The sequence below is a fragment of the Candidatus Thiopontia autotrophica genome, from assembly GCA_014384675.1.
Lineage (GTDB): Bacteria > Pseudomonadota > Gammaproteobacteria.
In genome coordinates this window covers 1-56,325 of the sequence record JACNFK010000015.1, presented here as the reverse complement: position 1 = coordinate 56,325, position 56,325 = coordinate 1, and the positions used below count along the sequence as shown (strand labels likewise).

The following is a 56,325-nucleotide window of genomic DNA, read 5'->3' as shown; positions in this document are numbered from 1 at the left end:
CGGATGGAGCACTGTCTCGCCAGTTCTCATATCCTCACCAGCCATACGGACATTCTCTCCCGGAGTGTGGTTGTCCTCGCTGGAGAAGGTTACCTGTTCATCTTCCCTGGTGGCCTTTTCCTGCATGATGACAGTGTCAGCACCATCAGGGATCTTGGCACCAGTCATGATTCTGACAGATTGCCCTCTCTGCATGACTCCATCAAAGGGGGTGCCGGCGAATGATGAACCAATCACCTCAAGCGTAACTGTACCGTTATCTGGCAGGTCGGCCCCCTGAATTGCATAACCATCCATAGCCGAATTGTTATAGGACGGAACATTAATTGGAGAAACTATCTCTTCTCCCAGGGTGCGGCCAAATGCTGTCATTACCTCAACTGTCTCAATATCTTCAGTTGGGTTAATTTCCTGGAAGATCTTTTCCAGTGCCTCGTTGACGGGCAAGAGTCCTTTCTTGGGTGTCATGTTGTCTGTTTCCTGTGAAGTACGTTGGTTTCTATAAAGTCTGCTATCTGTTCACTATTATCCAGATCTAGCCTCGGGATTGAAGGGTTCATCTGTTCGTTATTACTTATGGCGATAGCAATTATTTGGCTGTCATCTGGATACAGTAGTGGCTTGCCGGTGACAGAGCGGTGCAGTTCTATTCGAGGGATTGGTTCATGCTTAAATCCTTCAATCAGAATTAGATCAATATTGTCATGATCAAGTTTTGGCAATAGCTGCTTAAGATCAGGCTCAGTTGCATCTCCGCTATTTTCATTTATTAAGGCCCAGCGTCTGGATGATGCAACCAATACCTGACTGGCACCAGATTTTCTCAATTTATAGCTATCCTTTCCGGGCTGGTCGATATCAAATTCATGGTGAGTATGTTTGATTGCAGCGACATGTACTCCTCTTGCTACCAGGATTGGAATAATCTGCTTCAACAGGGTGGTTTTTCCTGTTCCACTCCATGCGGCAAATCCCAGTAGTGGTGTTGGAGAATTTAATGTTTTTGAGTTCACAGCTAATCCTGCAGTTGTTGCTCTATGGCAGACTGCTCTTCAGGTGTATTGATGTTTGAGAACAGCATGGTGGAGTTGAAATTGCAGATTGCCGGATTCAATGATTCAAGCCATCTGTATACCCTGCGCTCATTATCTGCTAGCCGCTCTTTGATTGAGTCGATAATATGGTGAGAAGCAAGAAAACAGAGTTGCTGCATCCTCTCTCCATCATGGGCTACAGCAATCGGTGAATCTGTCTGTTGCAGAGATTCATACAGCCTCTCGACCAGATCAGCTGGAATCAGAGGGGTATCACATGGAGTGACCAGAATGAGAGGTGTGTCGGTGATCTCAATGGCACTGGCAATTCCGGCAAGTGGACCATCAAATTTGTCGTTGTAATCAGATATTACTGGGTACCCAAATGCCTCATAGTACCGTTGATTGCGGTTTGCACTAATGATCATGGTCCCTACCTGCGGAGTCAGACGTTCTATAACGTGTTGCACCATAGGCTTGCCGTTGATAGTGGTAAGACCCTTATCATCTCCCCCCATACGTGTGGCTCTGCCGCCAGCCAGTATGATTCCGGTAATTCCTTTCATCGCGCGCGAGTATATACTGTGGTAAGGTTAATAACTAAAATAATTAAGATAAGAATTATACATCTACCGAGGAGTTAATGATCATGCGTTGGATCGTACGATTACTTTTTCTTGCCGTTATCCTTTACGGTATTTTGCCATACTATAGTCTCTATCGATTTGATCATGCATTGGTTGCCAATGATGTGTCCCAGCTTGGTAAATACATTGATCTGCAACAGGTGCAGGAGAACTACAAGAGAGTCCTCCGGATCGAGAGTAGAGATCATAATGAGGGGCTAGCCTCAAGAATGCTTCGTGATGGAGCAAACTCCATGAGCGCCTATACCGTAGATCAGGCGGTAACTATAGAGTGGATCAGACATCGACTCTCTGGAGCAAATCGGGGAGAAACCGGTGTCTCAATATACGATACTCTTGATCATGCCTTCTTTGATTCACCAAACCAGTTTTTAGTGAGATTAGGTGATCTGGGTGATGATCCAACTGTATTGATAATGAAGCGACATGGGATGGTTTGGCGTCTTAGCGAACTCTATTAGTAGGGAATCTCTGCAAAATCTTTGGTAGTCATAGCCGGGCTCGAGCGTGCTACAGATTAATGGCTGCCAGAGCCGGTGGAACGCTTAATATATCTGAAAACAGCGTCTCTGAACTCCTGAATAGCCTCATCCGAGTTTAGTTGTTTTGGAGTTGAGACAGGAAGGTCAGGATGTCGTGATCTTATAAATGTAGTAAAAACTCCGTTATCCTGGTTGAGTTCAGATCCTGATGGTGAAAACAGAGGAGTATCTCCAACCCCGCAACTTGGAGAGCGGTTCTGGAGAATGGCTCCGCTCAAGGTGGTGTTGGCCTCATCAAATCTTCTGAAAAATCTATGTAGTTGTGAGGTGATATCCACTGTTTGATCATCTCGGCCTCTGACATAAATAATACCATTGCCATCTTTGACTAACTGTACTGGTGGGCGCGGTATCGACAGTCCAGCCTCAACCTCGGGGCATACTGGAAGTATGGAAAACAGACCGGCTATCTCCTCTATAAGCTTCTGTGATTTTTTGTCCTTGCCATCATATCGTACGGGATCTCCAAGAAGGCAGCGGCTTACGGCAACAACAGGCATAGAGTCATGGTTATGCATGTCGTCTATACCCTGTTCTCTCCCCAGTTAGCCAAAAGGATATCTGTCAGCGCATCAATATGGTCATGACGATTATTCAAGGCTGGAATATATTGATAACTCTCTCCACCAGAACCGATAAACAGATCTCTGTCCTGCATGGCAATCTCCTCAAGAGTCTCTACGCAGTCGGCAGAGAATCCTGGACAGATAATATCGATCTTGTTGATGCCCTCAACGGGAAGAAGCCTCAGGGTCTCTTCAGTATATGGTTTTAGCCACTCCTCTTTGCCAAAGCGTGATTGGAATACAACCTGTAGTTGTCCATCTCTCAACCCAAGTTTTTTGTTCAGGGCAATGGCAGTGGCATTGCATTGATCACGATAGGGGTCTCCGGCATCGTGGTAGCGTTGTGGCAATCCATGAAAAGAGAGCAGTATACGTTCTGCACGCCCACCCTCTTTCCACTTGTCATTGATGGAGTTTGCCAGGGCCTCAATATACCCAGGATTATTGTGATAGTTATTGATGAAGGTTAAATCTGGAATGTTCCGCCACTGTTGCAATGCTTGAGAGACAGCATCAAAGGTTGATCCAGTAGTGGCGGCCGAATATTGGGGAAACAGGGGGAGGATGATGATCTTGCTGACCTCCTGTTGACGCAGGCTCTCCAGTGCTGATGATATTGACGGGTTGCCATACCGCATTCCCAGAGCAACAGGTACTTTGTATCCAAGTTTGTCTGCCAACCTCTTCTCTATAGCCTCTCTCTGGCGTTTAGAGATAACCAGTAGTGGCCCGCCATTTTCTGTCCATACTTTCTGATATGCTTTCGCTACCCGTTTGGGGCGAACTCTGAGGATAATTCCATGTAAAATCAGCCACCACTTCAGACGAGGCATATCCACAACACGGCGATCCCACAGAAATTCTGCAAGATAACGTCTGAGAGATGCTGGTGTTGCATCATCAGGGGTCCCCAAGTTTGTAATAAGTACGCCAGTGGTCATATATTTCTTCTGTGTCAGTTAGTGGAGTATTGTTACAATTTTGTCACCGAACTGCCATGAATAATCGTTGTAAGAGAGAATGAGCATAGAATCGATCAAAAATAGCCAAAACCTGGTAATTGCGCTGGCACAAACCAATCCGCATGTTGGAGCATTGCAGAAAAACATTGACCAGATGGTTGAGTTTGCAAAACATGCAAAGAGAGAGGGGGCAGATATCGTTCTATTTCCGGAGCTCTCTCTGACGGGATATCCGCCAGAGGATCTGTTGTTGCGTCCGGGATTTCTGCAACAGGTTGAGGATGGAATGCAACAGCTGGTAGAGGCGGCGGATGAGATCAGCCTGGTGGTTGGGCACCCGCTGCGGGACAGAAGTGGTCTGCTGTATAACGCTGCTACGTTATTGCGTGGACAAAAGATTGAGATGAGCTACTGTAAGCAGGAGCTGCCCAACTACGGGGTGTTTGATGAGAAACGTTACTTTGCTCGGGGGGATGCCCCTGTTCTGTTTGAACATAAGGGTAAAAGTATTGCTATAACGATATGTGAGGATCTGTGGCACCAAAAGGTTATGCAGCAGATTTCCAATGCGGGAGCTGATCTGGTCCTTAATCTGAATGCATCCCCATACCATGCAGGCAAGAGAGGAGATCGTGAGGAGATTATCCGCAAGAGGATTGGGGAGAGTGGAATTCCGGTGGTTTATGTCAATCAGGTTGGAGGTCAGGATGAGTTGATCTTTGATGGAGGCTCCTTTGTGATGAATGGCGAGGGAGAGAAGATCGTCTGTGGGGAGTTTTTTACAGAGGGTCTCTATATCTATGATAGTGCGGAGGAGTATTTATGTCTTAGTGCACACTCTGTGGATGACCCAGAAGGTGATCAGGAGTTGTCCGAGATATATCAGGCGTTGATACTGGCAGTAAAAGATTATGTGGGAAAGAATGGTTTTCCCGGGGTGGTTCTCGGACTGTCTGGTGGCATTGATTCGGCATTGACTCTCGCTATTGCGGTGGATGCACTTGGCGCTGACAATGTGGAGGGGGTGGCTATGCCATCTCGTTACAGCGCACAAATGAGTGTTGAGGATGCAGAGATAGAGGCAAATGTACTTGGGATTGATTTTCGGATTATTCCCATAAAGCAGACCTTTGATGCATTTATGGATACCTTGAGTGATGAGTTTGATGGATATGGGGTGGATGCCACAGAGGAAAATATTCAGGCCAGATGTCGGGGCGTGATTCTGATGGCTATTGCCAACAAGAAAAATCGAATGTTACTGACAACCGGAAACAAGAGTGAGATGTCGGTCGGTTATGCCACTCTGTATGGGGATATGGCAGGAGGATTTGCTCCCCTCAAAGACATATCCAAGTTGTTGGTCTATCGGTTGGCAGAGTGGAGAAATCGACAGGCCAAAGAGCGTGGACAAGATGAGGTTATTCCACAGCGTGTGATTGACAGGCCGCCATCAGCTGAGCTGGCACCAGACCAGAAAGATTCAGACTCGCTACCACCATATGAGATCCTTGATCAGATTCTTGAGCGTTATATAGAGCAGGAGCAGTGTGCAGAAGAGATCATTGATGCCGGTTTCGGTTCTGAAGTAGTCAACCGCATAATTGGGATGGTCAATGGTAATGAGTACAAGAGACGACAGGCGCCTCCAGGGGCAAAGATTACAACCAGGGCATTTGGACGAGATCGTCGTTACCCCATAACATCAGGGTTTCGCTCTCGTTAGCTGTGCTTGACTCTGTAAATCGGTTACTCCGGATAATTTGCAGCATAAACCCGTTCAGTATCTGCCGCCAGATCCTCCATTCCCATCTTGTGGTAGATATCAACCAACAGGAGTAGAGCATCTCTTACCACAGGAGTTTTCTGGAAGTTCTCAATAACGTAATTTGCACGTTTTGAGGCTGCAACATAGGCCTCTCGATCCATATAAAATTTGGCAACATGTAGCTCATGCTCTGCCAGTTTGTTGCGGGTAAAGAGCATTCTCTTTCTCGCGTCTTCACTGTACTTGCTCTGAGGAAAGCGTGTCACCAGTTTAGAGAAGTAGTGAAATGCCTCGCGCATCGCCTTGGGGTCTCGTGTTGCTGGGTCAGTTAGGGCAATATCTGACAACATTGTTCTCCCTTCATCGTAATTTACCAGGCCACGCATATAGTAGACATAGTCAACACTGGGGTGACGGGGATGCTGTTTTATAAAACGGTCAGCAGCAGCTATAGCCGATGCAGACTCATCCCACTTGTAATATGCGTAGATGGTCTCGATTTGAGCCTGCATAGCATGTTTGTCGTAGGGGAAACGGGCCTGCAGCTTCTCAAAATACTCGATTGCCTTCTCGTAGCCTCCACTTGTCATCGCTTCGTGCGCCTCAAAGTAGAATCTGTTGGCAGACCAGTCCTCTGTAACATCAATTTGCTCAGGAAGAAGAGAGCAGCCAGACAAACCTGAAGCAAGGATGGAAACCAGTAGAAGGATGGAGGAGAATGGAGCCTGTTTACGAATCATGGTTATAGTAAAAAAATAGTAGGAAAGGACGAAGGGTAGCGAAAAGAATATGGATCCGCAACAAAACTCAAATGGGTCTGATCAGTATCATACCACCATCCCGGAGGAGCTTTCTGGTAAACGGTTTGATGTTGCTCTGGCGACGCTCTTTCCGGAATTCTCCAGAAGTAGATTGCAGTCCTGGATACGTTCTGGTGATGCTTTGATTGATGGTGAGAAGAGACGTCCAAGAGACTCGGTGGCTACCGGGGAAGAGGTTAGGCTACAGGCTGAGAGAGAGGAGGAGGTACAGTGGGTAGCTGAACCAATCCCACTGAATATTCTGCATGAAGACGATTCAATCATCTTTGTTGATAAACCTGCAGGGATGGTGGTTCATCCGGCAGTAGGAAATTGGGGGGGAACTCTGGTTAACGCTCTTTTACACCATGATAAAACCCTTGCGGAGGTTCCACGAGCAGGCATTGTCCATCGTCTGGATAAAGATACCAGTGGAGTTCTGGTGGTTGCCAAAACATTGGAGGCACATACCGATTTGGTGAGACAGCTACAGGAGAGGTCCATGAGTCGAGAATATCAGGCTATCTGCAAGGGAGTGATGACCGCTGGCGGAACAGTTGATGCTCCAATTGGCAGGCATCGTGTGGATCGCAAGAAGATGGCTGTGGTCGAGAATGGTAAACCTGCAGTAACCCACTACAGGGTAATGGAGAAATTTCGTTCACATACCCATGTCAGACTTTCCCTGGAGACAGGGAGAACTCATCAGATTCGTGTTCATATGGAGCACATCCGTTTTGCCCTGTTGGGAGATCCTGTCTATGGTCACCGTCTTCAGATCCCTGCAGGTAGCTCTGAAGAGATGAGTGAGACCCTTCGTGTATTCAAGAGACAGGCTCTGCATGCGGCTCGTTTGGGTTTGAGGCATCCACTGTCAGGAGAGTTGATTGAGTTTGAGGCTCCCCTGCCTGAGGATATGGTGAATATAATTGATATTCTTCGTGAGGATAGAGAGATCAACTCCCAGTGACGATTGTTGATGTAGAGCCAGATTGGCCAGCTCCAGATGGAGTTAGAGCAGTGACAACCACACGCAAGAGCGGCAATCTGGCAACTCATGTAGGGGATAATCCGGTTGCGGTAAAGAAGAACAGAGAAAATCTACAAAATCGACTTGGATTGCCGCATGATCCTTGGTGGTTGAATCAGGTTCACAAAACAGCAGTTGTAGAATTGCCTGCAGAGAGCCAGATAGCAGAGGCGGATGGTTCCTGGACCTCCATGAGAGGAGTTGTATGTGCTGTTCTTACAGCCGATTGCATGCCAATTATTGTCACCAACAGACTGGGGGATAGAATCGCAGCTATTCATGCAGGATGGAGAGGGTTGGCTGCCGGGATTATTGAGCAGGGTGTTTCAAAGTTCCAGAATGATGGTGATGAGCTAATGGTGTGGCTTGGACCGTCAATCGGACAGCACTCCTATGAGATTGGTGATGAGGTTAGGGAGATATTTTGTCGGCATAGTGAGGAGGCTGAGGAGATGTTTGTGCCATCAGATGGTGGAAGATGGCTGGCATCAATGACCGGTCTTGCTCGTCAGCAGCTTCAACAGCTTGGCATATATTCGGTTTATGGTGGCGAGTGGGATACATTCACAGATAGTGAGCGGTTCTTCTCCTATCGAAGAGATGAAAATACAGGACGGTTGGCAACACTGATATGGCTGGAGTAGGGGAAGAGAGTATGAAAAATTGGTACATGATGGCGTTGGTAGGAAAGGATCAGCCAGGAATTGTGGCTCAGATTACAGAGGCACTGTTCAAGGCTGGGGGGTCTCTTGGTGAGACCTCAATGATGCGGCTTGGCAGTAACTTCACCATCATGATGATGGTAGAGATGGATGGCGATGAGAAACAGCTGTGTCAAACTGTGCATCCGGTAACCGAGGAGCTGGGGCTTCATCTGCATGTTGACAAGATAGAGCCAGGATTGCATCAGCACTCAATTCCAGATCTTCGGGTGGTGGTTTATGGTGCTGATCGTCCAGGTATTGTGGCCCAAGTGACAGGGGTATTGGCAGAGTCCGGTTTTGATATTACAGATCTGGATTCACAGGTTGGGGGTGCTGCAGAAAAGCCAATCTATATTCTTATGATTGAAGGGATAGCAGGTGCTGGCGTGGATGCTGTCCATCGGGCCCTGGAGCCTCTGTCTGAATCAATTGATTTTCGTGTGGAAGAGATTGAGACCTTGATTGGTTGATATGGAGATTTTGACCTATCCCGATAGCCGTCTGAAGCAGGAGTGTGAGGCGGTTGACTCTTTTGATGAGGAGTTGGCCCGGTTTATAACAGAGCTTGATACCTTCATGCGTAGCCAGCCTGGAGGTATTGGTATTGCCGCTCCTCAAGTGGGGAGGTTACAGAGAATATGTATTGTGGATCTGACTGGAATGACCAGAGGAAAAAAGAAGAGACCTGTTCCCAACCAGGGGAGGATGGTGCTTGTAAATCCAGAGATTACCGAGTGGGATGGTTTTGAGCTTGGGCGTGAGGGCTGTATGTCTGTACCTGACTATACGGGCAATGTGATTCGTGCCACTCAGATAAAATTTGCCGCACAGGATGAATCTGGCGAACTTCATGAATATGAGAGTGAAGGCTATGAGGCCAGGGCAATCCAGCATGAAGTGGATCATCTGGATGGGATGCTGTTTCTGGACAGGCTGGTCAGCCGTAGAACTGATCTGTTTCAGAGAAAAAAACGTTAGGATAATCCGGAGTCTATCGATAATCTCATGGATAGATCAATAGCGTGGACATGTTTTGTGAGTGCTCCTATAGATATATAGTCAACGCCGGTGTCGGCAATATCCTTTAACTGCTCCAGAGAGACATTTCCTGAAACCTCCAGTAGTGCACGACCACTGTTTAGTGATACGGCCTCTCTCATCTGTTGCAGAGAAAAATTATCCAGCATGATGACATCACTCTCAGCAGCAACAGCCTCATTCAGTTCATTAATTGATTCAACCTCGACCTCAATCTTCTCGTTGCTGGAGATTTCTCGCGCACGCTCTACAGCACTCTTGATTGAGCCACAGGCGGCAATATGGTTCTCTTTTATCAGAAAGGCATCATAGAGACCCATTCTGTGATTGGTACCTCCGCCACAATGCACAGCATATTTCTGCGCTTCTCTCATCCCGGGAATGGTCTTTCTGGTATCAAGGATCTCTGCATGGCTCTCTGCTATCTGTTCGGTGTATTGTCTGGTGATGGTTGCCGTGGCAGAGAGTGTCTGCAGAAAATTCATTGCAGTACGCTCTGCAGTTAATAGTGCTCGGGCAGAGCCTTGTATGGTTACTAGAATCTGATTGGCAGAGACAGCTGCTCCATCCTCCATATTCCACGTTAGCAATATGGATGGGTCAAGCTGATGAAAGCTTTCATCAACCCACTCTCTACCACATAGCACCATATCATCTCTGGTAAGAATGGTTGCAGTTGCCATGGTCTTTTCAGGTATTAATTGAGCTGTAACGTCTCCTGATTGAATATCCTCCTCAAGGGCATTGGAGACTGCACGGTAAATGGATTGGTCAGGATGGTTCATGATAATTGCTCTCTTGAGCGGTTGTGATTTTTTGGTCAATAAGTTCTGTAGCGTGGAGCTCCATTGAAACCATACCATTTTCCAGGGCAGTGGCACGAATCTCGTCTGCAGTAATGCCATCTCTGATCTGTTCTCGAATCAGGGAGTTCACTTTGATCAGTTCATAAATAGGGGTTCTTCCATAAAATCCACTTCTGTTGCAGTGGTGACAATGCGCTCTGTCTGGAGATTCTCCATGGCATTGGTCACATAGTTTTCTGACTAATCTTTGAGAGAGGACACCAATCAGGGTGTCCTTGAGCATATAAGGCTCCATACCCATCTCCAGCAGCCTTGTTATGGCACTGGGGGCATCTCTGGTGTGAAGTGTGCTCAGCACAAGATGTCCTGTATATGCACTCTGCAGGGCAATTTTAGCGGTCTCTTGATCTCGAATCTCACCAATGAGGATTACATCGGGGTCATGGCGCAGGATATGCCGCAGATTTTTTGCAAAAGTATTGTTGGCAACCTCATTGACCTCAATCTGTCTCACCCGATCCATGCGGTATTCTACTGGGTCCTCAATACTTATGATATTGAGAGCACGTTCCCGCAGGGTATCCATGGCAGCATACATGGTGGTGGATTTTCCGGACCCTGTTGGTCCAGTGATCAGGATCAAACCATTCTTCTGTTGCAGCATTCTGCGAAAGAGCTGTTCATCACCAAACCTGAAGCCAATATCGGATATTTTTCGTAGCCCTGTTTTGGGGTCCAAAATGCGAATGACTACACTCTCGCCCTCCAGGGTGGGAACAGTGGATATACGCAGATCTACCCCCCTGTTATTAACCGAGAGATGATACGCCCCGTCCTGTGGCAGGCGATGTTCGGCAATATCCATATTGCCAAGAATTTTTATGCGGCTAACGATGGCAGAATAGTGGTTACGATTGATACGGTGTGCAAGTTGCATGGAGCCATCTACCCGGTAACGGACTTCAACTACTGTTTGCAGTGGTTTGAGGTGTATATCAGAGGCGCGTTTTTCAATGGCCTCCACAATCATCTCTCTAACCAGAGCAATGATCTTTTTACCCTGTATGTTTTTTTCCGTTTGATGTTCTTTTGATGAGTCCACAGAAAGCTGGTGCAGGCTTCCAGTTGGCAAAAATAGATGAACCCCGTTATGTGACTCTCCTACATCATATAGATGGTCTCCAGACGAATCAGATTTGTAATGCTCGGCAGAAGAGCTCAGGGTTGAGCCATCACTAAATCGCAGATGAAATGAGACTGTCATCTCCCCCGGGCATGGTTGATGATGATAAAGGTGACTTATTGAGTGGAAATCGAGCTGGCTGATTTGGTTTGAATGGTCATCATGATAATGCACAGATTTGGATTCAGCATCTATACCATGTAGTTTTCCGGTGACCGTTTGACCATCAATAAGTTGGCATAAAAAGGGTGAACTATTCATCATGGCTCCAGCTGTTGACTGTTGGGTTTGAGCCAACTGCACCGGACAGCACCATCGTTAACTGTTGACGTGCTCCGGATGAAGAGTGAGCCCCGTCGCTGATTACAGTATAGATGCTGGATGATTCGGTAACGGATGCACTAAATTCACCATCTCCAACTGTTCCAGAAATAGTAGCGACCACCTGATTGTTGGCATGGTTTTCAATCGCCTGTTGTAGTCCTGCCTCAGCGGCATGAAATGCTGCTACTCCATAACGGAAGTTTGATGCCATCTTCTCTTCAAGTTGTGCAGATTGCATCGCCCCCAACCCAAGCATACTCATCAGGGTCAACAGCAACAGACTGATAACCAGAGTGCTTCCCCTGTATATGGGGCTGGAGGGTGATCTAGGTAGTGAGTATGGCACGTCTGGTATATGGTTTTACTGGATGAAAAATAGGTTATGATTCTGCGGATGAGAGATGGATTCAGGTTCAAGAGTATCACATGCGAGAACTGATTCTGGGCGGCACCCGCTCAGGAAAAAGTAGCTATGCAGAGCGAGTGGCACTGGATAGAGGAGAGAGCCTTCTCTATCTGGCAACTGCGACTGCCGGTGATGGTGAGATGAAAAACAGGATCGTTCACCACCAGCAGAGCCGATCACCTGAGTGGGAGTTGATAGAAGAGCCAATACGGCTCTCATCAGTATTGCTACAGGAGGCCAGGGATGGGCGTACCATCCTGGTTGAGTGTCTAACCTTATGGTTAACCAATTTGCTTCTGCAGGAAGACGAAATGGTGTTGGAGCAAGAGGTCAGTTTACTTGTAAAGACTCTTCCAGAACTGCCGGGAACCACACTGCTGGTTGGTAACGAGACCGGTATGGGGGTGGTGCCGATGGATGCACTGACACGAAAATATTGTGATGAAGCAGGAAGGCTTCACCAAAAACTGGCAGCTATCTGCGATAGAGTAACTCTGGTAGTTGCCGGTCTGCCACAAACATTAAAGGGATAAAGATGGGTAATAACTGGTGGGAGTCTCCGGTTCAGCAGGTTGACAGGCAGTCCGAAAAACAGGCGGAAGAGCGCCAGCTACAGCTGACCAAACCACCTGGTGCACTGGGTCGACTGGAATCTCTGGCAATCAGATTGGCATCAATGCAGGGGAGGGTAAAACCCGCAATTAAGAACCCATTCATCACCATCTTTGCTGCAGACCATGGGGTGGCGGAGATGGGGGTGTCAGCCTTTCCGCAAGAGGTGACGGCAGAGATGGTACGTAACTTCTCGCGTGGAGGGGCAGCAATTAGTGTCTTGGCAAACAGCCTGGGTGCAACCCTTGAGGTGGTTAATGTGGGGACTGTAGGTTCACTGGAACCACTTGGTGGGGTTGTTGATGCCCGAATATCATCAGGGACAAAAAATCTTGCCCAGGCGCCGGCAATGGATAGAGGTGAGCTGGAGCGTGCCCTTGGGGTGGGGAGAGAGGCAGTGGAGCGTGCGGCCGGACAGGGGGCAGATATCTACATAGGTGGCGAGATGGGGATAGCCAACACCACATCAGCTTCTGCGGTAGCGGCCGCACTACTTGGAGAGCGTGGCGCATCCGTTGTTGGTGCAGGGACCGGACTTGATTCCGCTGGGGTCTCCCGCAAAGGTGAGGTTATAGAGCAGGCGCTTGAACTCCATAAAGACAATCTGGGTAGTCCAATGGATATCCTGCAAAATCTGGGTGGATTTGAGGTTGCTGCTCTGGCAGGCGCATACATCAAGGCGTCACAGTCAGGGGTGCCGGTACTTGTGGATGGTTTCATAACATCGGTTGCGGCACTTGCTGCGGTCAGAATCAATTCAGCTGTCAGGGGGTGGCTAATCTTCTCCCACCGCTCTGCAGAGCAGGGGCATGGCAAGGTACTTGATGCCATGGATGCGAACCCTCTGTTGGATCTGGGGATGAGACTGGGGGAGGGGAGTGGTGCCGCAGTTGCTGTTCCCATCTTGCAGCAGGCGTGTCAGCTGCATGGGGAGATGGCCACCTTTGGCGAGGCAGGGGTCTCTGAGGGGTAGCCCAACTTGACCATGCAGCCGCTCATAATTGCCTTTCAACTGCTAACCAGGATTCCGATTACTGTGGTGGTTGAACCGACGCCACAAAACCGTGGTTACTCTATCCTCTTCTACCCACTGGTGGGGGCAACTATTGGCGGGCTGCTGTTGCTGCTCGCATCCTTGTTACCAACATCTCCTCTGCCACTCCAGGCATCACTGATCCTGGTTCTATGGGTCTTCCTGACTGGAGGGCTCCACCTGGATGGGCTGGCTGACAGTGCCGACGCATGGGTTGGTGGAATGGGAAATCGAGAGCGGATGTTGGAGATAATGAAAGATCCAACATCGGGCCCTATGGGGGTGATATCAATTGTTCTGCTGCTACTGGTCAAGTGGAGCGCAATCATGGCGCTACTGGAAGGTGGAGAGTGGATGATGTTGATCTGGCCACCTATTCTGGCCAGAACAGCCCTGATTACACTTTTCCAGACCACCAAATACATTCGTCCAGGCGGGATGGGTGATGGTATCTCATCCAATATTCCTCGTCTGTTGGGGGTATTGGTACAGATTGCAGTATTGGGTACTGCCCTGTTTTATGGCGTGTCGTGGATTACACTGTTGATTGTCGCTACTGCACTGCTACTGTTTCGTTGGATGATAGTTAAACAGCTAGGTGGAGTAACCGGGGATATAGCCGGGGCAATGGTTGAGAAGATGGAGGCGCTGTTGTTGCTGCTGTTGATTGTTGAATAAGTTAATAGCCTGAACAAACCGGGATCTCACCATACTTACCGTCTATCTTGCTGGACGGTTCCAGAAGTTACAAATCTAATAACCCATCCAGTTTCAGGTGCTCCTCCATCTCGTCAGCAAGTCTGTTCAGGCTCTCTTCTCTGAGTTGCTCAATGTTTAGTGAATGAGAGCTATCATCCATTCCTGCCCATCTGAGTAGCGACTCTGACGCCTCAGGGTGGTCAAATAATCCATGGATATAGCACCCTGCAACCTGATTATCATCCGAGATGGCGCCATCTGCATCACCACCTCGTAACCTGACTAGTGGCTGTTTAAGAGCCTCTCCGGTTGTTATTCCGGCATGGATCTCGTAGCCCTTAACAGTGGCTGTTGACGGGGTATCTCCAGCTGCTAGCGTCAGGTTGCCGGTTATATTTTTTAGCTGCTTCTCTGGCTTCAGCTCGGTCTCCATCTGGAGCAGTCCAAGCCCCGCTGTTGTCCCCGGTTCACCCTCTATCCCATCAGGGTCATTGATCTTCTCTCCCAACATCTGGAAGCCACCACAGATCCCGATCACCTTGCCGCCGTAGCGTATGTGTTTCTGGATGGCAGACTCCCACCCCTGTTCACGAAGCCACTGCAGATCGGAACGAACGCTCTTGCTACCGGGCAGAATAATAAGATCAGCCGGAGGAGGGGTGATATTGGGAGGAATAATTTGCAGGTCTATCTCAGGATTGTGGCGCAGAGGATCAAGATCTGTATGGTTGCTGATTCTCGGTAGTGCGGGGATGATGACATTCAGCTTGCTTACGTCGTTAGTGGTCTGATCTCGCTGTAGTGCATCCTCTGCATCGAGGTGGAGCCCATGTAGATATGGCAGTACTCCAATCACCGGTTTTCCTGTTCGCTCTTCTAGCCACTCTATGCCTGGTTGCAGTAGTGAGATATCTCCACGAAAGCGGTTGATGATGAATCCCCTGATTCGATCCAGTTCACTTTTTGAGAGAAGCTCAAGGGTCCCAACAATATGGGCAAATACTCCGCCACGATCTATATCGGCTACCAGTAGAACGGGGCAGTCAATAGCCTCGGCAAAACCCATGTTGGCAATATCGTTCTCTCTGAGGTTTATCTCCGCAGGGCTACCAGCCCCCTCGACAATGATGGCCTGATATTTGTCGGCAAGTCGCCTGTGTGCTTCTACAACCTCATTCAATAATTCAGGTTTGAGTTGGTGGTAGCTACGGGCATCACGGTTCCCAATTGCTCTGCCGTGAAGGATAACCTGTGCGCCCATATCGGTAGTCGGCTTGAGCAGGATTGGGTTCATATCAGTTGTTGCAGGTACCCCAGCTGCGACTGCCTGAAGGGCCTGGGCACGACCAATCTCACCACCATCAATAGCTACAGCGCTGTTAAGGGCCATATTCTGGGGCTTGAAGGGGGCAACAGATCGACCCTTGCGATGGAGCAGGCGACAGAGGCCGGCAGTAATGATGCTTTTTCCGGCATCTGAGGTTGTACCTTGAATCATTATGGTGAAATTCATCTCTGCTCATTATACGATAGCCGAATGTTAGAGATTGCCATCATTGTCACAATCGCATTTCTGCTTGATATGTTGCTTGGCGAGCCGAAAAAATTTCACCCTCTGGTAGGGTTCGGGTGGATTGCCAGTAGAGTGGAGAAGATTCTGTTCAGAGGTGAGGAGCGCTCAACTCGGGTTTGTGGTGTGGTTGGATGGATTGCAATGGTAATGCCGGTAATGTTTTTGGCGCTGTTGTCACAATATCTGGATGGTTACTGGAGTATGGCGATACAGGTTGCCGGACTCTACCTTGTGATGGGGGGGCGCAGTCTTGTCTCTCACGCCATGTTGGTTGGAAACGCCCTGGATAACCAGAATCTGCCGGTGGCCCAAGAGCGTGTAGGATGGATTGTAAGCAGGGATACAGACCAACTTGATGAGAGTGGTGTAGTAGCTGCAACTGTGGAGTCAGTTCTGGAGAACGGCAATGATGCAATTTTTGGGGCAATCTTCTGGTTTGTGGTTGCCGGCCTGCCTGGAGCTCTTCTGTTTAGGGCAGTTAATACTCTGGACGCAATGTGGGGTTACAAGAGTGAGAGATTTCTCGGTTTTGGATGGTTCTCGGCAAGAGTTGATGATTTGATGAACTGGATTCCATCACGTCTTACGGCTGTGAGTTATGCTCTTTTGGGAGACAGATCCACTGCACTCTCAAGCTGGAAGGAGCAGGCGGCACTCTGTAAAAGTCCTAATGCAGGGGCAGTAATGTCTTCCGGTGCTGGTGCATTGAAACTCCAGCTTGGAGGAAAATCCAGCTATCACGGAAAGATTGAGGAGAAGCCTATGCTCGGGGCTGGCAGGGTAGCAGAGCGAGAAGATATCTGTCGCACCCTCTCCCTGGTAAATAGAAGTGTAATATTGTGGATTGCAGTTTTGTGGACCATAGCCACCTTTACAGAGATTTTTAGATTGTATGGATAGAGCAAACCATCCTCAGCATGGAGGCAACAGACGCTACTGGGCAGAGCGCTATGGTTTTCATGAGAGTGAGATGGTGGATCTCTCTACCGGGATAAACCCACATGGCTGGAGTGTTCCTGCTATTCCGGCAGAAGTCTGGCAACGTCTGCCTGAATCAGATACAGATCTACTAAAAATTGCGGCTGACTATTATGGAACAGAGACATTGCTGCCAGTTGCAGGTTCTCAGGCGGCCATCCAGACACTCCCGAGGTTGAGAACATTTAGCCGGGTTGCCGTTCTGGATCCATCATATTCGGAGCATATGAGAGGGTGGGAATTGGCGGGTCATGAGGTCTTGAAAATAGGCAGTGACCAAATTGAATCATTACTCCCAGGCCTTGATGTGCTAGTGCTGGTAAATCCAAATAACCCGACAGGTGAGCTGTTCTCACGAGAGGAGTTGCTGAGATGGCATCAGCAACTGGCAGATCGTGGAGGTTGGCTGGTTGTGGATGAGGCATTTATGGATGCCACCCCTGAACATAGTCTCTGTATGCTTGACAGACCAAGAACGGGGTTAATTATTCTGCGTTCACTTGGAAAGTTTTTTGGTCTTGCCGGGATTCGTTCAGGTTTTGTCTTTGCCACACCAATTTTTCTGGAGAGGATGGAGAGATTGCTGGGCCCATGGTCACTTAGCCATCCCGCCCAATGGGCAACAAAACAGGTTCTCTGTGACCACTCTTGGCAGAGTGAGATGAGAGACAGGCTTGTTGTCGAGAGTGGGCGTTTGTCTGAGTTGCTCAGATCTGCTGGTCTCAGTCCAGAAGGCGGCAGCTCACTTTTCCAGTGGCTGACAACCCCCCAGGCGGCAGCTATCACAAACAGTCTGGCTGAACAGGGGGTTCTGATACGCCTGTTTAAGGAGAGTTCCTCTATCCGCTTTGGTCTTCCTGGCAGCGCGAATGAGTGGGAGCGCCTTGAGAGTGCGCTATCCGGGGCCGAACTGTTACGTGATGTCGCTTAGGAACCTTAATAAATCATCCACGTGCAAGCTGGAGTTTTTCTGGTGAGAGAGGTTAAGTGCAGAATCGGGATTGATCTTGGAGGCACAAAAATAGAGGCCATAGTCATCGGCCGCAGCGGTGAGGAGCTGGTTCGCCAGCGGGTCTCTACACCACAAGGTGACTATAGAGGAACAGTCGAGGCAATTCGTGACCTTGTGGAGTCAGTTGAACAGCAGAGCGGTCTTTACGGCTCGGTTGGTGTTGGTATTCCTGGTACGGGATCACCAGCTACAGGGCTAGTAAAGAATGCCAACTCTACTGCATTGATTGGCAATCTTCTGGATAGAGATCTTGAAGAGATCTTGGCACGACCTGTCAGGCTGGCCAATGATGCAAACTGTTTTGCCCTCTCCGAGGCTGTGGATGGCGCGGCCGTGGGAGCTGATAATATGTTCGGAGTGATTCTGGGGACAGGTGTAGGAGGGGGGATTGTTATAAATGGTCGGGTTGTGACCGGAGTCAATGCAGTTGCTGGAGAGTGGGGCCATAATCCTCTCCCATGGCCAAAAAAATCGGAACTTCCTGGGCCAGAATGTTATTGCGGAAAAACTGGTTGTATAGAGACATTTCTCTCTGGACCTGCTCTACAGATGAGTTATTATCGAACAGCAGGAGTCACATTATCGGCAGATGAAATTGCTGATAGAGCACAACAGGGAGAGCATGATGCAAACATGGTCATGGAAAAATATGAACATCAACTGGCACGAGGGCTTGCAACGGTGATTAATCTAATGGATCCAGAAGTTATTGTTCTTGGCGGAGGTCTCTCAAATATTGATCGCCTCTATCCCAACGTAAAAAACCTCTGGGGAGAGTATGTCTTTTCTGATGAGGTCAGAACCGATCTCATGAAAGCCAAGCATGGCGACTCAAGCGGTGTACGTGGTGCTGCCTGGCTCTGGTCTGATAAAGAGATATGGGAAGACCAGGAAGGTGGCGAGTAGGAGTGTCTGATCAGAACCTGAAAAGCCTGAAGATGCTTGATCAGGTTCTGGAAAATGAGCCCGGAGTTCTGCTCTACTTCAGTACCCCGCAGTGCAATGTCTGCAAGGTACTCCGTCCCAAATTGATGGAGCTGTTTGAGCAGAACTACCCAGAGATCGGCCGCTACTACATCGACTCCACCGAGACTCCGGAGATCTCCGGCCAGTACTCGGTTTTTGCAGTTCCCACCATCATCATCTTTCTCGATGGCAAGGAGTTTGCACGTAAATCCCGTAACTTCAGCCCTGCTGAATTGGTTGAGGAGATCCGTCGTCCCTGGGAGATTATGAACTCCTGACGGACACAAGTAGCCCCCTGCCATCTTGGTTTAGAGGTTGTACATCCCAGGAAACAGCAGAATTGACCCCAGAACCGCAATCTGGATCAGAATAAACGGCGCCACTCCGCGATAAATATCTGTGGTCTGAATTTCCGGCGGTGCTACCCCTTTCAGATAGAAGAGGCTGAACCCGAATGGTGGGGTCAGGAAAGAGGTCTGCAGATTCATCGCAATCAGGATTGCATACCAGAGCAGGGGGATTCCAAGAATCTCTGCAATAGGTAGCAGTATGGGAACCACGATAAAAGCGATCTCTACAAAGTCGATGAAGAATCCCAGAATCAGGATGAAGAGCATGGAGAAGATCAGAAATCCCCACTTCTCCCCGGGCAACTGAAGTAGATACTCCTCAACAACTAGATCTCCTCCGGTATAGGTGAAGGCCATCGAGAAGGCGGTGGCCCCGATCAGGATTGCAAAGACCATAGCGGTGATCTTGACCGTCTCCTCGGCGCTTTCAAGTAGTGCACCAAAAGAGAATTTTCGATAGAAGATGGAGAGCAGGATGGCTCCAACCCCTCCAACCGCAGAGGACTCAGTAGGGGTGGCAATACCGGCAAAGATCGACCCCAGTACCACAATGATCAGAATCATCGGAGGGATAATCGCCTTCATCGCATCGAGATACTGTTTCCGGCGGCTGGTTACCCCATCTTCCGTAAACGGAATCGCCGGAGCACTCTCCTCAACCAGATGGGTATAGAGCAGTACATAGAGGATATAAAACCCCACCAGCACCAACCCCGGAATGACAGCAGCCCTGAAGAGATCTCCAACCGGAATGCCCATTACATCACCAAGAATAATGAGGATGATAGATGGGGGGATGATCTGCCCCAAGGTGCCTGAGGCACAGATCACTCCACAACTCAGGGGGCGGTTATAGTGGTACTTGAGCATCACCGGAAGGGATATCACCCCCATCGCCACCACACTGGCCCCCACTACACCGGTCGATGCGGCCAGTAGAGTTCCAACCAGTATGGTTGAGATTGCCAACCCGCCAGAGACCTTGCCAAATAGCCTGGCCATAGACTCCAGCAGCTGCTCCGCCAGCTCCGTCTTCTGCAACATGATCCCCATAAAGATGAAGAGGGGAACCGCCATCAGGGTCGAGTTCTCCATGATCGACTGGATCCGGAAGGGCATAAAGGCAAAAATCTGAATACCTTCTGAGAGGACTCCAAAAATCATGGCAATGCCACCAAAGGTGAAAGCAACGGGGAATCCGAACAGCAGCATCAGCAGTGCAGTCAGGAACATCAGAATTCCAATCATGCCCCGCCCTCCTGCCCCAACCGCCAGCTCCGTAGCATAAAGCCAACACTGCTGATTAGCAGCAACAGGAATGAGAGTGGAATCATGGCCTTGATCAGCCAGCGATAGGGGAGACCGCCAGGGTCCCCACTGCTCTCTCCCAGCTGATATGACTCTGCAACAAAGCCCATACCATACCAGGTGATAAGCAGACAGAAGGGGATCAATAGGAAAATCGTACCGACGATATCAATCTGGCTACGCCGCTTTGCAGAGAGCTGGTCGTAGATCAGATCCACCCGAACATGCCCATCCTGCGACATGGTGTAGGAGATCCCCAACAGAAAGAGCGAGGCATAGAGATGCCACTCCAACTCCTGCATTCCGATGGAGACATCATTGAGCAGGTAGCGCATCACCACATCGTAGAAGACGTTTGCTAGCAACAGCAACAGCAGAACAGCTGAGACCCTGCCAATACCCTGTGAGAGGCGCTGGATACGGGATTCGATCAGTTCAAGTGGTGGCATAGGGAGGGGATGATACCAGAGAACAATATAGGTCTTGTCTCCACCTATACATCCGGGGATGCGGAGTTAGATCACCCCTGCTTTGTTTGTATTGGCGCCAACGTCCTTCTGAGTTGACTTCGGCATCCCAGGTCTCTTTTCTTTCTGCATCTATACCCTTTTCAACGCCACCAGTGTTGATGACGGCATACTCAAAAATGGTTTACAATATAAACTATGAACAACAAAACGCTGGCTCAAGCAAACTCTTATCTGACACAGAAAAAGGCGGTAAGTCGCCGTGTGCGCAGCCTCGCCAGCTCCACTGCAATTGAGACAGGCGTGTCGATTCAGATATTGGAAAAGAGGGTTAAACATCTTCGTGCCTCAAAACATCGGGTAGCACTTGCCTGACCAACTCCTTCATCGGCTCAACATCATCCAACCCCGCCTGAATCGCTGAAAAGTATCTCTCCTTCTGCTCATCCCAGAGGGAAAAATCCAGTTCCGGCTTGCACGCCTGCATCGCCATTACATTGGCCAGCAGACGTGATAACCGACCGTTACCTTCACGAAAAGGGTGAATCAGAATAAGTTCGATATGAACCACTGCAATGGCCTCAATCAGCTGCTCATCGGTCATACTTGCACATGGGGTGTAACGGGATAGATAGTCGCGCTCCAGCAAATCCATTAGTCGGGCAACCTGCCCAGCTGCAGCAAACTGAAATGCATCTTTGCCAATATTTACCGTTCGACACTCTCCAGCCCAAACATAGACATTGCCCAGCCAGCGATGGTGCCACGCCTTGAGATTGGCAATGGAAATCTGCTGATCAACCTCTACCTGCTCTGGAATCTCATCGTACAGTTGAATCAGTAGATCCAACTCAACCTCATCCATCTCATCCGTCTGGTTGATGCCCAGCTTGTTTCTCAAAACCAGGCCATTCGACCCAGGCTCAAACTCAGCCTCCGGGTTGCCGGCAGCATCATAGCGATCAGCATTCATGAACTGGCTCTCCTCGTGCTTGTTCTGTTTTTCTTCACTCTCTTCTTTGCTGTCTTGGCCTTTTTGGTCCTGGCTGCCGCCTCTTCTTTTTCTTTGGCTATGCGGTCTAATAGGGCTGTGGCTGGTTCATCATTGGGATCTTGTGGAGCAAACTGACCGGAGAAGGCTTTTTGTAACCCGTCAATTCTATTTAGGCGGCCCCTTTTCTTTGGTTGTTGCAAGCCGGTTACTGCAATGCCTCCATGGTCTCGTAGTAGCTCTGGTCTGAGATCTTGGTCCAGGCTCGTGCCTTTTTCAGATAGGCAGCCTGTGATTCGATAATCTCTCTGGCAAGAGAGTCCTCAGCAGCGCGCTCGGCAATCAGCTCGTCATTGGCGCTCTTCATTGCCTGCAGTACCTCAGCAGGGAATGACTTAACCTGAATGTTTGGGTATTCACTCTTCATCGAGGCCCAGTTCTCTGCGCTCTCATGGTAGGAGTGGGTGTACATGTCATATGCCGCTACCCGCATTGCTACGCGCAGGATTTCTTGGATATCGGCAGGGAGGGAGTCCCATTTCTCCTTATTAAACATGAACTGTAGCTCGGAGCCTGGCTCATGCCATCCAGTATAGTAGTAGGGGGCAATCTTGTGGAATCCCATCCGCAGATCAAGAGAGGGACCAACCCACTCTAACGCATCAATGGTGCCACGCTCCAGTGCTGTATAGAGCTCACCTGCAGGGATATTGGTCGGTTTTGCCCCAACCTTTGCCAGCACCTCGCCGGCAAATCCTGGAATTCTCATCTTCAGCCCCTGAAGATCCTCAATGGAGTTGATCTCCTTCTGGAACCAGCCACCCATCTGATTTCCGGTGTTGCCTCCGGGAAAGGAGACCAGGTTGTGGGGTGCGTAGACCTTCTGGGTTAGATCAAATCCGCCACCATGGTAGAACCAGGCATACTGCTCCACGGCAGTCATCCCGAAAGGCATGGATGTGAAGTAGAGGGTATTCGGAACTTTTCCTTTCCAGTAGTAGGAGCCAGAGTGGCCCATGTCATACTGACCAGATTTCACCATATCGAAAATTCCAAGCGGTGCCTTGTGCTTGTTCTTGGAGTCGATGGTGATGTTGATGCGTCCTTTGGACATCTTGTTGGCCATTGTAGCCATGCTGTGGATTGCATCACCGAAGATTGGGAATTTGGTGGGCCAGGTGTGTGCAAGGCGCAGGGTGTAGGTTTTTAATGGTTCGGTAGAGGATGTTGTCTCACTCTTTTTGTCCTCACCGCACCCTGTAAGTGCAATAGAACTGGCCAGCACGATTGTTGCAGCTATTGATTTGCTAAAGATTGCCTTCACGGTTTTCTCCTTTGTTGATTTATTGTGTGTATGAATTTTGCCTTAACCGACCCAGCTGTACCACATTGGCAGGGTAAAAAGAGCCAGGCCGGTAGAGATGGTGGTTGCACCTGCAAAAAGTGCACTGTCCAGCTTGTAACGGTCACAGATCACCATACCAAGAACCATGGTTGGCATTGCCGCCTCCAGAATCACAGCTGTCTGCAGGTCTCCAGATAGCCCAATCGTCTGGCTCATAAGATAGACCATCAGGGGCATAGCCATCAGCTGGATGATTATTGCAGGGAGTAGAAGAGGGAGACGGTTCCAGCGCAGAATGTCCCAACGTAACCCCATGCCCAATGCTAGTAGCATCAATGGGGGCACGGCACTGCCAAGCATATTGAGAACCGTATCGAGCCCTGTGGGAACAGGCACCTGGTATAGATTGAGGGCGATTGCTGCAATGGCAGCCCAGAGAGCCGGGACACTGAATATCTCGACAATAGTGTTGTGGTTTGGCCCTGAGCCATGGCGCTGTGCAATCCATATCCCCAGTGTGAGCAGAAGTGGAGTGTTTGCGAAAAGGTCGTACTGCAGGGCGACACTGCGGTACTCGCTGCCAAAGGTCTGCTCTAGTACTGGTAGCCCCAGATAGGTCACATTTGCCCAGGAGGCGGCAAGTATCATCGCCCCTCGTGCCGGCGAGTTTATCCGTCCCTTACGGTAGATGATTGAGGCAAGAGCTACACTGGTTAAGACGCCGACTGCAGCCATCAGCACAATCTTGAATGAGTCGATACCAAGTGGTGCTTTCCATAGCACATCCAGAACCAGAGACGGGAGTAGCAGCATATAGACCAGCCCGGTAAGTGCCTTGCGGGTAGTATCAGCATCCAGACCCATTGGCTTCAGGGGGCGCCAGAGGGTGCCAGCCAGTAACAATATAGCCATTGGTAAAAGAATGTTCAGCATATTGTCACAGCACTAGAAATATACGGCCCGTACCTGTTTGACCTCAGGGTCATCGACAATACAGTTGTTAAGAGTCTCTGAGAGCTGTTGTGCTCGTGCCATGGACTCGATTGTTCCAAGTGGAATCCATACCTCAAGCTCCAGTTCTCCATTCAGATAGTGGAGAGTGACATCCTTTATGAGCCTGCTCTCAGGGACATCTTTCCAGCACCCTTCCATTCTCTCCATCAATTCGCTACGCATGGAGAGTGCTCGACACGGGGTAACCTCCTCATCATTCTCCGGATCGATATGGATGGTTACATCGGATATGTCCTCAATCTGCTCATAGAGTTTCGACTCTACACGGTCAGCAATATGGTGCCCCTCAGAGACACTTAGCTTGGGGTCTACCAGTATGTGAACATCAATAATGGCATTTGCCCCCATCTTCCTGGTGCGCAGGCGGTGCATTGCACGCACACCCTCAACACCCTGTATTGTCTGTTTGATTGTATCGATCTCCTCCTGCTTGAGTCCGGTATCAATCAGCTCCTCGATGCTCTCCCGGGATAGTTCCACACCAGCCTTGGCAACCATCAGCGATACGCCGATGGCGGCAATTGCATCCAGATACTCGAGACCTGACATGGTCCCCATAACACCAACAAGTACCACGATTGATGAGAGTGCATCACTACGGTGGTGCCATGCATTGGCGCGCAACAGATTGGAGCGAATCTGGGTGGCCACCCTTAGGGTGTAGTGATACAGCCCCTCTTTGGCAAGTATTGATACCAATGCGGCAAACAGCACGATTATCCCGGGGCTGGATAGTTGTTCGGGATGGAACAGACGGTCAATTGCATCTGCTGAAATTCCGATGGCAACAGCAATCAGCAGTATTCCGACAGCCACGGTAATTATGGTCTCGATTCGACCATGTCCATATGGGTGGTTGTCATCTGCATCCTTGCCTCCATGCTTGGTTGCATAGAGAACCATTACATCAGAGATAAGGTCAGATAGTGAGTGAACTCCATCGGCCACCAACGCTTGGGAGTTGCCAATAATCCCGATAACCATCTTGATGATGCTTAATAGAAGGTTGATGACTCCGCCAATCAGGGTGGCGCGGCGTGCCTGTGGGTAACTTGGGTTTAGATTATGCATGGATTGGCTTATGCGCTCTCCTTTATCTTTCTCATCTCGGGCAGTTCAATGTCAGCCTCTGCAGCAATTTGCAGTGCACGATCCAGTCGTGCTGGAGCACTGCGTCCCATACAGTTGTGGTTCAGATCACCCTCAAATGCCTCTACCATACCAGAGATCAGCGCCTCTCTATCCAGAGTCTCACCTGTCAGCCACTCCTGAAGATCGATTACCTCATTGGCGATGATCCGTGTAAATGGTTGATGGTTTTCCCAGAGCTCACCAACTGTCCCACCGGTAACCAGACCGGCAATATTGGTGGTCAGAATGTAGACATTTTTCAGCACCAGCTCCTGAAGCAGTTCCGGTTGAGAACTTAGTACGTTGACTGGAATATCGAGTTCTCCAAGTGCATTGAAAACCCTCTCTGCATGAGGACCAAATACCGGGGAGGGGATGATCACCTTGAAATCCATCCCTCGCTTCTTCTCGAACCAGACGGAAATCACGGTCGGATTTTGCAATCTGTGCTGTTCCCAGTCACGCGGTAGCAGCTCGTTCTGCAGCAGTACCAGACGATCTCTCCATTGGGGCGGAATAGTTTCCAGGACCGGGTGGAGGTCATTCTCGGCCACCGCCACCAGAACCAGCTCCGGATCAGGTATGGATGAGGCGGTCTCATCAATGGAGATTGCCCGGGTAACCGGATGGACTGTGTAGCCGGCTCGCAGGAATCCGCGTGCAAATACGCCACCCATCTCTCCAGCACCAATAAGAATAATGGAATTGTGATTTGTCATATTATGTTGATTGTAAATGAGAAACAGGGTTCGGTTCTACGACAAAGCGTTGTTTGCTTATGAAAAGGAAAATTGACAATTTTTTGATTAGGCCACAAAATGGGAGGCGATTGTTGGTTCTCTTGCTCATTTGTTCAAATAGATCAGGAGTTAAATGGGAAATCGGTGCGCAACTACTGCAATTCCGATACTGCCCCCGCAACGGTAGGTGATTTTGAAGCATTACAGAATACCACTGTCATGAGTTTGGTGATGGGAAGGTGTGATGTGGAGTCGCAAGTCCGGAGACCGGCCAGGGATTGAGTCTTTTCACTCGTACGGGAGAGTACGGTAACAAGGAGTTTTATTTTATGAGTAGTTCATCACATATTGCATCAACACACGGTGCGGTTTCAGAAAACAGTCAACTTCCTGCAGTGGTTGGTGCAGTCCTCCTGGGGCTAACCATCTTGTTTGCGGTTGGGTTTATGCAAGGTCAGGCGGATGTGGCGCACAATGCGGCACACGATACCCGTCACTCATTTGCTTTTCCCTGCCACTGATCTGAAGGAGTTCACAATGTTTCGTAATATGATTTTTTCCGCAGTAGTTGCGGGGGTTCTCGCAGGCCTATTGCTTTCTGCAGTACAGCGTCTTCAGGTTGTACCTATTATCCTTGAGGCTGAGACCTATGAGGTGTCAGAGGAGCCAGGTGCCGCAGTATCAGCAGATGGCCATGCCCATACCCATAGCCATTCACATGATGCTGCCGAGGAAGAGGGGTGGGCGCCCAAGGATGGGGCAGAGCGTACCAGCTATACGGTTTTGGCAAATATTCTGGCAGGGATAGGTTTTTCACTACTGCTGGCAGCAGCCATCATGTTCAAGAACCAGTCCGGTCTGAAGAAAGGCCTGCTCTGGGGGCTTGGTGGATATATAGCCTTCTTTGCTGCACCATCACTAGGACTGTTGCCAGAGATTCCGGGGACTGTTGCTGCTGATCTGGCATCCAGACAGATATGGTGGGGTGCAACGGTAGTGGCCACTATTGCTGGATTGGGTATGCTGGTTTTTGCGGAGAGTATATTAATTAAAGGCATTGGTGTAATTCTGCTGGTTGTACCGCACCTGGTTGGGGCTCCACATCCTGCAGAGTACTCCGGTCTGGCACCTGAGTCACTTGCGGATGCGTTTGTTCAGGCAACTGCTATTGCCAACGGACTGTTCTGGGTTGTGTTGGGAGGGCTGACAGGTCTCTTCCTGCAAAAGATGTCTGCTTCCGAGAGCTAGTTCTGGCTAAAAAAATTCTGGTTGCAGGGGTGCAATCGGGTTGCGGAAAGACTTCCGTAACCCTTGCCCTTCTGCAGTCATTGAAAAAGCAGGGCATCTCTGTGGCTCCCTTCAAGGCGGGCCCTGATTTTCTTGATCCGCTTTGGCACAAAGCCATTACCGGTCTCACCTCCTACAATCTGGATACCCATATGGTTGGTTCGGAAGAGTCCGCACGCCTTATCACACAGCAGCAAGACAAGGATCTTGTTCTGGTTGAGGGTGTGATGGGGCTATTTGATGGCCGCAAAGGTGTGGGTGAGGATGGATCATCCCTCCATCTTGCATCAGAGTTAGGGCTGGAGGTATGGCTTGTTGTGGATGCGAAGGGGATGAGTGGATCAGTTGTTCCGCTGGTCTCTGGTTTTGTCGATTTCGCTACTCGACATGGCGTTACTATTGGCGGGATTATTGCCAACAGGGTGGGCTCTTTACATCATGCCGGCCTGTTGGAGAGTGCCCTTGATGAGTATCAACTGCCACCACTAAGAGGATGGATGGAGAAGGGTGCACCAGAACTGCCAGAGCGACATCTTGGATTGGTGACTCCGGACGAGGTTGTATTGCCTGACCTCTCCTCATCTTTTCATTGGGTGGAGTCAGCCATATTCAATACTGCTACAGACAACACGGGCAGAGCTAAGAGTAGTGTTGTTGAGGTAGATGAGTATGACTCCGGAAAACTGCTCAAGAATAAAAAAATTGCGGTGGCCAGTGATGGTGCCTGCTGTTTTATCTACCCCGCAAATCTGGAGTGGCTTGAGTGGCAGGGGGCCAGGCTCTCCTACTTCTCCCCCGTGGCAGGTGATAGAGTGCCGCAGGGGGTGGATGCAGTGTGGTTGCCAGGTGGCTATCCAGAGCTCTTTGCAGAGGAGTTGTCAGAATCGGATAGTATGAGCGATATACGAGAGTTTGTTGAGACCGGAGGGTATCTGTTGGCAGAGTGTGGAGGCATGATATTGTTGGGAGAGTCGCTAACAGATTATGATGAAAAGAGATGGCCAATGGCTGGGGCTCTTCCTTTTGCAACAATAATGCAGGATCGACTGGCCTCGCTTGGGTACCGTGATGAGAAGGGCGGAGCAAGAGGGCATGAGTTTCACCACTCGACCAGAGAGGAGAGCAAGCCTCTGCCCGAGGCATTCAGATTAGGTCGTGGTGATAGGGGAATCCATTTCATGAATACAAGAGCATCCTATGTTCACTGGTACTTCCCCAGTGCTCCAGAACAGGTTGCCGGCTGGTTTGGTGCCGTATGAAGTCCAGAGACAAGAGAGAGGGGGTTGTTCTGGTCCATACTGGAGAAGGTAAAGGAAAGTCATCTAGTGCGTTCGGGGTCATGTTTCGTGCCGCAGGTTGGGGTATGAAGGTCTGTGTAATCCAGTTTATCAAGGGTAAGTGGAGAACAGGTGAGCAGGAGGCAGCAAAGAAATTTGAGAATATCGAGTGGCATGCTCTGGGTGATGGTTTCACCTGGGATACAAAAAATCCTGAACAGGATATAGCGACCAGTAGAGAGATATGGGAGCTGTGCAAGGAGAAGGTACGGTCCCATGAATTTGATCTGCTCATTTTTGATGAGATCAATTACTGCTCAGGGTACGGCTGGATTAGTGGTGAGGAGATTGCGCAGTTTATTCGAGAGGAGAGGCCAGGATGGATGCATCTTATTCTGACAGGCAGGAATGCAGCCAAAGAGGTGGTTGATGTGGCAGATACAGTGACAGAGATGAAAAAAGTAAAACATGCCTATGCAGACAGCGGTATCAAGGCCCAACAGGGGATAGAGTTTTGAGTGGCAAGGTATGGTTTGTTGGGGCAGGTCCGGGAGATCCAGATCTGATTACTGTCAAGGGACGCGATCTGGTAGAGAGAGCAGATGCAATTCTCTATGCAGGGTCACTAGTCTCGGAGGCAGCAATGCGCTGGGCTAAGGATGGTTGTCAGATTCAAGACTCCAAAGGGATGACCCTGCAGGAGATTACCGACTGGCTTATCCAGCAGGCGCACAGTGGGGAGACAGTAGTGCGTCTACAGACAGGTGACCCAGGGCTCTATGGTGCATTGGTTGAGATGGTGCAGCCACTTGACAGGGCCGGGATCGAGGTCGCAGTTATTCCTGGGGTCTCCTCTGCCATGGCGTCGGTTGCTGCTGGGGTAGAGACATTAACTCTGCCGGAGGTGACACAGACAGTAATCCTCACCCGGGTTGAGGGACGCACCCCAATGCCTGAAGGGGAATCTTTGTCCGAGTTGGCAGCACACCACACAACTATATGTATTTTTCTCTCGATTACTCTGCTGAAGAAGGTACAGAGTGAGTTGGTTGCTGCTGGCTGGTCAGAAGAGAGCCCGGTTATGGTTGTGCAAAAGGCGAGTTGGCCGGGAGAAGAAAAAATTATACGCGGTCCACTAAGTGAGATACGTGATCTATGCAAGGCAGAGAAGATTGCCAGTCAGGCAATGATTGTCGTTAGTCCGGTATTGGGGGCCAGAGAGTGGCCAGAACTTAAGAAATCAAAACTGTATGATCCCGGTTTCCACCACCGTTTTCGTAAAGTTAAGGATCTGTAGAGTGCAAGGAAGCATGAGAGAGAAGATATTGCTGGTTGGTCATGGCTCAAGGAGTGTGGCCGGTAACCAGGAGATAGAGAAGTTTGCCGGACAGTGGCGTAACCGCAACAGAGAGTGGGATATTGATCTCTGTTTTATTGAGCTGGCTGATATTCTGATTGCAGAAGGGCTGGAGCAGGCGGCACAATCTGCAGAGAAGATTATTGTGGTCCCACTTATTCTTAATGCGGCAGGCCATGTGAAGGAGGAGATTCCGGAGTTTATCAGCGAGGCGGCAGAAAAATTCCAGGACAGGGAGTTCCGTTATGCAAAGCATCTAGGGGTAAATGACAAAATTCTGGATATTCTGAAACGCTCTCTGCACAATGTGTTGGCCGATATGGAGTCGCCAGATCCGGCAAAGACAGGGGTGGTGCTATTGGCACGAGGATCTTCAGATCGTCATGCCAATGGAGAGATGGCGATGATGGCGCGCTGGTTATATGAGGAGAGTGAGGTTAAGCAGGTTGAGCTGGCATTTACTGGAATTACCTCTCCAAAACTGGAGGATGTTGTGCAGCGGCAGATGGCTGCCGGGATGACCCATGTTGCTATACTTCCTTACTATCTCTTTACTGGAACATTGATAGAGCGTATTCGTGGACAGGTTGAGAAGTTGAGAAAAGAGTTTCCAGAGGTTGAGTTTGGATTAGGCAACTATTTTGGATTTGAAAATGAGATCTTTGATCTGCTGGATCAGAGAGTAATTGAGGCGCAGAGATGAGTAAAGAGAGACAAAATATTGTAACCGAGCAGCTGACCCAGGCTGGGCAGAAGATTGAACATGACTCTTTCTCGATTGTGGATCAGGAGGCTGGGACACGAGACTACAATAGTGAACAGTGGCAGGTTGTGCGCCGTATGATCCATGCCACTGCAGATTTCGAGTTTAATGGTCTGACCGGTTTCCACCCTGATGCGGTAAAGGCCGGTCTGCAGGCAATTCTCTCTGGTGGATCAGTGGTGGCTGATGTGGAGATGATATGCGTTGGACTCTCCAGACCGCGACTAGGCCACTTTGGGGTAACAGTGCAGCAGTTTATCTCTGATGATGATGTAATTGAGCAGGCGCGTAGCGAGAATACGACACGTGCTGTGCAATCCATGCGCAAGGCCAATCGTCTTGGCCTGATTGATGGGGGAATTGTTGCAATTGGCAACGCCCCAACTGCACTGCTTGAGGTTAATCGGATGATTCGTGAGGACGGTGTACGTCCGGCACTTATTGTTGGTATGCCTGTAGGCTTTGTCTCTGCAGAGGAGTCAAAAGAGGATCTGAGCCAGATCTCAGAGGTGCCATGGATTATCACCAGAGGAAGAAAGGGCGGTTCAACCCTGGTGGTTGCCGCGCTCCATGCGCTGCTTGCATTGGCAGAAGCAGCACAGAGGAAAGATGCAGCGTAACAAGAAAAAGGGGTCTCGCAAGGGATATACCACAGGGGCAAATTCTGCTGCTGCGGCACGTGCTGCAGTAATTGGATTGATTAGTGGTGAGGTGCCTGATGAGGTGGAGGCTCTTCTGCCAAACGGTGAACGTGTTCTCTTTCCAGTTATCGATGGTGCGGTAACCCCGGATAGTGCGCATGCGGTGGTGGTAAAAGATGCGGGCGATGATCCTGATGTTACAGACAAGGCCCATATGACAGCAGATGTCAGGATACTAGAGAGTAGTTCTGGGGTTATTGAATTATTGGGTGGGGTTGGAGTAGGTACTGTAACTCGTCCCGGACTAGGGCTTGAGGTCGGCAAGGCTGCAATTAATCCAACCCCAAGAAAGAATATTGAGGAAAATATTCGTGAGGTTGGTTCAGCACTATTGAAGAGAGCTGGTATTGAGATAATAATTTCGGTGCCGGATGGTGAGGAGCGCGCTAAACGTACTCTGAATCACCGTCTGGGCATTCTTGGTGGCATCTCAATTCTTGGCACAACGGGAATTGTTCACCCATATTCGACTGCAGCATTCAGGGCAAGTGTTATTCAGGGGATTGAGGTGGCTGCAAGGCAAGGGCAGGATACAGTTGTTCTGACTACCGGAGGCCGTACTGAAAAATTTGTGATCAGATCACTTCCTGAGCTGGATGAGTCCTGCTTTGTACAGATGGGTGACTTTCTGAGTTATGCACTTGATACGGTAGTTGATCAGGGTATAGCGCATGTGGTGATTGGAGGTATGGTTGGCAAGCTGACCAAGATGGCGCAGGGTGAAACTATTACCCACGCAAACAGAAATGCAGTCAACACAGGGTTGTTGGCAGATCTGGCTGCCAAACTTGGGGTAGAGCAGAAGATATGTGATGAGATTCGCGATGCAGACACTGCACGTTTCGCTAGTGAGCGTATGGAGGAGATTGGTCTTACGGCGCAGTTCCACCATGCCCTGGCAGAAAAGGTTATCGCAACCCTGTCGGGACGCTATCCGGGTAAATTCTCCATCAAGGTTTTGGTTTGTGATTTTGATGGAAACCCCCTTGCTCAAGCTTTCAAAGAGATAAATTAATGGACAGATGTAGAGTGATCGGAGTTCTGGATAACGGCTTTAGTGGTCTTGCCGAAAGCCAGCAGCAGCTGATTGCCAATGCAGATCTGGTGATTGCCGGTAGTCGCTTACTTGCTCTGCTCTCCAATAATTTCAAGGAGGGATCGGAGCAGAGGAATATGACAGGAAAATTCAGTCAGGTGCCTCAGTGGATAGATGATGCTCTTGATGATTCCAGATCAGTTATAGTGCTGGCAACAGGGGACCCTCTCTGTCATGGAATAGGGAGCTATCTGGCGTCAAAACTTGGTATGGAAAAGTGTGAAATTATTCCCAATATCTCCACTCTACAGGTGGCCTGCTCACGTTTTGGTATCGCCTGGCAGTCTGCATCAATATGCTCCATCCATGGTGCTGATGCAGGGGAGTGGGTAGAGGAGCCGGATCCTGAGCATGGTCTCTACAAGTTGTTGCAAAAGATAAGAGGCGAGCAACTGCTGATTGTCTTTACCAGTTCAGCAAACAGTCCGGACAGAGTTGCACGCATGATGTTGATGGAGGGGTTCAGTAACGGATGGCAGATGGCGGTTGCAGAGAATCTGCTGCAGAGTGGTGAAAATCTGGTGGGGCCAATCTCTATTGAAGATAGCGCAGAACAGAAGTTCTCGGATATGAATATCATGCTGTTGTGGAGGGACAGTTCTCTGGATGAGGAGAGTTCGTTGCTTCCTCTGTTTGGCATCGAGGATAGTGAGTATTCCCAGAGAAGGCCTGACAGAGGGCTAATCACAAAGCGTGAGGTAAGAGCTCTGTCACTGGCCAGAATGCAGTTGTCTGCAGATAGTGTGGTATGGGATATCGGGGCTGGATCGGGGTCAGTTGGCCTTGAGGCTGCAAGAGTTGCATCTGGCGGGCATGTTTATGCCATTGAGAAGAATGAGGCTGATGCAGAGAATGTACGTGAAAACAGAAAACGTCTGCAGATTACCAATTACACCCTTGTGGTTGATAAGGCACCATCCGGAATTGATGGGTGGCCGGATCCGAACGCAGTATTTATTGGTGGCAGTGGTGGAAATCTTGAGCTTCTGGTCAGAAAAATTTTACATAGAATGAGGCCTGGTGGGTGGCTGGTCATGAACTTTGTCACTCTGGAGAATCTTGCAGAGGTTACAGCAGTATTGAAGCAGGAGGGTGCAGAGTGGGATGTAACCCAGATGCAGGCGTCACGCAGCTCTCCTATTCTGGAGATGCATCGAATGCAGGCAGAGAATCCGGTATGGATCGTCTCGGCCAGGAAACAACAGAACAGTAAATAGTAGAGAGTAGTGGAATGAGCAAGCAGGGAAAGCTGATAGGAGTATCTGTGGGCCCGGGTGATCCGGGGTTGATTACCAGAAGAGGGTGGGAGTTGTTGAGCAATCCAGAGATGGTATGGACCTATCCTGCACGCAATGAAAAGAGTGACAGTTTTGCGCTTGGTATTGTGCAGCGCTCAGGACTGGAGATGCCAGAAGAGCATACCAGACTTGTTTTTCCCATGACTCATGATCTCGAGAAGTTATCAAAGGCCTGGCTACGGGCCGCTAAGACGGTTCTGGATATTCTCAACAGGGGCAAGGATGTACTGTTTCTGGTTGAGGGTGATGCATCCACCTATTCTACCTTCGGTCACCTGGCAAAGAGCGTTAAGGGGCTGGATGAGAATGTAGAGGTTGAGACTATTGCTGGGGTCTCCTCATTTAATGCTGCTGCCGCCTCGGTACAGCTGCCGATTGCAGAGGTTGATGACACCATGGCCATCCTGCCTGCAGGGTACGGCGTATCCACAGTAGAGAAGTTGCTGGATGATTTCGATAGTTTGGTGTTGATGAAGGTTAAGCCACTGATGGATGATCTGATAGAGATGCTTGAGAGCAGAGGGCTATTGGAGAGCTCTGTCTTTGTAGAGCGTGTAGGAGCGCCAGATGAGAGAGTGGTGCATGATCTCCGCACCCTGCGTGGAGAGAAGGTTAACTACCTCTCTCTTCTTCTGGTCAAGAATCCAGGCAGGGTTAAAGGCGAGATCAAAAGAGGATGCAGAAAAAGATGAGTGTGGTATCGCCACGGGTAGCGCTGATTGCAATCACCAAGCATGGTGTTAGTCAGATGGTTGCACTGGCTGCCAAGATGGTCTCCTCGGATATAGAGGAGTTGACTGTCGTAACCTCCAGGAAGTTTGCGTCAGAGGTTGAGTCAGTTGACTGTAATAAGATTATCTACCAGGGGGCCATGCGTGCCCAGATGGCAAGTTTGATGGAATCATTCGATCAACTGCTGTTTTTTGTCTCTCTTGGAGCGGTTGTGCGTCTTGCGGCGCCTCACCTTAAATCGAAGGATGAGGATCCGGGCATCGTGGTGGTTGATGATGCCGGCAAGTTTGTTATTCCGGTGCTCTCTGGGCATGTTGGGGGGGCAAACGAGTATGCGGAAAAGATTGCATCCATACTGCAGGCAACAGCAGTTGTAACCACAGCATCGGATGTGGGGAAAACCATCCCAGTTGATATTCTTGGTCGTGAGTTGGGGTGGAAGATAGAGGCACCCAAAATAAACATAACCCGGGTCTCGGCGGATGTGGTGAACGAGGAGCCAATTGCTTTTGTGCAAGAGGCGGGGAGCAGAGATTGGTGGAGAAGGGATAGCGCACTTCCTGCAAATATTCATCTGTTTGACAGTTTTGAGGATGTTGATCTCACCCAGATAAAGTCGCTGCTCTGGGTAACAAATCAGGATATTCCAGCTGCTGTTTGGGATCAGTTGGACGAGAGGCTGGTTGTCTATCGCCCACCCAGGAGATTAATGTTGGGTGTTGGATGTGATCGTAATACCCCGCTCGAAACTGTTGAGACCGCACTCTCTAACGCTCTGAAACAGATAAATGCCAGCCATGATCAGGTTGATGGTATGGCAACAATTGATAAGAAGAGTGATGAGGTTGCGCTCCTGCAATTGGCAGATAGCCATGGGTGGAGGTGTACCTACTTTTCTGCAGAGCAGCTCTCTGAGGTCGAGGTTCCAAACCCCTCGGATGTGGTAATGAAATACATGGGTACCCCGGCAGTGGCAGAGGCTGCTGCAATATTGGCGGCAGAGACCACGATGGATGACCTGCTGATAGAAAAATACAAGTATCGTGGCAAGGATGGAAAAAATGCCACGATATCTGTTGTTGAGATAAAGGAACAGGGATGAGCAGAGGAAAAATATTGATGGTTGGGTTTGGTCCGGGTGATCAAGCCAACATGACTCTCCGGGCACGTCAGGCCATTGAAGAGTCGGATGTTGTGATTGGGTACTCCACCTACATCAAACTGGTAAAAGGGATGCTGGACGGCAAGGAGGTTATCAAAAAGGGGATGACCGAGGAGGTTGATCGCAGTATCGAGGCCTATGAGCATGCAAAAATGGGGAAGACAGTTGCCCTGATCTCATCAGGTGATATAGGTGTATATGGTATGGCAGGGCCAACCTATGAGGTTCTGTTTCAGTCTGGATGGATGCCGGGTAACGACGACATCAAGGTTGAGGTGGTTCCTGGAGTGACAGCGCTATCTGCCTGTGCCTCTCTGGTTGGGGCGCCACTGACACATGACTTCTGTTCGATCTCGCTTTCCGATCTGCTCACCCCTTGGCCAACCATTGCCAACCGGGTGGAGGCGGCAGCTTCCAGTGATTTTGTGGTTGCCCTCTATAACCCAAAGAGTGGGCGTCGTACCCAGCAGATTGTCGAGGCTCAAAAAATACTTCTGCGTTACCGGGATCCTGAAACCCCCGTGGCTATAGTCAAGTCGGCATATCGTGCACTGGAAGATATCCAGATAACTACACTAGCCAAAATGGCTGACTACAAAATTGGCATGTTGACCACAGTGCTTGTTGGTAACCATACAACTACTGTTAATCATGGTCTGATGGTGACACCGCGGGGCTACTCAAATAAATATGACGCTCTTACTGGTGATGTTAGGGATGGAGAGAAGGCGGGCCACTCGTTAAGTATGGGGCTTGATGGTTGGGGGGCTGTAGTGCGAGAGTGGTTGAGTGAAAACCAAAAGGCCACCTTGCGGGCGGCATCAACCTATTTTAAGCGGCCGGTGGGGGAGATCCTTGATGCTATACAGATGCAGACAGATGGTGATAGGGCAGGCCTGTTTGAGGTAGCAATGGTTGACCCTGCAAACCATCTCAAGGCTCTCCAATCTGCAGAGAAGTGGGGAAAATTACGTGTTGTGGTTCGCTCTGATGCCGGCGCAGTATCAGAGCTGTTGGTTGAGAATCTTGAATTTGAACGGCGTGGTGATTGGCTAAACCTGGAGCATGATAATTTCCATCTTCATATTAATTGGGCAGAGGTTGCTCAGGTATGGTTCTCCACAAGAGGGGATAATCAGCGAGGACTCTATTTTTTGAATGGGTATGGAGATCTTCTGTTTCATATCCTGCTGGTCAGGGGGGAGGAATCATTCAATACTGATTGTGAGAAGATGTTTAAGGATAGTTGGGGGAGACTGGCCAGGTAATTAACCAGAATATCAGGATATTCTTATAAAACGATAATAAAAACAATAGGTTGACAACTGTTTTCTTAATGATTATATTGGCTGTCCGCATATTGGAGGACACCTGACAGTATCGGCAAAATAAGAAAAATAAGACGAAATACAATAATAATAATTAAAGGGCAATATTGCGGCTTCCGAAAGAGATTTCAGAAGCCGTTTTTATTTTTTGACTTCCCCTCCCTGCGGTATCATATGCTCCTATGACTGGGACCATCCATCAAGCTCACAGAATTCGTGAGATTCCATACAACTACACATCTTTTTCAGATAGAGAAATTATTATTCGCTTTCTGGGAGAGGAGATGTGGCATGTGCTCGATGAACTGCGAGGGCAGCGCCAGACGGGACGTTCTGCGCGCATGCTGTTTGAGGTGTTGGGTGATATCTGGGTCGTACGTCGTAACCCATACATTCAGGACGACCTGATTGAGAACGTAGGTCGACGTAACGCTCTTGTTGATGCACTCAACCATCGTCTGGATCAGATTGTAAGCCGCGCCGATGGTAATGAGCTTGCGCTTCAATTGGCAGAGAAGAGCAGAGAGGCGGTTGATGAGTTCAGGTCATGGGTCAGCTGTCAGGCCGAGATGCGCAGGCGCACTCTCAAGAGACTCTCTCGCATTACCAGAAAAGATAATATTCAGTTTGATGGTCTTGCCCGTGTATCTCATGCTACTGATGCATCAGACTGGCGTGTAGAGCTTCCGTTTCTGGTGGTTACCCCGGATAGTGAACAAGAGGTCAGGGATGTTGTTGAGGCCTGCATTGATCTTGCTTTGACCATAATTCCTCGAGGCGGAGGCACAGGATATACAGGTAGTGCCGTACCTCTTGAGGCCAATAGTGTTGTTATCAATGTTGAGCGACTTGAGAAGCTGGGGCAGGTTGTTGAACGCAAAATTCAGGGCGTAGACAAACCTGTAGCAACCATCGAGGTAGAGTCTGGAGTAGTTACCCGGAGGGTAAGCGAGGCGGCAGAGGCTGCTGGAGTTGCTTTTGCAGTTGATCCAACCTCACAGGATGCCTCAACCATTGGCGGCAATATTGCAATGAATGCCGGAGGCAAAAAGGCAGTACGCTGGGGCACAACACTGGATAATCTTGTTTCCTGGAAGATGGTCACACCCCAGGCAGAGTGGCTTGCGGTAGAGAGGCTGAACCATAATCTGGGGAAATTGCATGATCAGCCATATGCGGAATTCAGGATTCAGCTCTTTGAAAAAGATGGGATCACAGAGAAGAGTGAACCACAGATCCTGCAGATTCCATCAGAGCAGATGCGCAAGCCAGGACTTGGCAAGGATGTTACAAACAAATTTCTGGCAGGTCTGCCGGGTGCACAAAAAGAGGGCTGCGACGGACTGATAACATCAGCTCTGTTTGTGCTACATAAACAGTCACCGCAGCTACGAACCCTCTGTCTCGAGTTCTTTGATCCTGATCTGCACAGAGCAGTGCCTGCTATTGTTGAAACCATAGATATCATTAAGCAGAGTAGAGGCGTGGTTCTATCTGGGCTAGAGCACCTTGATGAGCGTTATGTGAAAGCTGTCCAGTACAGCACCAAGGCGGCGCGGCCAGATCTGCCAAAGATGGTGCTGCTTGCCGATATTGGTGGCGAGAGTGATGAGCTGCTAACGGATGTAATTAACTCTGTGGTTGATGCTGCAGAGAGGCGTGGAGCAGAGGGATTTATTGCTGTTAGCTCTGAGGCTCGTAGAAATTTCTGGCTGGATAGATCCAGAACAGCTGCAATTGCCGCCCATACCAATGCATTCAAGATTAATGAGGATGTGGTAATTCCACTGGACCGCCTGGCTGACTATGGGGATGGTATAGAGCGGATAAATATTGAGCAATCTATCCAGAACAAACTGAGTGGCCTTGATGAGCTTCAGGAGCTGATCAAGAAGATAAACAGACATACGGCACAAGGTGATAACAGTGAGGAGCATCAGCAGATTCTGGTCTCGAAACAGAGTGCTGCAAATGAACTGATAGATCAGATAAAAACACGTTGGAGCCTGCTGTTACAGAATATGGATAACAGTTATGGGTCTCTCCAAATTGAGCGCGATCCAGATCTCTCTGAATCACGCACACTGTTTAGATTGCTACAACGCCGTGATCTCAGAGTCTCATGGAAGAGAGAGATAGAGCATCCTTTAAAGGAGATATTCTCCGGTCAGGAGATGGTTAAATTAAGAGACGAGTTTGACCTCTTGCACTCCAGGATAAAATCTCGCCGCCTCTTCGTGGCCACCCATATGCATGCAGGTGATGGAAACGTCCATACCAACATTCCTGTCCACTCCAATAACTATGAAATGCTGCAGGAGGCGGAGCGGATTGTGGACCGCATCATGGAGCTGGCCCAATCACTGGGTGGGGTGATCTCGGGGGAGCATGGGATCGGCCTGACCAAGATCCATTATCTGAATCAGAAAGAGATTGATGCCTTCAAGGGGTACAAGGAGCGTGTGGATCCAGAGGGGCACTTCAATCGTGGCAAGCTCATGGCCGGTTCCGGGCTGGAGGATGCCTACACCCCCTCACTGCAGCTGTTGGCACAGGAGGCGCTGATCCTGGAGGCTAATGATCTGGGTAGCCTCAACCAGATGGTCAAGGACTGCCTGCGCTGCGGCAAGTGCAAACCGGTCTGTACCACCCATGTTCCGGCAGCCAATCTGCTCTACTCCCCACGTAACAAGATTCTTGCAACTGGCCTGATGATTGAGGCGGTGCTCTATGAGGAGCAGACCCGTCGTGGTATCTCGCTGCGCCACTTTGAGGAGATGAATGATGTGGCAGACCACTGCACCATCTGTCATCGTTGCGTAACACCATGTCCGGTCAATATTGATTTTGGTGATGTCACTGTACAGATGCGTACCATCCTCAAACGTCAACGCAAACGGTGGTTCAAGCCGGTAGGTTGGATCTCTATGCAGTTTCTCAATGTAACCGATCCCCGTCTGATCAAGATTATGCGTACCGGGCTGGTGACATGGAGCTATGCACTACAGAGATTGGGTCATCAGCTTATGCGTGGCTCAGGGCTGCTGCAACGACAGAAGCGTCCCCCTGCCACAACCGGCAAACCGGAGATCAAGAGTCAGGTAGTTCACTTCTTCCATCGGCCTATGCCGGGGAGCATGTCACAGAAGAGCCCCAGAGCGCTACTGGGCATAGAAGATCGTCGCTATATCCCAGTGTTAAGAAACCCAGAGACCACATCAACAGAGTCAGAGGCAGTTTTCTACTTTCCTGGCTGTGGCTCCGAGCGCCTTTTCGGGGAGGTGGAGATGGCCTCACTTAGCATGCTCTATGCGCTGGATGTGCAGACAGTCCTTCCTCCTGGGTATCTATGTTGTGGCTATCCGCAACGTGCCTCTGGTGATGAGGAGAAGGGGCACCAGATCTCGATGGGTAATCGCATCCTTTTCCATCGTATCGCCAACACCCTCAACTACCTTGATATAAAAACTGTACTGGTATCCTGCGGCACCTGTATGGATCAGCTGATGCAGTACGAGTTTGAGAAGATATTCCCCGGCTGTCGTCTGCTTGATATCCATGAATATCTGCTGAAGAAGGGGGTCAAGCTGGAAGAGAACAGTGAAAAATATCTATTCCATGATCCCTGTCATAGCCCAATGAAGCAGTTTGACTCAATCCAGGTGGCATCGGGGCTGACCGGTTCTAAGGTGCAGCTATCAGATCGCTGCTGTGGCGAGTCCGGAACCTTTGCCGTTACCCGTCCCGATATTGCAACTCAGGTGAAGTTCAGAAAAGAGCAGGAGCTGAAAAAGGATATCAGCGGGCTCAGCAGCGTAGAAAAAATTCTCACCTCCTGCCCATCTTGCCAGCAGGGGTTGATCCGTTATCAAGAGAGCACGGGATTGAAAGTAGACTATCTGGTGGTTGAGATAGTGAAAAAGCTGCATGGTGACCAGTGGCAACAGCAGTTTCTGGACAGGGTAAATGGAGGCGGGATGGAGCAGGTGCTGCTCTAGGATGACTAAATCAAAGGCTCCCCGGCTCTCATGCAAATAGACACTGGCTTGGCAAGAGACCGTCGTATCAGACTGTTTTCTTGGGTTATGACACATTAGTTTGTCATAACTTCCCTCAAAATATTGTGTATTGTTAAAAGTGTCCCGCCACTGGAGGAGGCGTAGAAACTTTGGTGGAGAGGGACACCAAGTTTAATCCCTAGCTAAAGGAAATAGAGATGAATATTCAGGGACGCCACGCCAATACAGAGCAGTCTGCTGCGCTCAAAAAACAGCTTGAGAAAATATTTGCTGAAAATAGAGAAAAGCAGGAGAGCTACAGAGAATTGTCGAAAAAAAGAGATGAGTCCCGGCTCAGTGGAACCCTCACATCTTTATTTAATGTGCGTTAAGTAGGGATTTTTACGATCTCTATTACCAGCTTAACCTCAGCTCATTCACCATCTGAGGGATTGTAAAGGAACCCCTGTTACATCTATTCCTGATGACTGAAAGATCAACCAATAAGTCAGACTGGTCACTCAATAACTGCTTGTAATCCCCCATCTTGCAATCCCTTGTGTAGATTGATTGGTCATTGCAAACAACTATCATGAGCTATGTCAATTAAGAGTTGTGCTAATTGACATATACGTAATTCTTATCATACCATGAGAAGCAATGTTACTCGATCGAGCGCTGTAATGAGTGACTGTTAAGGATTTTGTTGTGTTGAGGAGGAGTGAGATGAGAGCTGCAGGATATGATATTGAGGGGTTTGTTGATTTTTGGAATGTGCTGAATCAGTTCGGCCTAAAGGCTCGTGTACTACCCACGAAAGAAGAGGTGGAGATTTCAGATCAGTTTGGGCATAAAGTAAACAAGAAATTTTCTGATGTGTTGTTGGGCAAAGAGGGGTGTGTCATCTGCATACGCAGAATTGCAGAAAAATTTGAGAAGCAGACCTTTCCCAGCATGCGTGGCGTCAGTGATCCAAAAGATGGTTATCTGTCTAGTTAGCTTGGGTGATAGGCATGACAGATAAAACTGAAATGCTACTAAATGCAACAGAGATGGAGAGAGTTTCTGACGTATTAAAGGCCATGAGCCATCCAACCAGACTGAAGATACTCTGTTATCTGGGTGATCAAGCAAAAACAGTTAGTGATGTTCTGGCATCTGTTGGTACCACCCAAAGCAACATATCCCAGCACATTGAGACTCTAAGAAAAGCTGGCGTAATTCAATCCAGGCGTGTACATAATAAGGTCTATTGTTCCGTTGATCCTGTAGAGGTTTTGCCGCTCTTGAGCCAGGTAAAGAAGGTGTTCTGCGATAACCAAAATGAGGATATAGACCTCGGCATCGTAAAAATGCTCGTTGTCTAGGGCATCTCGAGTTATTGTCAAAAGTGGTGTTCAGGCTCACGGATATATCTATATATGGTCATCATGCGGTAACAGTCATAGATTAGACTGTGGTCTGAAATTTTCATAGACAAGGATTGATTATGAAAAAAACAGGTAAAAACCGTTTCAAGGCACTACTTGATCCCATTAGTGAAAGGTTGGTTGTTCTGGCTGCCCTGCTTATGTTCTCGATGTTTGCAATTTTAGCCATTCACCCATTCGTTATTCTTGGGATATCGTTGTAGAGAAAACACGCAGTTCGGCCTGTTTGTGGCCATCGAATGGGTTGATAGAGCGCTCAATAGATAAACCATATGTTGGGTTTTGGTTGGTTGTGGTAACAGTTTGGTAACAAACAATCGCTATTATTACATTGTGATTTATTGATTTATATCTATAACGAATATGGATATTGGTCAAAGACACATTAATATTCAATAAAATCTTTACATTAGGTTTTTATGAACTACCCTCAGGGGAAGGGAACCATGAAGGTGCTTTATAGCGCTGGATGGAGGATGGGCATGGATAAAAAAATTCTTATCGTTGAGGATGACTGTGGATTGGCTGGTGCTGTCCGCACTCTTCTTGAAGAAAACAACTTTGCAGTGATCTTGACAGAGTATGGTTCTGAGGTAGAGGATATTCTATCCAGGGAGAATCCTGCGCTGATAATACTTGATGTAATGCTGCCTGATGGTAGTGGCTTGGATGTCGCTAGCCACATTCGTGGATCTGGAAATACCATACCAATTCTATTCGTATCTGCCCTTACCAGAACAGACGATGTTGTTGCTGGTCTTCAAAGCGGTGGTGACGACTACCTAAGAAAACCTTTTGATCCAAGAGAGCTGCTGGAGAAAATCAAGGCAATGATCCGCAGCAGAGAGTCACTGCTGGTAAAACAGAATAGAGAAGAGAAAGTGGTGGTCTTTGGAAAGAACAAATTTAATCGTGAATCACATATCTTAGTCAGAGATGGTGAAGAGGTTGACCTTAGTCCAGCAGATACGGTTTTATTGCAGATCTTTCTTGATAAAGTGGGCAGGGTACTGAGTAGAGACTATCTTGTGACTCAGATACATGCGTATGAACAGGATGTAATGGATCGCAGTATTGATGCTCGTATCAATCGCCTGAGAAAAAAAATTGAGGATGATCCATCTTCCCCAGATTTTCTGATAACAATCAGGGGATTTGGATACCGCTTTAGTCTCGATAAAGTTACCAAATGAAACGCTTAGAGAGATGCCTGGAAAACTGCTCAATAATAAGCCAAAGTTCATTGATATTTGCAGGGACAATTTTTATTGTTGCTATTCTGAATGGCTTGCTATTCATAGCCCTTGTTGTTCATCCTAGTGTTGACCAGTCTGCCAGGGATTTTTCTGATCTTCTGATTAACTCGGCACGCTCTATCCATCGGTTCAAAGATGGAACATCAAGAGATAGTGATTATGTACAATCTATACTGGAAACTAATAAGCTGACTCTTGGTGACCATCGCAACCCACTGAAGAGTATGGTCTCATTTGACCCATATTTGATCCACCTCGGGGATATGCTTCGGGATAAAGTTCATAGTAGTGATTTTTCAATACTGACCTCTGTAGAAGAGAGTGGTGAAACTTACCATTGGGTTGATCTTGATGTGGATGGTGAAGTAATTCGTATTGGTTTCAGTGAGAAGAGGTCACACATTCACTTTGGCTGGTCCATAATTCTGTTGTTTGTGTTGTGGACAATATTTACTCTGGCTGGGACCGTTCTGGCATCCAGGAAAATTACCCAGCCAATAAGGGACCTGGAAAATGATCTTGGCAAAACTGAACATCCAGACGGGTGCTGTGTTGTTCAGGAAAAAGGCCCGAAAGAGATTCGATCCCTAATCAAGAATATAAACAGGCTATCCTCACGAATTCAGACACTACTGAAGAACAGGACAACCATTCTTGTAGGGGTTTCACATGATCTGCGTACCCCCTTAAGCAGGATAAGGGTCTATCTGGAGCTATTGAGAAGCCCAGATAATACTGATCTGGTTGAGAAGATAGAGAGTGACATCAAGGTAATGGACGAGTTGATCGACAGCTCAATGGATTTTGGAGAGGCCGCACTGTCATCAGAGATACAGATGGTTGATCTTGGTGTTCTTATAGATGGTGTGATCAAGCAATATGCAACCTCCACTACACCAATCAATTTCACTCAGGGAAAATGTTGTCATATCAAGACCAATTCAACGGCAATCCGCAGAGTGGTTGGTAATCTGATTGAGAACGCCATCAAGTTCGGGAGAGATCATGAGGTCACTGTCTATTGTCATAAGGAGAGAGGTGACCAAATATCACACCTTGAGGTTGAGGTGAAAAATGGTGGTGACAACATTCCAGAGGAGCTACTTGAGACTGTGTTTGAGCCATTCTACAGGGTGGATGAATCCAGAGGTAACTCACATCTTGGTAGCGGCCTTGGGCTGGCCATTGCCAGACAGCTTGCCGAGCTTCATGGAATGCACCTCTCCTTAAGAAACAGGAGTGGAGGTAGTGTGATTGCAAGCCTGATCATTCCAACTGACAGTGCGGAGCATCCGGCTGTCGCATAAAAAAGCCTGCCCATCATAGTCAGGGCAGGCAATGTCGCTTCAAAGGAAGTATCATGAAACTTGTTGTATTGCTACATACAACATCCCCACAGTATCAATACATTGTTACCAGATGATTACGGACATAAAAAAACCCGCCAGTGATATCTATAACTGACGGGTCTCAGGCCAATCTATGGGAGAAGGGCCTGAGATTTGAGGTTTATCCGGAGAGTCCGAGGAGGAGGAGGGACAATTAGGAGTCCACCTCAAATCGTGGGACCATTATGCTAAACCAATGTTACTGTATGATGACCGTTCGTAAATTATTTTATGATTATTTGAAGGGCAGAATTGGGTTGTTTTCGGGCTCTAGTTTTCGGGCTCTAGAGCAATCTCCAACCATGAATAGAGCTTACTTGATGAATCTATTCAGGGTTGATGGCACGCACCCCGTTAGGTGTTCCCAACAACAGCACGTCGGCTGGACGCATTGCAAACAGCCCATTGGTGACCACGCCAACAATATTGTTTAGCTTCTGTTCAACCACTGTAGGTTCCATGATTTTGAGGTTGCGGACATCAATGATGATGTTGCCATTGTCTGTAGTGAATCCTTCACGTAGTACAGGCTGTCCACCAATCTGTTTGATGATCTCGCGGGCAACATAGCTCTGTGCCATTGGGATCACCTCGACTGGAAGGGGAAAATCACCCATTACATCTACCAGTTTGCTCTCGTCGGCGATACAGACAAATTTGTCTGCAACTGCTGCCACAATTTTTTCACGGGTCAGTGCACCACCACCCCCCTTGATTAGGTGGAGTTGGCTGTTGGATTCGTCTGCGCCATCCACATAGATAGACATGTTGCTGACAGAGTTGAGGTCCAATACCTCGATACCATGTCCACGCAGACGTTCTGCTGTGGCCTCAGAGCTGGCTACAGCCCCTTTAACTTGATTTTTTATAGTGGCCAGAGCATCAATGAAGAAGTTGGCGGTTGAGCCTGTGCCCACCCCAATAATCTCTCCTGGTACTACATGCTCCAGTGCTGCCTCGGCAACGGCCTTTTTCATCTCATCTTGAGTCATATTCTATTTCTCCATGTTCTGTTTTATGTAATGTCTGTTTGCTGTCTGGTTTTGTACAAGTATACTGTGAGCCATGCCAAAAAAATATATTGAAAAAATACTTAAGGCGCGTGTCTATGATGTGGCACGAGAGACACCACTGGAAGAGGCGCGTGGCCTGTCCGAGCGTTTAGGAAACAATGTGCTGATTAAGCGAGAGGATCTGCAGCCGGTATTCTCTTTCAAGTTGCGTGGTGCATATAACAAGATGGCTAGCCTTAGTGATGAGGAGTTAAGGCGTGGTGTGGTCGCAGCATCTGCTGGCAACCATGCGCAAGGGGTCGCACTCTCTGCTCAGCAGATGGGTGTTAAGGCGACGATTGTGATGCCCAAGACTACGCCCGAGATCAAGGTGCAGGCGGTGCGCAAGTATGGTGCCAAGGCAGTTCTGTTTGGTGATGCCTATGATGATGCCTACCAGAAGGCGTTGGAGCTCTCTGAGGATAAGGGGCTGACGCTGGTTCATCCATATGATGATCCTGAGGTGATTGCCGGGCAGGGAACTATTGCAATGGAGATTCTGCGTCAACATGCGGGCAGGATTGATGCAGTCTTTATCCCGGTTGGTGGCGGCGGACTGATTGCCGGTATGGCAGCTTATCTAAAATATCTCTACCCGGATATTCGTGTAGTAGGAGTTGAGCCTGAAGATGCGCCAACACTTCATAATGCACTGAAGAGCAAGCGTCGGGTGGTGCTGGATCAGGTTGGTATTTTTGCTGATGGTGTTGCGGTTAAACAGATCGGCAAGGAGACCTTCAGGCTGGCACGCAAACTGGTGGATGAGGTGGTGTTGGTCAGCTCTGATGAGATCTGTGCTGCTATCAAGGATATTTTTGACGATACCAGGTCAATTGCCGAACCTGCGGGTGCACTTGCTGTAGCTGGGCTAAAAAAATATGTAGAACAGAATAGTGTAGAGAAGCAGACACTGATTGCGGTGGATAGTGGTGCCAATATTAATTTTGATCGTTTGCGTCATGTGGCTGAGCGTGCAGAGATTGGGGAGCGCAAAGAGGCTGTTCTTGCAGTAACAATTCCAGAGCGTCCTGGCAGTTTCAAACGGTTTTGCAAGTTGCTTGGAAAACGTCAAATTACTGAATTTAATTACCGTTATGCCGACCAGGCAGATGCCCATATCTTTGTTGGGGTGCAGCTTGGCACTGGAGAAGATCCACATCATCTGATCTCACGTCTGGTTGATAAGGGGTATCCGGTTGAGGATCTATCTGACAATGAGGCAGCAAAACTGCATGTCCGTTATATGGTTGGGGGGCGTCAGTCTGGTATTGATAATGAAATTCTCTATCGTTTTGAATTTCCGGAACGCCCCGGGGCACTATTGCAGTTTTTAACCAATCTGGGCCGTACCTGGAATATCAGTCTGTTTCATTACAGAAACCATGGCGCAGCATTTGGTCGTGTTCTGTGCGGGGTTCAGGTGCCGTCTGAAGAGCGTGCAGATTTCCAGAAATTTCTTGATGATCTTGGGTATCACTACTGGGAAGAGACAGAGAATCCCGTCTATAAGCTCTTTTTGAGTTAGTCGATAAAGCCTCACTAAATTGGTATGATATTCTGCCAATTTAATGATAGCGAGAATAGTTAGATGAGACCTGCACAATTGCTCTCCATTCTGGAGCGTGAGTATCAAAGTGCCGACTCTGGCCACCATACACCTGTAATGCTATGGGGGCCGCCTGGTGTCGGCAAGTCCCAGATGGTGGCGCAGATAGCCGAGAGCGGGAATGGACGTGTAGTAGATATACGACTTTCACAGATGGAGCCAAGTGATCTGCGAGGAATCCCATTTAACAAGGATGGCCTGGTAGAGTGGTCTATTCCTGCTCTGTTGCCTGATGCCTCTCGTCATGGTGAGCACGGCATTCTGTTTCTTGATGAGATAACCTCTGCACCACCCACAGTATCAGCGGCAGCATACCAACTTATTCTCGATCGCAGGCTTGGCGAGTATAGAGTGCCAGATGGCTGGGCCATATTTGCGGCAGGCAATCGGCAGGGGGATAGGGGGGTTACCTATACCATGCCGGCACCTCTGGCGAATCGATTTTCCCATTATGAGGTGGATGTAAATCTTGATGACTGGGTTAGCTGGGCTTGGAAGAGTGGTGTTGATGAGAGGGTTATATCATTTCTCCGTTTTAGACCAGAGCTACTTTTTGATTTTGATCCTGCCCATAATCCTGTTGCTTTTCCATCTCCGCGCTCCTGGGAGTTTGCCCACCGTGCACTTAACAAGTTTGAGCCCAACAGCGAGTTGTTGAGAGGTGCGCTGCAGGGATGTGTGGGAAATGCTGCAGGCATTGAATTGGCGGCATTTATAGAAAATCTTCATAACCTTCCTGATCTCGATATGATTCTTTCAGGAGAGGGTGCTGATGTCCCCAAGGAGATTGATCTGCAGTATGCAGTTGCAACAGCCTTGGTGGGCCGTGCAATCAAGTTAAGGGATAGCGACAGGCTTGAGAGTGTGCTCGGCAATGTTCTTGATTATGCTGGCCGTTTTCCTCAGCGTGAGATGGGGGTAATGCTGGTCTCTGATCTGCATCGTGCGGTTGGGGAGAAACTGTTTGCGGTACCACAATTTGGAGAGTGGGCGAAAGCGATCGCTGATGTGATGCTCTACGAATGAGTGAGGTAGTTGATACAAAGTTGAGTGCAGCACGTACCAGATTGATTCTGGAGCGCCCATTTTTAGGGGCACTTGTATTGCGTCTGCCGCTGGTTGAGGCATCACCAGGCTGGTGTAAAACCACAGCAACAGATGCACGTTCTATCTATTACAATGCTGAATATATCTCTGCGCTGACATCCAAACAGGTTCAGTTCATGTTGGCTCATGATGCGCTGCACTGTGCGCTATCCCATTTTTCGCGCCGTCAACATAGAAACAGACACCGCTGGGATGTGGCGTGTGACTTTGCCATAAATGCCATGTTGATTGGTGAGGATATGGTTCCACCAGACGATGTTCTATATCTGAAAAGTTTTGACGGGATGACGGCAGAGGAGATATATCCAATGCTGGATGAGGATGACGATCGGGAGACACTGGATCAGCATCTATATGATAACCATGATGATACTTCAGACAGTTCAGATTCTGAGCTGGATGCTTCCGATGCTCATGGTTCTGGCACACCTAATTCCGGTTGGGGTTATAGTGGTGCCTCGGGTCGTCCACCCCCTCTCGGTGAAATGGAGAGAAATTCTCTGGAGACCCAGTGGCAGCAACATCTCGCCGGGGCGGCACAGCAGGCAATGCAGGCAGGCAAGCTGGACGGTGCCATGGCAAGGATGGTTGACCACTTTCTCCAGCCTCGGTTGCCATGGAGAATGATGTTGGCTCACTATATGACAGCACGAGCGCGAGATGACTACAGTTACCTCCGTCCCTCATCACGCAGGGGAAGCGGGGCTATTTTTCCATCCCTGAGAAGCGGGCAGCTTGATGTTGTGGTCGCAATTGATACCAGCGGCTCAGTGAGTATTGACGAGATTGGGGAGTTTGTCTCCGAGATTAATGGCCTGAAGGGGCAGATTCGTGCAGGGGTTACACTGTTGATGAGTGATCAAGAGATTGTTGGAGAGCCCGTCAGATTCGAGCCATGGGAGCCTATGGAGGTTCAATCTGAGTTGATAAAGGGTGGAAGAGGGACCAGTTTCAACCCGGTTTTTCGGTGGCTTGAGCAACAGGATAGTCAGCCTGATATTTTGCTCTACTTTACTGATGCTGAGGGGAAGTTCCCGGCAGATCCACCACAGTTGCCGGTGATATGGCTGATCAAGGGTAGAGGGTGTGTGCCGTGGGGAGAGAGGATCCAGTTGAACTGATGTCGTTATCCAGTGAAGACCAGTTGCGTATTCAGGTGATGCTGCACAACAGCCCCAAGGCTATCCGTCTGGATGAGGCGCATATGACAATGTATGCACTGACGCCTAATGGTGAGGCATCAATCCCGCTCTCTCCAAACTGTAATAATGATCAATACCTGAGGTATGTTCGTGAGATGTTGTCGGAACATGTTCTGGGTAGTAGTGGGGGTTATCCTAACTATATTAAACGGTGGAGTCGCATGGGGCAGACGGGAGGGGTGCATCTTGGCAAGTTTCTTCTGTTGGGCGATCCGGAAGCGGTTGTTGCGGTAGCCAACTCCTCGGGGCTGAATGTTGAGTTGGCACATAATGTCTGGTGGACTGTTACCAATACGGTACAACAGGCAGAGCAGGGTACGCATATGTTGCGCCACCCCTGTGTGGTGAACAGTAGCCTGGGTAGAGAGATCGCTCAGTTTCTTGTTGAGCATCTGGCGTTTGTTACTGATACAGAGGAGGTGCTGTTGATTTTGTCCCTGTTACTGCAGGACGGCCTACTTGATGATGGTCAGATTGAGCGGATATGGCGACGAAGTCAGGAGCGTGGGAAGGGTATTTATCAGGTGGCATTTCTGCAGGCTAACCCCTTGTCACTGCCTGATCTGGTTGCGCCACATCCTCGGTACCAGGAGATTGTTGATGGGTGTGCAGCTCTGTCTGATAGTGGCAATAGTGCTGCAAAAACCATGATTACCATTGTCTCCTCCGAGGGGCAGACATTTATCGCTCTGGCCATAGAGTTACTTGGCAAGGTGGCAAATGAGGATTCTGTTTACGCCCTTATGAATGCCATTGGTGCCCTCTTTTCTGATATCGGAATACCTGCAACTGAGGAGAGATCGCTGGAGCTCTGTCAGTTGCAGGTTGGAGAGTGGATTGATGATGGCAGTATCAAGGCCGTTGCGGAACTGTTACAGAGCCATTCAGAATATCGGGACATGATGCAGGCAGTTATGTTGCTCTCATGTGTCAGGGAGGAGGTTTCATTTAGGATGGTTCTGCACAGTGGAGCTGTGGGGCGCTCTATCAGAAAAAAGCTGACTCCGCTGTTTGAGTTGATAAGAGCTAATCTGGAGACGTTGCAAAAATAATGTTACTACTGATTTCACCAGCCAAAAAACTTGAATTTGAAGAGGTGGCACCAGATATAGGCTTCTCGGAACCAGAGCTGATAGGGAAGGCTGAGTACATTGCCTTAATTATGAAGCAGTATAGTGAGAGTGATCTGAAGAGATTAATGAAATTAAGTGACAATCTTGCTCGTCTGAATTTTGAACGTTACAGACGGTGGACAACAGACACCTCAGAGCAACGATCCAAACAGGCGATTCTTGCCTTTAGGGGTGATGTATATGCAGGCATGGCTGCCACAGCGTTTGAGCAGAGAGACTTTGATTATGCTCAAGCCCATTTAAGAATCCTCTCTGGGTTGTATGGGGTGTTGCGCCCTCTTGATATGATTCAGCCACACAGATTAGAGATGGGTACCAGGCTTAAAAATCGTAAGGGGGATAACTTGTATGATTATTGGCGTGGAGAGAGTGCCTCATTGATTAATCGTGATGTAGAGATATCTGGTGGGGAGATCATTAATTTGGCATCCAGCGAGTACTTCAAGTCCGTGGATGGGATGCTGGATTATCCTGTAGTTACTCCTGTTTTCAAGGATGAGAAAAATGGCCAGTATAAAATTATTAGCATATATGCCAAAAAGGCACGTGGAATGATGTGTGATTTTGTTATTCGTAATCGTCTGGATAGAGCGGAACAGTTGCAAGATTTTTCTGCCGCAGGATATCGCTTCTCGGAAGAGGGATCAGATAGTGGTCAGTTACTGTTTTTGCGAAAAGAGTCCGCCCGACCCTGATTGAGTCAGGTGAAAATATCTATTTGTCGCGGCGTAGCAGAAATAAAAATAGTAATAGAGCAACAAGTCCAACCAGTCCACGATCACTGTTGCCGTTTGTGATAACTTCAGAGCCAGATTTAGCGGCTGTAGTGGTATCAGCAGTTGATCCGGTTGCGGTTTGAACTATTTCTGTAAGGTTTCCAATAATGCCGGTTGTCCCCGGGAACAGAATATCAATAATTATGAAGGTGATTATAAGCATGACACCAAAATCGGTAAGAATTTTTAACCATGAGGTGGCACGGTTGATAGTCTCTTTTATCGGTGAACTGTTCATGGTGTCTGCCTTTTTGTCTGTAACACCCCCTCCGAAGAGGGGGGTCTACTTAAAGATGATTATCTGTTAAGTAATGCTGCAAGTACAATCAGTGTAATTAAACCATTAACTCCACTGAACTGGGATACAACGTTGCCGATGCCCCCAACAACTCCGGGCATTCCAAGAGCCCCTGCACCAAATACAACCTCGATTAAAAGGCCGAGCCCGATTAATGACATTAACAATCCAGTAAGTCCACGTACAACGCTACCAACGGTAGAAAATGCATTATCAAACATATCGAATAACCTCTCTATGTAGTTAAGAAAATAAGCCTGTATTAACAGACTTGCGGCAACAATATATTATTCAATCAATAAGTCAATATTATTGTAATCAATATTGTTTATTAATAATAAGCTAAATAAAATAAGTAGTTCCTGATTTTAAATGCAAATATTACCATACTGTTTTCTAATTAGTTTATGGCTATAAACTAATTAGAAAACAGTAACCCCTTTCTCTGTGGCAATGCCGTCAAGTGGAATATCCCACGGCTCTTTTTTTATTGATTTAACCTCCTGGAATGAGTGGGCCACTCCAAGCAGAAATGGACGCCTGCTATTGCTCGAGCGTTTTGGATGAGAGAAGGTTCTATCATAATATCCGCCGCCCATCCCTATGCGTCCTCCAGCTGAATCAAAAGCTACAAGTGGGGTAAGCACAAGATCAAGGGTCCAGGTTGGAGTTGGTTTTGGAGGAAATATCTCCGGTTCCGGAATCCCATATTTATTGATAACAAGATTGCTATCTTCATGGAGTGGAGCAAACCATAATCTGTTGCCATGCAGTCTGTTCAAGACAGGGAGAAAACACTCCTTACCATCGTGAATAGCTCGATCAATAATTAGCTCGGGATCCTGTTCCCCGTCACTGGCAATAAATCCTGCAATTCTGCGGCTACGCTTGAAAACATGGTGGTTGATCAAGTGGCCAAAGAGCTCTGCCGAGTTGGCCTGGCGCACCGCTTCAGGAAGAGCACGTCTCTTCTCGCGGATTTTATTACGGAGAGTGGCGGTGGCTTTCATGAGGGGGAGTGTAGGGTGGTGTCTACCGTATGTACCGGTCGGGCCAACGTCCCTGAACCATAGAGTTCAAGGAGGGGAGCCTGAACTAAAGGTTTAGGCTTTCCGATAATCGGACCTGCACACGCCTTTAATAAAATTAGCTCCCAGGGTCGTGAGTTAAGGATCAAGGATCGAGTCCCGGTGATCAAATACTACAGTAGACACCAAAATCTATAGGTATATAAGCTACACCTGTTTGGGTAATTATTCAAGCTCTAATTGCTTGCCTTGGTGAAGTGCAGCCTCCACCTGGCCTCGCAGGCGAACCAGTTCATCCGCCACGTCAACTGCACCCTGCTGCTGATCAGAGTGATTATGCAGTAGTTCATGAGCAATGTTGAGTGCCGCCATTATGGCAATGCGATCCTGACCAACACTTTTCCCCTGTTTTCTTATCTCGCGCATTTTCTTGTCAACGATTGACGCTGACTCAATAAGTGAGTTTTGCTCTTCTGGAGGACAGGAGATCTTGTACTCTTTTTGCAGAATGCTGATGGTTACTGGTGTACTTTTGGTCATGACTGTTTTTCCAGTATTTTTACAGATGAGAGAATGGATTCAACACTCTTGACTGTAAGTTGATTTTTTTCCACCAACTCATCACGCTCTGTGATGACGTCCTGTATTTTTCCACGCAGATCTCCGTTCTCCTCACGCAAGGTATTACAGAGGCTAATCAGTTCGCCGATTCTGTGCTCCAGATTTTTGATCTCCGGCTGCCACTGGCTTCCACCCGCAGAACTCTTTTTTGTGGTTTTTTTCTTGGCCATAATGGGAGGACTATAGAGTGATCGTAATAAATCTTCAATAGTGAAAGAATATCTGAAAAAGATTAATGGGATGGGGGTTTGGGGGAAGGGCTCTATAGATGTTGTTGTAATATGCTGAATTATAACCCTTCCCCCATAAAATAACTTGTAAGGGAGATCTGATTGGGTCACGAAGTGACTTAATCAGAGCCTCCTGAAAGTTGCGCAGTTCTCTGTATTTGAGAGAATGGGGGGATGGAAAAGATTCAATACAATGATGTTAGTGATGCATTAAGACGTTTATCACTCGCAATGGATGGGGCAGAGCTTCATGGCTCTTTCTGTGGTCGTCTGATGTCTGGCCATGCAGAGGATGAGATTGGCTGGCTCAAGGAGGTTGTTGGAGAGCGTGACGAGGCTAATCTGCAGGCCCGAGAGGATGTTGCCATGATAGCCAGGATGGTTGCTGATGTGGCTCAGCAATTGAATGGTGACGAGCTGCAGTTTGAGCTGTTTCTGCCGGAAGATGAGCCCCTTGATGTGCGTACCGAAGCTCTGGCTGCATGGTGTGAGGGATTTCTATATGGATACGGTATTGCATCAGCCAGTGAGGATTTTCAGGAGAGTGAGGTGCAACAGGAGTTTCTGAAAGACCTGATGGAGATATCTCGTGCCAGTTTCATCGAGGGAGAGGATGACCATGGGGATGAGGAGGATGAGATGGATTTCCTGCAGGTGGTTGAGCATGTACGTATTGGTACCATGCTTCTGTATGAGGGGAGCAATTCCGTAAAGAGCCCGATTGGCTCCCTGCCACTAAACGAGACTATTCACTAAGAAATATCATGAACCAGAATGTATTTGCAGGCCGTCGCAGGCAGCTGTTAAGAAAGATGAAGCCTGACTCCATTGCTATTCTGTCGGCAGCTCCACATCACATGCGCAACCGAGATGTTGAGTATTCATACCATCCTGAGAGTGACTTCTATTATCTGACCGGGTTTGCAGAGCCGGATGCGGTTCTGGTTATCAAGAAGAGCGGCAGTAAGGGGTCATGGATGCTGTTCTGTCAGGAGAGAGATCGAGAGCAAGAGCAGTGGACGGGCGAGAGGCTGGGGACAGAGCGTGCTGTTTCAGAGATGGGGATGACAGAGGCATGGCCTATTGGGCAATGGAGTGAAAAACTGCCGGATCTGCTTGCAGGAGTACAGTACCTCTATTTCAATCTGGGTGAGGAGAGCACGATTGAGCGGGGCCTGCTCAAGCAGTTGAGATTATTTCGCCAGCAGAGTCGTGCCGGTATTGTGACTCCGCAGACGGTGCAGTTGCTGGATCCGCTCTTGCATGAGATGCGCCTGATTAAGTCAGCTGCAGAGATTCGTCTTATGAAAAAAGCTGCAGCTATTACGGTTGCAGCACATCGCAGGGCAATGAGATATTGCCGTCCGGAGATATCTGAGTCAGAGGTCGAGGGGGAGATTCTTCACGAGTTTTCAGCTCATGGGGTACGGACTGTGGCCTATGATTCGATTGTGGCAGGTGGAAATAGTGCCTGTACGCTTCACTACATAAAAAACAGCAAGCAGCTCCAGAATGGTGAGATGGTATTGATTGATGCGGGAGCAGAGTATGATGGATATGCTGCAGATATTACTCGCACATTTCCTGTAAATGGCCGTTTTTCTACGGTGCAACGTCAGCTCTATGAGGTTGTTCTTGCAGCACAAAAAGCAGCAATAAGACAGATGCGCCCGGGCAGACGTTTTGATGCTCCCCACCGTGCCGCTGTAAGGGCTGTAACCAGGGGGTTGTTGGAGCTGAAAATTCTGAAAGGTGATCTTAGCAGTTTAATCAAGGATGAGGAGTACAAGAGATTCTATATGCATCAGACCAGCCACTGGCTAGGAATGGATGTTCATGATGTTGGTGAATACAAGGTGGGTGGCAAGTGGCGTCAACTGGAGCCGGGGATGGTGATGACAGTTGAGCCAGGGATCTATATCCCGCAAGGGATGAAAGGGGTTGCCAGGAAATGGCAGGGGATTGGTATTCGCATCGAGGATGATGTTGTGATTACCAGTAAGGGGTGCGAGGTTATAACCGAGGGGGCCCCCAGGAGCGTTGCCGAGATTGAATCATTGATGTCTCATTGAGTTTGATGACCTCTCAATAATTTTCTACCTATTTAAAATCCGAATGGCACTGCCTGACGGATAAGGGTAGAATTTTCAACTCAGTTTCGGATCGTGGG

The 56,325-nt window shown here is 48.7% G+C and carries 62 protein-coding genes, 1 other RNA gene and 1 riboswitch (1 of these 64 only partly in view); of the genes, 39 read left to right on the top strand and 24 right to left on the bottom strand.

What is annotated here, in order from left to right:
- The 3 genes in view from moeA to mobA are tightly spaced (at most 2 nt apart) and all read right to left on the bottom strand, a layout consistent with a single transcriptional unit that may run on beyond the window.
- Positions 1-468, bottom strand: partial view of a molybdopterin molybdotransferase MoeA gene (gene moeA / locus H8D24_01560; GenBank protein MBC8519083.1) — the start only. The gene continues 759 nt to the left of window position 1, outside the view; only the first 468 of its 1,227 coding nucleotides appear in the window; the start codon lies at positions 466-468; its stop codon lies beyond the left edge, outside the window.
- Complete coding sequence (mobB, locus tag H8D24_01555) at positions 465-1,013, bottom strand: molybdopterin-guanine dinucleotide biosynthesis protein B (GenBank protein ID MBC8519082.1); 549 nt, start codon at positions 1,011-1,013, stop codon at positions 465-467. Before mobB ends, moeA begins: the two co-directional genes overlap by 4 nt.
- A 2-nt stretch (positions 1,014-1,015) precedes the next feature.
- Entirely contained in the window at positions 1,016-1,600 is a 585-nt protein-coding gene (gene mobA / locus H8D24_01550) for a molybdenum cofactor guanylyltransferase (protein ID MBC8519081.1), read from the bottom strand.
- An 83-nt stretch (positions 1,601-1,683) separates the two neighbouring features.
- Here mobA and H8D24_01545 point away from each other — a divergent pair, with 83 nt between their 5' ends.
- Positions 1,684-2,142 (top strand): DUF2939 domain-containing protein, encoded by a 459-nt coding sequence (locus H8D24_01545; protein ID MBC8519080.1) that lies wholly within the window; start codon positions 1,684-1,686, stop codon positions 2,140-2,142.
- A 56-nt stretch (positions 2,143-2,198) separates the two neighbouring features.
- Here the strand turns inward: H8D24_01545 and H8D24_01540 are convergent, their stop codons facing one another.
- Positions 2,199-2,741 carry a DUF523 domain-containing protein gene (locus H8D24_01540; GenBank protein MBC8519079.1) on the bottom strand — a complete coding sequence of 181 codons (543 nt, stop codon included), beginning with the start codon at positions 2,739-2,741 and terminating at the stop codon, positions 2,199-2,201.
- 5 nt (positions 2,742-2,746) lie between these two features.
- Positions 2,747-3,730, bottom strand: a complete 984-nt coding sequence (gene hemH / locus H8D24_01535) for a ferrochelatase (GenBank protein ID MBC8519078.1) — start codon at positions 3,728-3,730, stop codon at positions 2,747-2,749.
- A gap of 79 nt (positions 3,731-3,809) precedes the next feature.
- Here hemH and H8D24_01530 point away from each other — a divergent pair, with 79 nt between their 5' ends.
- Complete coding sequence (locus tag H8D24_01530; GenBank protein ID MBC8519077.1) at positions 3,810-5,477, top strand: NAD+ synthase; 1,668 nt, start codon at positions 3,810-3,812, stop codon at positions 5,475-5,477.
- 23 nt (positions 5,478-5,500) lie between these two features.
- Here the strand turns inward: H8D24_01530 and H8D24_01525 are convergent, their stop codons facing one another.
- Entirely contained in the window at positions 5,501-6,259 is a 759-nt protein-coding gene (locus H8D24_01525; protein MBC8519076.1) for an outer membrane protein assembly factor BamD, read from the bottom strand.
- A 49-nt stretch (positions 6,260-6,308) separates the two neighbouring features.
- Between H8D24_01525 and rluD the strand changes: the two genes are divergently transcribed.
- Genes rluD through def form a run of 4 tightly spaced genes read left to right on the top strand, consistent with a single transcriptional unit; the run spans position 6,309 to position 9,031 of the window.
- Positions 6,309-7,289, top strand: coding sequence for a 23S rRNA pseudouridine(1911/1915/1917) synthase RluD (gene rluD, locus H8D24_01520; protein MBC8519075.1), 981 nt, complete (start codon positions 6,309-6,311; stop codon positions 7,287-7,289).
- Between the two features lie 2 nt (positions 7,290-7,291).
- Positions 7,292-7,993 (top strand): peptidoglycan editing factor PgeF, encoded by a 702-nt coding sequence (pgeF, locus tag H8D24_01515; GenBank protein MBC8519074.1) that lies wholly within the window; start codon positions 7,292-7,294, stop codon positions 7,991-7,993.
- An 11-nt stretch (positions 7,994-8,004) separates the two neighbouring features.
- Positions 8,005-8,523, top strand: coding sequence for an amino acid-binding protein (locus H8D24_01510; protein ID MBC8519073.1), 519 nt, complete (start codon positions 8,005-8,007; stop codon positions 8,521-8,523).
- A complete protein-coding gene (gene def / locus H8D24_01505; protein ID MBC8519072.1) occupies positions 8,516-9,031 on the top strand; it encodes a peptide deformylase in 516 nt (171 codons plus the stop codon). The genes H8D24_01510 and def overlap by 8 nt, the downstream gene beginning before the upstream one ends.
- Here the strand turns inward: def and H8D24_01500 are convergent.
- The 3 genes from H8D24_01500 to H8D24_01490 form a co-directional block, all read right to left on the bottom strand.
- Positions 9,028-9,876 carry a carboxylating nicotinate-nucleotide diphosphorylase gene (locus tag H8D24_01500; protein ID MBC8519071.1) on the bottom strand — a complete coding sequence of 283 codons (849 nt, stop codon included), beginning with the start codon at positions 9,874-9,876 and terminating at the stop codon, positions 9,028-9,030. The genes def and H8D24_01500 overlap by 4 nt on opposite strands.
- Positions 9,863-11,161, bottom strand: a complete 1,299-nt coding sequence (locus tag H8D24_01495) for a type II/IV secretion system protein (protein ID MBC8519070.1) — start codon at positions 11,159-11,161, stop codon at positions 9,863-9,865. The genes H8D24_01500 and H8D24_01495 overlap by 14 nt, the downstream gene beginning before the upstream one ends.
- A 172-nt stretch (positions 11,162-11,333) precedes the next feature.
- Positions 11,334-11,750 carry a hypothetical protein gene (locus H8D24_01490; GenBank protein MBC8519069.1) on the bottom strand — a complete coding sequence of 139 codons (417 nt, stop codon included), beginning with the start codon at positions 11,748-11,750 and terminating at the stop codon, positions 11,334-11,336.
- 80 nt (positions 11,751-11,830) lie between these two features.
- Here H8D24_01490 and cobU point away from each other — a divergent pair, with 80 nt between their 5' ends.
- Genes cobU through H8D24_01475 form a run of 3 tightly spaced genes read left to right on the top strand, consistent with a single transcriptional unit; the run spans position 11,831 to position 14,133 of the window.
- Positions 11,831-12,343, top strand: a complete 513-nt coding sequence (gene cobU, locus H8D24_01485) for a bifunctional adenosylcobinamide kinase/adenosylcobinamide-phosphate guanylyltransferase (GenBank protein ID MBC8519068.1) — start codon at positions 11,831-11,833, stop codon at positions 12,341-12,343.
- Positions 12,344-12,345: 2 nt separating this feature from the next.
- The gene (gene cobT / locus H8D24_01480) at positions 12,346-13,395 is read left to right on the top strand and encodes a nicotinate-nucleotide--dimethylbenzimidazole phosphoribosyltransferase (protein MBC8519067.1); all 1,050 of its coding nucleotides are present in this window, start codon (positions 12,346-12,348) and stop codon (positions 13,393-13,395) included.
- 12 nt (positions 13,396-13,407) lie between these two features.
- Positions 13,408-14,133, top strand: a complete 726-nt coding sequence (locus H8D24_01475; GenBank protein MBC8519066.1) for an adenosylcobinamide-GDP ribazoletransferase — start codon at positions 13,408-13,410, stop codon at positions 14,131-14,133.
- A gap of 67 nt (positions 14,134-14,200) precedes the next feature.
- Here the strand turns inward: H8D24_01475 and H8D24_01470 are convergent, their stop codons facing one another.
- The gene (locus H8D24_01470) at positions 14,201-15,667 is read right to left on the bottom strand and encodes a cobyric acid synthase (protein MBC8519065.1); all 1,467 of its coding nucleotides are present in this window, start codon (positions 15,665-15,667) and stop codon (positions 14,201-14,203) included.
- A gap of 24 nt (positions 15,668-15,691) precedes the next feature.
- Here H8D24_01470 and H8D24_01465 point away from each other — a divergent pair, with 24 nt between their 5' ends.
- Genes H8D24_01465 through H8D24_01450 form a run of 4 tightly spaced genes read left to right on the top strand, consistent with a single transcriptional unit; the run spans position 15,692 to position 18,961 of the window.
- Complete coding sequence (locus H8D24_01465) at positions 15,692-16,627, top strand: cobalamin biosynthesis protein (GenBank protein ID MBC8519064.1); 936 nt, start codon at positions 15,692-15,694, stop codon at positions 16,625-16,627.
- Positions 16,620-17,636 (top strand): threonine-phosphate decarboxylase, encoded by a 1,017-nt coding sequence (locus H8D24_01460; GenBank protein MBC8519063.1) that lies wholly within the window; start codon positions 16,620-16,622, stop codon positions 17,634-17,636. The genes H8D24_01465 and H8D24_01460 overlap by 8 nt, the downstream gene beginning before the upstream one ends.
- Positions 17,637-17,678: 42 nt before the next feature.
- Positions 17,679-18,623, top strand: a complete 945-nt coding sequence (locus H8D24_01455; GenBank protein MBC8519062.1) for an ROK family protein — start codon at positions 17,679-17,681, stop codon at positions 18,621-18,623.
- 2 nt (positions 18,624-18,625) lie between these two features.
- Positions 18,626-18,961: a thioredoxin family protein gene (locus tag H8D24_01450; GenBank protein ID MBC8519061.1), complete on the top strand. Its 336-nt coding sequence runs from the start codon at positions 18,626-18,628 to the stop codon at positions 18,959-18,961.
- 30 nt (positions 18,962-18,991) lie between these two features.
- On the opposite strand, the gene H8D24_01445 is transcribed toward H8D24_01450, so the two are convergent.
- The 7 genes from H8D24_01445 to H8D24_01415 form a co-directional block, all read right to left on the bottom strand.
- Positions 18,992-20,281 carry a TRAP transporter large permease subunit gene (locus H8D24_01445; protein ID MBC8519060.1) on the bottom strand — a complete coding sequence of 430 codons (1,290 nt, stop codon included), beginning with the start codon at positions 20,279-20,281 and terminating at the stop codon, positions 18,992-18,994.
- Positions 20,278-20,790 (bottom strand): TRAP transporter small permease subunit, encoded by a 513-nt coding sequence (locus tag H8D24_01440; protein ID MBC8519059.1) that lies wholly within the window; start codon positions 20,788-20,790, stop codon positions 20,278-20,280. The genes H8D24_01445 and H8D24_01440 overlap by 4 nt, the downstream gene beginning before the upstream one ends.
- A 349-nt stretch (positions 20,791-21,139) precedes the next feature.
- Positions 21,140-21,781 carry a Fic family protein gene (locus H8D24_01435; GenBank protein MBC8519058.1) on the bottom strand — a complete coding sequence of 214 codons (642 nt, stop codon included), beginning with the start codon at positions 21,779-21,781 and terminating at the stop codon, positions 21,140-21,142.
- Positions 21,782-22,007: 226 nt separating this feature from the next.
- Positions 22,008-23,099, bottom strand: a complete 1,092-nt coding sequence (locus tag H8D24_01430) for a TRAP transporter substrate-binding protein (protein MBC8519057.1) — start codon at positions 23,097-23,099, stop codon at positions 22,008-22,010.
- A 66-nt stretch (positions 23,100-23,165) separates the two neighbouring features.
- Positions 23,166-24,077, bottom strand: a complete 912-nt coding sequence (locus tag H8D24_01425; GenBank protein MBC8519056.1) for an AEC family transporter — start codon at positions 24,075-24,077, stop codon at positions 23,166-23,168.
- Between the two features lie 12 nt (positions 24,078-24,089).
- The gene (locus H8D24_01420) at positions 24,090-25,229 is read right to left on the bottom strand and encodes a cation transporter (protein MBC8519055.1); all 1,140 of its coding nucleotides are present in this window, start codon (positions 25,227-25,229) and stop codon (positions 24,090-24,092) included.
- 8 nt (positions 25,230-25,237) lie between these two features.
- The gene (locus H8D24_01415) at positions 25,238-26,008 is read right to left on the bottom strand and encodes a hypothetical protein (GenBank protein MBC8519054.1); all 771 of its coding nucleotides are present in this window, start codon (positions 26,006-26,008) and stop codon (positions 25,238-25,240) included.
- Between the two features lie 97 nt (positions 26,009-26,105).
- Positions 26,106-26,320: riboswitch (cobalamin riboswitch) on the top strand.
- Positions 26,321-26,358: 38 nt separating this feature from the next.
- Here H8D24_01415 and H8D24_01410 point away from each other — a divergent pair.
- The 19 genes from H8D24_01410 (at position 26,359) to H8D24_01320 (ending at position 45,021) form a co-directional block, all read left to right on the top strand.
- Positions 26,359-26,550: a CbtB-domain containing protein gene (locus tag H8D24_01410; protein ID MBC8519053.1), complete on the top strand. Its 192-nt coding sequence runs from the start codon at positions 26,359-26,361 to the stop codon at positions 26,548-26,550.
- Between the two features lie 28 nt (positions 26,551-26,578).
- Positions 26,579-27,277: a CbtA family protein gene (locus tag H8D24_01405; GenBank protein ID MBC8519052.1), complete on the top strand. Its 699-nt coding sequence runs from the start codon at positions 26,579-26,581 to the stop codon at positions 27,275-27,277.
- Positions 27,278-27,291: 14 nt separating this feature from the next.
- The gene (locus H8D24_01400; GenBank protein MBC8519051.1) at positions 27,292-28,575 is read left to right on the top strand and encodes a cobyrinate a,c-diamide synthase; all 1,284 of its coding nucleotides are present in this window, start codon (positions 27,292-27,294) and stop codon (positions 28,573-28,575) included.
- A complete protein-coding gene (gene cobO, locus H8D24_01395; protein MBC8519050.1) occupies positions 28,572-29,111 on the top strand; it encodes a cob(I)yrinic acid a,c-diamide adenosyltransferase in 540 nt (179 codons plus the stop codon). Before H8D24_01400 ends, cobO begins: the two co-directional genes overlap by 4 nt.
- Positions 29,108-29,890: a precorrin-4 C(11)-methyltransferase gene (gene cobM / locus H8D24_01390; protein ID MBC8519049.1), complete on the top strand. Its 783-nt coding sequence runs from the start codon at positions 29,108-29,110 to the stop codon at positions 29,888-29,890. Before cobO ends, cobM begins: the two co-directional genes overlap by 4 nt.
- A 13-nt stretch (positions 29,891-29,903) precedes the next feature.
- Positions 29,904-30,653, top strand: a complete 750-nt coding sequence (locus H8D24_01385) for a sirohydrochlorin chelatase (GenBank protein MBC8519048.1) — start codon at positions 29,904-29,906, stop codon at positions 30,651-30,653.
- The gene (locus H8D24_01380; protein MBC8519047.1) at positions 30,650-31,333 is read left to right on the top strand and encodes a precorrin-8X methylmutase; all 684 of its coding nucleotides are present in this window, start codon (positions 30,650-30,652) and stop codon (positions 31,331-31,333) included. Before H8D24_01385 ends, H8D24_01380 begins: the two co-directional genes overlap by 4 nt.
- Positions 31,323-32,429 (top strand): cobalt-precorrin-5B (C(1))-methyltransferase, encoded by a 1,107-nt coding sequence (locus H8D24_01375; protein ID MBC8519046.1) that lies wholly within the window; start codon positions 31,323-31,325, stop codon positions 32,427-32,429. The genes H8D24_01380 and H8D24_01375 overlap by 11 nt, the downstream gene beginning before the upstream one ends.
- Positions 32,429-33,727, top strand: coding sequence for a precorrin-6y C5,15-methyltransferase (decarboxylating) subunit CbiE (cbiE, locus tag H8D24_01370; GenBank protein MBC8519045.1), 1,299 nt, complete (start codon positions 32,429-32,431; stop codon positions 33,725-33,727). The genes H8D24_01375 and cbiE overlap by 1 nt, the downstream gene beginning before the upstream one ends.
- Before the next feature lie 14 nt (positions 33,728-33,741).
- Entirely contained in the window at positions 33,742-34,500 is a 759-nt protein-coding gene (cobI, locus tag H8D24_01365; GenBank protein MBC8519044.1) for a precorrin-2 C(20)-methyltransferase, read from the top strand.
- Entirely contained in the window at positions 34,497-35,642 is a 1,146-nt protein-coding gene (locus H8D24_01360) for a cobalamin biosynthesis protein (GenBank protein ID MBC8519043.1), read from the top strand. The genes cobI and H8D24_01360 overlap by 4 nt, the downstream gene beginning before the upstream one ends.
- Positions 35,639-36,970 carry a precorrin-3B C(17)-methyltransferase gene (gene cobJ, locus H8D24_01355; protein MBC8519042.1) on the top strand — a complete coding sequence of 444 codons (1,332 nt, stop codon included), beginning with the start codon at positions 35,639-35,641 and terminating at the stop codon, positions 36,968-36,970. The genes H8D24_01360 and cobJ overlap by 4 nt, the downstream gene beginning before the upstream one ends.
- Before the next feature lie 242 nt (positions 36,971-37,212).
- Positions 37,213-41,028, top strand: a complete 3,816-nt coding sequence (locus tag H8D24_01350) for a DUF3683 domain-containing protein (protein MBC8519041.1) — start codon at positions 37,213-37,215, stop codon at positions 41,026-41,028.
- Positions 41,029-41,246: 218 nt separating this feature from the next.
- A complete protein-coding gene (locus tag H8D24_01345; protein MBC8519040.1) occupies positions 41,247-41,420 on the top strand; it encodes a hypothetical protein in 174 nt (57 codons plus the stop codon).
- A 334-nt stretch (positions 41,421-41,754) separates the two neighbouring features.
- Entirely contained in the window at positions 41,755-42,027 is a 273-nt protein-coding gene (locus H8D24_01340; protein MBC8519039.1) for a hypothetical protein, read from the top strand.
- 14 nt (positions 42,028-42,041) lie between these two features.
- Entirely contained in the window at positions 42,042-42,395 is a 354-nt protein-coding gene (locus H8D24_01335; GenBank protein ID MBC8519038.1) for a winged helix-turn-helix transcriptional regulator, read from the top strand.
- Between the two features lie 122 nt (positions 42,396-42,517).
- On the top strand, positions 42,518-42,661 hold the full coding sequence (locus H8D24_01330) for a hypothetical protein (protein MBC8519037.1): 144 nt from the start codon (positions 42,518-42,520) through the stop codon (positions 42,659-42,661).
- A gap of 279 nt (positions 42,662-42,940) precedes the next feature.
- On the top strand, positions 42,941-43,651 hold the full coding sequence (locus H8D24_01325; protein MBC8519036.1) for a response regulator transcription factor: 711 nt from the start codon (positions 42,941-42,943) through the stop codon (positions 43,649-43,651).
- Complete coding sequence (locus H8D24_01320; GenBank protein ID MBC8519035.1) at positions 43,648-45,021, top strand: hypothetical protein; 1,374 nt, start codon at positions 43,648-43,650, stop codon at positions 45,019-45,021. The genes H8D24_01325 and H8D24_01320 overlap by 4 nt, the downstream gene beginning before the upstream one ends.
- Positions 45,022-45,428: 407 nt before the next feature.
- Here H8D24_01320 and rpiA read toward each other — a convergent pair whose 3' ends face one another.
- The gene (gene rpiA, locus H8D24_01315) at positions 45,429-46,094 is read right to left on the bottom strand and encodes a ribose-5-phosphate isomerase RpiA (protein MBC8519034.1); all 666 of its coding nucleotides are present in this window, start codon (positions 46,092-46,094) and stop codon (positions 45,429-45,431) included.
- A gap of 73 nt (positions 46,095-46,167) precedes the next feature.
- Here rpiA and ilvA point away from each other — a divergent pair, with 73 nt between their 5' ends.
- The 5 genes from ilvA (at position 46,168) to yaaA (ending at position 51,897) form a co-directional block, all read left to right on the top strand.
- Positions 46,168-47,679, top strand: coding sequence for a threonine ammonia-lyase, biosynthetic (gene ilvA, locus H8D24_01310; GenBank protein MBC8519033.1), 1,512 nt, complete (start codon positions 46,168-46,170; stop codon positions 47,677-47,679).
- 63 nt (positions 47,680-47,742) lie between these two features.
- Positions 47,743-48,786, top strand: a complete 1,044-nt coding sequence (locus tag H8D24_01305) for an AAA family ATPase (protein ID MBC8519032.1) — start codon at positions 47,743-47,745, stop codon at positions 48,784-48,786.
- Positions 48,783-49,988: a hypothetical protein gene (locus H8D24_01300; GenBank protein MBC8519031.1), complete on the top strand. Its 1,206-nt coding sequence runs from the start codon at positions 48,783-48,785 to the stop codon at positions 49,986-49,988. The genes H8D24_01305 and H8D24_01300 overlap by 4 nt, the downstream gene beginning before the upstream one ends.
- Positions 49,961-51,121 carry a hypothetical protein gene (locus H8D24_01295; protein ID MBC8519030.1) on the top strand — a complete coding sequence of 387 codons (1,161 nt, stop codon included), beginning with the start codon at positions 49,961-49,963 and terminating at the stop codon, positions 51,119-51,121. The genes H8D24_01300 and H8D24_01295 overlap by 28 nt, the downstream gene beginning before the upstream one ends.
- A complete protein-coding gene (yaaA, locus tag H8D24_01290; protein MBC8519029.1) occupies positions 51,121-51,897 on the top strand; it encodes a peroxide stress protein YaaA in 777 nt (258 codons plus the stop codon). Before H8D24_01295 ends, yaaA begins: the two co-directional genes overlap by 1 nt.
- Before the next feature lie 19 nt (positions 51,898-51,916).
- Here the strand turns inward: yaaA and H8D24_01285 are convergent, their stop codons facing one another.
- The 6 genes from H8D24_01285 to H8D24_01260 form a co-directional block, all read right to left on the bottom strand.
- Positions 51,917-52,216: a hypothetical protein gene (locus tag H8D24_01285; protein ID MBC8519028.1), complete on the bottom strand. Its 300-nt coding sequence runs from the start codon at positions 52,214-52,216 to the stop codon at positions 51,917-51,919.
- 59 nt (positions 52,217-52,275) lie between these two features.
- Positions 52,276-52,497 carry a hypothetical protein gene (locus H8D24_01280; GenBank protein ID MBC8519027.1) on the bottom strand — a complete coding sequence of 74 codons (222 nt, stop codon included), beginning with the start codon at positions 52,495-52,497 and terminating at the stop codon, positions 52,276-52,278.
- 201 nt (positions 52,498-52,698) lie between these two features.
- Positions 52,699-53,286 (bottom strand): 5-formyltetrahydrofolate cyclo-ligase, encoded by a 588-nt coding sequence (locus H8D24_01275; GenBank protein ID MBC8519026.1) that lies wholly within the window; start codon positions 53,284-53,286, stop codon positions 52,699-52,701.
- An 18-nt stretch (positions 53,287-53,304) separates the two neighbouring features.
- Positions 53,305-53,489: non-coding RNA, 6S RNA (gene ssrS, locus H8D24_01270), on the bottom strand.
- A gap of 40 nt (positions 53,490-53,529) precedes the next feature.
- Positions 53,530-53,844, bottom strand: coding sequence for a cell division protein ZapA (locus H8D24_01265; GenBank protein MBC8519025.1), 315 nt, complete (start codon positions 53,842-53,844; stop codon positions 53,530-53,532).
- Entirely contained in the window at positions 53,841-54,095 is a 255-nt protein-coding gene (locus H8D24_01260; protein MBC8519024.1) for a TIGR02449 family protein, read from the bottom strand. The genes H8D24_01265 and H8D24_01260 overlap by 4 nt, the downstream gene beginning before the upstream one ends.
- A gap of 234 nt (positions 54,096-54,329) precedes the next feature.
- Between H8D24_01260 and H8D24_01255 the strand changes: the two genes are divergently transcribed.
- The gene (locus tag H8D24_01255) at positions 54,330-54,911 is read left to right on the top strand and encodes a UPF0149 family protein (protein ID MBC8519023.1); all 582 of its coding nucleotides are present in this window, start codon (positions 54,330-54,332) and stop codon (positions 54,909-54,911) included.
- Between the two features lie 8 nt (positions 54,912-54,919).
- The gene (pepP, locus tag H8D24_01250) at positions 54,920-56,227 is read left to right on the top strand and encodes a Xaa-Pro aminopeptidase (GenBank protein ID MBC8519022.1); all 1,308 of its coding nucleotides are present in this window, start codon (positions 54,920-54,922) and stop codon (positions 56,225-56,227) included.
- Positions 56,228-56,325 lie beyond the last annotated feature (98 nt).

What these genes read in the sequence shown, in the direction of transcription:
- mobA (MBC8519081.1), bottom strand. Translation starts at nt 1,600, where the DNA reads ATGAAAGGAATTACCGGAATCATACTGGCTGGCGGCAGAGCCACACGT.
- H8D24_01545 (MBC8519080.1), top strand. Translation starts at nt 1,684, where the DNA reads ATGCGTTGGATCGTACGATTACTTTTTCTTGCCGTTATCCTTTACGGT.
- H8D24_01540 (MBC8519079.1), bottom strand. Translation starts at nt 2,741, where the DNA reads ATGCATAACCATGACTCTATGCCTGTTGTTGCCGTAAGCCGCTGCCTT.
- hemH (MBC8519078.1), bottom strand. Translation starts at nt 3,730, where the DNA reads ATGACCACTGGCGTACTTATTACAAACTTGGGGACCCCTGATGATGCA.
- H8D24_01530 (MBC8519077.1), top strand. Translation starts at nt 3,810, where the DNA reads ATGAGCATAGAATCGATCAAAAATAGCCAAAACCTGGTAATTGCGCTG.
- H8D24_01525 (MBC8519076.1), bottom strand. Translation starts at nt 6,259, where the DNA reads ATGATTCGTAAACAGGCTCCATTCTCCTCCATCCTTCTACTGGTTTCC.
- rluD (MBC8519075.1), top strand. Translation starts at nt 6,309, where the DNA reads ATGGATCCGCAACAAAACTCAAATGGGTCTGATCAGTATCATACCACC.
- H8D24_01510 (MBC8519073.1), top strand. Translation starts at nt 8,005, where the DNA reads ATGAAAAATTGGTACATGATGGCGTTGGTAGGAAAGGATCAGCCAGGA.
- H8D24_01500 (MBC8519071.1), bottom strand. Translation starts at nt 9,876, where the DNA reads ATGAACCATCCTGACCAATCCATTTACCGTGCAGTCTCCAATGCCCTT.
- H8D24_01495 (MBC8519070.1), bottom strand. Translation starts at nt 11,161, where the DNA reads ATGACAGTCTCATTTCATCTGCGATTTAGTGATGGCTCAACCCTGAGC.
- cobU (MBC8519068.1), top strand. Translation starts at nt 11,831, where the DNA reads ATGCGAGAACTGATTCTGGGCGGCACCCGCTCAGGAAAAAGTAGCTAT.
- cobT (MBC8519067.1), top strand. Translation starts at nt 12,346, where the DNA reads ATGGGTAATAACTGGTGGGAGTCTCCGGTTCAGCAGGTTGACAGGCAG.
- H8D24_01475 (MBC8519066.1), top strand. Translation starts at nt 13,408, where the DNA reads ATGCAGCCGCTCATAATTGCCTTTCAACTGCTAACCAGGATTCCGATT.
- H8D24_01470 (MBC8519065.1), bottom strand. Translation starts at nt 15,667, where the DNA reads ATGAATTTCACCATAATGATTCAAGGTACAACCTCAGATGCCGGAAAA.
- H8D24_01465 (MBC8519064.1), top strand. Translation starts at nt 15,692, where the DNA reads ATGTTAGAGATTGCCATCATTGTCACAATCGCATTTCTGCTTGATATG.
- H8D24_01460 (MBC8519063.1), top strand. Translation starts at nt 16,620, where the DNA reads ATGGATAGAGCAAACCATCCTCAGCATGGAGGCAACAGACGCTACTGG.
- H8D24_01445 (MBC8519060.1), bottom strand. Translation starts at nt 20,281, where the DNA reads ATGATTGGAATTCTGATGTTCCTGACTGCACTGCTGATGCTGCTGTTC.
- H8D24_01440 (MBC8519059.1), bottom strand. Translation starts at nt 20,790, where the DNA reads ATGCCACCACTTGAACTGATCGAATCCCGTATCCAGCGCCTCTCACAG.
- H8D24_01435 (MBC8519058.1), bottom strand. Translation starts at nt 21,781, where the DNA reads ATGAATGCTGATCGCTATGATGCTGCCGGCAACCCGGAGGCTGAGTTT.
- H8D24_01425 (MBC8519056.1), bottom strand. Translation starts at nt 24,077, where the DNA reads ATGCTGAACATTCTTTTACCAATGGCTATATTGTTACTGGCTGGCACC.
- H8D24_01420 (MBC8519055.1), bottom strand. Translation starts at nt 25,229, where the DNA reads ATGCATAATCTAAACCCAAGTTACCCACAGGCACGCCGCGCCACCCTG.
- H8D24_01415 (MBC8519054.1), bottom strand. Translation starts at nt 26,008, where the DNA reads ATGACAAATCACAATTCCATTATTCTTATTGGTGCTGGAGAGATGGGT.
- H8D24_01410 (MBC8519053.1), top strand. Translation starts at nt 26,359, where the DNA reads ATGAGTAGTTCATCACATATTGCATCAACACACGGTGCGGTTTCAGAA.
- H8D24_01405 (MBC8519052.1), top strand. Translation starts at nt 26,579, where the DNA reads ATGATTTTTTCCGCAGTAGTTGCGGGGGTTCTCGCAGGCCTATTGCTT.
- cobO (MBC8519050.1), top strand. Translation starts at nt 28,572, where the DNA reads ATGAAGTCCAGAGACAAGAGAGAGGGGGTTGTTCTGGTCCATACTGGA.
- H8D24_01385 (MBC8519048.1), top strand. Translation starts at nt 29,904, where the DNA reads ATGAGAGAGAAGATATTGCTGGTTGGTCATGGCTCAAGGAGTGTGGCC.
- H8D24_01380 (MBC8519047.1), top strand. Translation starts at nt 30,650, where the DNA reads ATGAGTAAAGAGAGACAAAATATTGTAACCGAGCAGCTGACCCAGGCT.
- H8D24_01375 (MBC8519046.1), top strand. Translation starts at nt 31,323, where the DNA reads ATGCAGCGTAACAAGAAAAAGGGGTCTCGCAAGGGATATACCACAGGG.
- cbiE (MBC8519045.1), top strand. Translation starts at nt 32,429, where the DNA reads ATGGACAGATGTAGAGTGATCGGAGTTCTGGATAACGGCTTTAGTGGT.
- cobI (MBC8519044.1), top strand. Translation starts at nt 33,742, where the DNA reads ATGAGCAAGCAGGGAAAGCTGATAGGAGTATCTGTGGGCCCGGGTGAT.
- H8D24_01360 (MBC8519043.1), top strand. Translation starts at nt 34,497, where the DNA reads ATGAGTGTGGTATCGCCACGGGTAGCGCTGATTGCAATCACCAAGCAT.
- cobJ (MBC8519042.1), top strand. Translation starts at nt 35,639, where the DNA reads ATGAGCAGAGGAAAAATATTGATGGTTGGGTTTGGTCCGGGTGATCAA.
- H8D24_01350 (MBC8519041.1), top strand. Translation starts at nt 37,213, where the DNA reads ATGACTGGGACCATCCATCAAGCTCACAGAATTCGTGAGATTCCATAC.
- H8D24_01345 (MBC8519040.1), top strand. Translation starts at nt 41,247, where the DNA reads ATGAATATTCAGGGACGCCACGCCAATACAGAGCAGTCTGCTGCGCTC.
- H8D24_01340 (MBC8519039.1), top strand. Translation starts at nt 41,755, where the DNA reads ATGAGAGCTGCAGGATATGATATTGAGGGGTTTGTTGATTTTTGGAAT.
- H8D24_01335 (MBC8519038.1), top strand. Translation starts at nt 42,042, where the DNA reads ATGACAGATAAAACTGAAATGCTACTAAATGCAACAGAGATGGAGAGA.
- H8D24_01330 (MBC8519037.1), top strand. Translation starts at nt 42,518, where the DNA reads ATGAAAAAAACAGGTAAAAACCGTTTCAAGGCACTACTTGATCCCATT.
- H8D24_01325 (MBC8519036.1), top strand. Translation starts at nt 42,941, where the DNA reads ATGGATAAAAAAATTCTTATCGTTGAGGATGACTGTGGATTGGCTGGT.
- H8D24_01320 (MBC8519035.1), top strand. Translation starts at nt 43,648, where the DNA reads ATGAAACGCTTAGAGAGATGCCTGGAAAACTGCTCAATAATAAGCCAA.
- rpiA (MBC8519034.1), bottom strand. Translation starts at nt 46,094, where the DNA reads ATGACTCAAGATGAGATGAAAAAGGCCGTTGCCGAGGCAGCACTGGAG.
- ilvA (MBC8519033.1), top strand. Translation starts at nt 46,168, where the DNA reads ATGCCAAAAAAATATATTGAAAAAATACTTAAGGCGCGTGTCTATGAT.
- H8D24_01305 (MBC8519032.1), top strand. Translation starts at nt 47,743, where the DNA reads ATGAGACCTGCACAATTGCTCTCCATTCTGGAGCGTGAGTATCAAAGT.
- H8D24_01300 (MBC8519031.1), top strand. Translation starts at nt 48,783, where the DNA reads ATGAGTGAGGTAGTTGATACAAAGTTGAGTGCAGCACGTACCAGATTG.
- yaaA (MBC8519029.1), top strand. Translation starts at nt 51,121, where the DNA reads ATGTTACTACTGATTTCACCAGCCAAAAAACTTGAATTTGAAGAGGTG.
- H8D24_01285 (MBC8519028.1), bottom strand. Translation starts at nt 52,216, where the DNA reads ATGAACAGTTCACCGATAAAAGAGACTATCAACCGTGCCACCTCATGG.
- H8D24_01280 (MBC8519027.1), bottom strand. Translation starts at nt 52,497, where the DNA reads ATGTTTGATAATGCATTTTCTACCGTTGGTAGCGTTGTACGTGGACTT.
- H8D24_01275 (MBC8519026.1), bottom strand. Translation starts at nt 53,286, where the DNA reads ATGAAAGCCACCGCCACTCTCCGTAATAAAATCCGCGAGAAGAGACGT.
- H8D24_01265 (MBC8519025.1), bottom strand. Translation starts at nt 53,844, where the DNA reads ATGACCAAAAGTACACCAGTAACCATCAGCATTCTGCAAAAAGAGTAC.
- H8D24_01260 (MBC8519024.1), bottom strand. Translation starts at nt 54,095, where the DNA reads ATGGCCAAGAAAAAAACCACAAAAAAGAGTTCTGCGGGTGGAAGCCAG.
- H8D24_01255 (MBC8519023.1), top strand. Translation starts at nt 54,330, where the DNA reads ATGGAAAAGATTCAATACAATGATGTTAGTGATGCATTAAGACGTTTA.
- pepP (MBC8519022.1), top strand. Translation starts at nt 54,920, where the DNA reads ATGAACCAGAATGTATTTGCAGGCCGTCGCAGGCAGCTGTTAAGAAAG.